Annotated in this window: 55 protein-coding genes, 1 pseudogene and 1 riboswitch (1 of these 57 running past the window's edge); of the genes and pseudogenes, 10 read left to right on the top strand and 46 right to left on the bottom strand. The window is 43.4% G+C overall.

The features are described 5' to 3' along the window. From I2D69_RS06800 to I2D69_RS06790, 3 genes are all read right to left on the bottom strand, one after another. Window positions 1–434, bottom strand: partial view of a recombinase family protein gene (locus I2D69_RS06800; RefSeq protein WP_195379628.1) — the 5' portion only. The gene continues 1,222 nt to the left of window position 1, outside the view; the window shows 434 of its 1,656 coding nt (coding positions 1–434); the start codon lies at window positions 432–434; its stop codon lies beyond the left edge, outside the window. Continuing rightward, a complete protein-coding gene (locus I2D69_RS06795) occupies window positions 435–2,108 on the bottom strand; it encodes a recombinase family protein (protein ID WP_195379627.1) in 1,674 nt (557 codons plus the stop codon). It abuts the gene before it with no gap. Between the two features lie 129 nt (window positions 2,109–2,237). Further along, complete coding sequence (locus I2D69_RS06790; RefSeq protein WP_008369874.1) at window positions 2,238–2,483, bottom strand: DUF6870 family protein; 246 nt, start codon at window positions 2,481–2,483, stop codon at window positions 2,238–2,240. Window positions 2,484–3,129: 646 nt separating this feature from the next. On the opposite strand from I2D69_RS06790, the gene I2D69_RS06785 reads away from it, so the two are divergent. From I2D69_RS06785 to I2D69_RS06765, 5 genes and pseudogenes are all read left to right on the top strand, one after another. Then, window positions 3,130–3,681, top strand: coding sequence for a helix-turn-helix transcriptional regulator (locus I2D69_RS06785; protein ID WP_119241906.1), 552 nt, complete (start codon window positions 3,130–3,132; stop codon window positions 3,679–3,681). A gap of 636 nt (window positions 3,682–4,317) precedes the next feature. Further along, complete coding sequence (locus tag I2D69_RS06780; RefSeq protein ID WP_118044672.1) at window positions 4,318–4,689, top strand: GntR family transcriptional regulator; 372 nt, start codon at window positions 4,318–4,320, stop codon at window positions 4,687–4,689. A gap of 11 nt (window positions 4,690–4,700) precedes the next feature. Then, on the top strand, window positions 4,701–5,558 hold the full coding sequence (locus tag I2D69_RS06775; protein ID WP_118520107.1) for an ABC transporter ATP-binding protein: 858 nt from the start codon (window positions 4,701–4,703) through the stop codon (window positions 5,556–5,558). Continuing rightward, window positions 5,555–6,181, top strand: coding sequence for an ABC-2 transporter permease (locus I2D69_RS06770; protein WP_118048550.1), 627 nt, complete (start codon window positions 5,555–5,557; stop codon window positions 6,179–6,181). The genes I2D69_RS06775 and I2D69_RS06770 overlap by 4 nt, the downstream gene beginning before the upstream one ends. Window positions 6,182–6,196: 15 nt before the next feature. Further along, a pseudogene (locus I2D69_RS06765) lies at window positions 6,197–6,388 on the top strand (cysteine-rich KTR domain-containing protein). Between the two features lie 41 nt (window positions 6,389–6,429). On the opposite strand, the gene I2D69_RS06760 reads toward I2D69_RS06765, so the two are convergent. The 11 genes from I2D69_RS06760 to I2D69_RS06720 all read right to left on the bottom strand — a co-directional run bounded on the left by I2D69_RS06760 (window position 6,430) and on the right by I2D69_RS06720 (window position 16,669). Continuing rightward, window positions 6,430–6,981, bottom strand: coding sequence for a DUF6040 family protein (locus I2D69_RS06760; RefSeq protein ID WP_227198884.1), 552 nt, complete (start codon window positions 6,979–6,981; stop codon window positions 6,430–6,432). After that, entirely contained in the window at window positions 6,932–7,087 is a 156-nt protein-coding gene (locus tag I2D69_RS20845; protein ID WP_227198883.1) for a hypothetical protein, read from the bottom strand. Before I2D69_RS20845 ends, I2D69_RS06760 begins: the two co-directional genes overlap by 50 nt. Window positions 7,088–7,100: 13 nt before the next feature. Continuing rightward, a complete protein-coding gene (locus I2D69_RS06755; RefSeq protein WP_173736339.1) occupies window positions 7,101–8,342 on the bottom strand; it encodes a relaxase/mobilization nuclease domain-containing protein in 1,242 nt (413 codons plus the stop codon). After that, the gene (gene mobC / locus I2D69_RS06750) at window positions 8,291–8,671 is read right to left on the bottom strand and encodes a plasmid mobilization relaxosome protein MobC (RefSeq protein WP_118048548.1); all 381 of its coding nucleotides are present in this window, start codon (window positions 8,669–8,671) and stop codon (window positions 8,291–8,293) included. Before mobC ends, I2D69_RS06755 begins: the two co-directional genes overlap by 52 nt. 521 nt (window positions 8,672–9,192) lie before the next feature. Further along, window positions 9,193–9,315 carry a hypothetical protein gene (locus tag I2D69_RS20430; protein WP_255610553.1) on the bottom strand — a complete coding sequence of 41 codons (123 nt, stop codon included), beginning with the start codon at window positions 9,313–9,315 and terminating at the stop codon, window positions 9,193–9,195. Between the two features lie 126 nt (window positions 9,316–9,441). Next, window positions 9,442–9,894: a hypothetical protein gene (locus tag I2D69_RS06745; RefSeq protein WP_173736340.1), complete on the bottom strand. Its 453-nt coding sequence runs from the start codon at window positions 9,892–9,894 to the stop codon at window positions 9,442–9,444. Continuing rightward, the gene (locus tag I2D69_RS06740) at window positions 9,891–10,835 is read right to left on the bottom strand and encodes a ParM/StbA family protein (RefSeq protein WP_173736341.1); all 945 of its coding nucleotides are present in this window, start codon (window positions 10,833–10,835) and stop codon (window positions 9,891–9,893) included. The genes I2D69_RS06745 and I2D69_RS06740 overlap by 4 nt, the downstream gene beginning before the upstream one ends. Window positions 10,836–11,030: 195 nt before the next feature. Further along, complete coding sequence (locus I2D69_RS06735) at window positions 11,031–12,860, bottom strand: phage/plasmid primase, P4 family (protein ID WP_243243774.1); 1,830 nt, start codon at window positions 12,858–12,860, stop codon at window positions 11,031–11,033. 120 nt (window positions 12,861–12,980) lie between these two features. Next, window positions 12,981–13,328, bottom strand: coding sequence for a TnpV protein (locus I2D69_RS06730; protein WP_173736342.1), 348 nt, complete (start codon window positions 13,326–13,328; stop codon window positions 12,981–12,983). 195 nt (window positions 13,329–13,523) lie between these two features. After that, a complete protein-coding gene (locus I2D69_RS06725; protein WP_195379626.1) occupies window positions 13,524–15,275 on the bottom strand; it encodes a S8 family peptidase in 1,752 nt (583 codons plus the stop codon). Between the two features lie 212 nt (window positions 15,276–15,487). Next, window positions 15,488–16,669 carry an MFS transporter gene (locus I2D69_RS06720; protein WP_195379625.1) on the bottom strand — a complete coding sequence of 394 codons (1,182 nt, stop codon included), beginning with the start codon at window positions 16,667–16,669 and terminating at the stop codon, window positions 15,488–15,490. Window positions 16,670–16,928: 259 nt separating this feature from the next. Here I2D69_RS06720 and I2D69_RS06715 point away from each other — a divergent pair, with 259 nt between their 5' ends. Further along, on the top strand, window positions 16,929–17,831 hold the full coding sequence (locus I2D69_RS06715; RefSeq protein WP_195379624.1) for an AraC family transcriptional regulator: 903 nt from the start codon (window positions 16,929–16,931) through the stop codon (window positions 17,829–17,831). A gap of 3 nt (window positions 17,832–17,834) precedes the next feature. Here I2D69_RS06715 and I2D69_RS06710 read toward each other — a convergent pair whose 3' ends face one another. The 13 genes from I2D69_RS06710 to I2D69_RS06650 all read right to left on the bottom strand — a co-directional run bounded on the left by I2D69_RS06710 (window position 17,835) and on the right by I2D69_RS06650 (window position 31,599). Next, window positions 17,835–18,245: a hypothetical protein gene (locus tag I2D69_RS06710; protein ID WP_195379623.1), complete on the bottom strand. Its 411-nt coding sequence runs from the start codon at window positions 18,243–18,245 to the stop codon at window positions 17,835–17,837. Window positions 18,246–18,297: 52 nt separating this feature from the next. Continuing rightward, window positions 18,298–20,019 carry an MATE family efflux transporter gene (locus tag I2D69_RS06705; protein ID WP_195379622.1) on the bottom strand — a complete coding sequence of 574 codons (1,722 nt, stop codon included), beginning with the start codon at window positions 20,017–20,019 and terminating at the stop codon, window positions 18,298–18,300. A 311-nt stretch (window positions 20,020–20,330) separates the two neighbouring features. After that, window positions 20,331–21,209, bottom strand: coding sequence for a methylenetetrahydrofolate reductase (locus tag I2D69_RS06700; RefSeq protein ID WP_118071790.1), 879 nt, complete (start codon window positions 21,207–21,209; stop codon window positions 20,331–20,333). 41 nt (window positions 21,210–21,250) lie between these two features. Further along, window positions 21,251–21,871 (bottom strand): methylenetetrahydrofolate reductase C-terminal domain-containing protein, encoded by a 621-nt coding sequence (locus I2D69_RS06695; RefSeq protein WP_195379621.1) that lies wholly within the window; start codon window positions 21,869–21,871, stop codon window positions 21,251–21,253. Window position 21,872: 1 nt separating this feature from the next. Continuing rightward, complete coding sequence (gene rsxC, locus I2D69_RS06690; protein WP_195379620.1) at window positions 21,873–23,837, bottom strand: electron transport complex subunit RsxC; 1,965 nt, start codon at window positions 23,835–23,837, stop codon at window positions 21,873–21,875. 274 nt (window positions 23,838–24,111) lie between these two features. Continuing rightward, the gene (locus I2D69_RS06685) at window positions 24,112–25,521 is read right to left on the bottom strand and encodes an APC family permease (RefSeq protein WP_195379619.1); all 1,410 of its coding nucleotides are present in this window, start codon (window positions 25,519–25,521) and stop codon (window positions 24,112–24,114) included. Window positions 25,522–25,632: 111 nt separating this feature from the next. After that, window positions 25,633–25,977 carry a P-II family nitrogen regulator gene (locus I2D69_RS06680; protein WP_195379618.1) on the bottom strand — a complete coding sequence of 115 codons (345 nt, stop codon included), beginning with the start codon at window positions 25,975–25,977 and terminating at the stop codon, window positions 25,633–25,635. Between the two features lie 81 nt (window positions 25,978–26,058). Next, window positions 26,059–26,895, bottom strand: a complete 837-nt coding sequence (locus I2D69_RS06675) for a helix-turn-helix domain-containing protein (RefSeq protein WP_195379617.1) — start codon at window positions 26,893–26,895, stop codon at window positions 26,059–26,061. A 39-nt stretch (window positions 26,896–26,934) separates the two neighbouring features. Next, on the bottom strand, window positions 26,935–28,062 hold the full coding sequence (locus tag I2D69_RS06670) for a tyramine oxidase subunit B (RefSeq protein WP_195379616.1): 1,128 nt from the start codon (window positions 28,060–28,062) through the stop codon (window positions 26,935–26,937). Between the two features lie 148 nt (window positions 28,063–28,210). Continuing rightward, entirely contained in the window at window positions 28,211–29,338 is a 1,128-nt protein-coding gene (locus tag I2D69_RS06665; protein WP_195379615.1) for an FAD-binding oxidoreductase, read from the bottom strand. Continuing rightward, window positions 29,331–29,660 (bottom strand): (2Fe-2S)-binding protein, encoded by a 330-nt coding sequence (locus I2D69_RS06660; RefSeq protein ID WP_118580504.1) that lies wholly within the window; start codon window positions 29,658–29,660, stop codon window positions 29,331–29,333. The genes I2D69_RS06665 and I2D69_RS06660 overlap by 8 nt, the downstream gene beginning before the upstream one ends. A gap of 17 nt (window positions 29,661–29,677) precedes the next feature. Further along, window positions 29,678–31,255, bottom strand: coding sequence for an FAD-dependent oxidoreductase (locus I2D69_RS06655; protein ID WP_195379614.1), 1,578 nt, complete (start codon window positions 31,253–31,255; stop codon window positions 29,678–29,680). Next, a complete protein-coding gene (locus I2D69_RS06650) occupies window positions 31,252–31,599 on the bottom strand; it encodes a (2Fe-2S)-binding protein (protein ID WP_118580398.1) in 348 nt (115 codons plus the stop codon). The genes I2D69_RS06655 and I2D69_RS06650 overlap by 4 nt, the downstream gene beginning before the upstream one ends. Window positions 31,600–31,935: 336 nt before the next feature. Between I2D69_RS06650 and I2D69_RS06645 the strand changes: the two genes are divergently transcribed. Next, the gene (locus I2D69_RS06645; RefSeq protein ID WP_173771540.1) at window positions 31,936–32,430 is read left to right on the top strand and encodes a hypothetical protein; all 495 of its coding nucleotides are present in this window, start codon (window positions 31,936–31,938) and stop codon (window positions 32,428–32,430) included. Between the two features lie 86 nt (window positions 32,431–32,516). Here I2D69_RS06645 and I2D69_RS06640 read toward each other — a convergent pair whose 3' ends face one another. From I2D69_RS06640 to prfB, 12 genes are all read right to left on the bottom strand, one after another. Beyond that, window positions 32,517–33,131, bottom strand: a complete 615-nt coding sequence (locus I2D69_RS06640) for an NUDIX hydrolase (RefSeq protein WP_118580392.1) — start codon at window positions 33,129–33,131, stop codon at window positions 32,517–32,519. 71 nt (window positions 33,132–33,202) lie between these two features. Beyond that, the gene (locus I2D69_RS06635; RefSeq protein ID WP_118580386.1) at window positions 33,203–33,838 is read right to left on the bottom strand and encodes an ECF transporter S component; all 636 of its coding nucleotides are present in this window, start codon (window positions 33,836–33,838) and stop codon (window positions 33,203–33,205) included. A gap of 183 nt (window positions 33,839–34,021) precedes the next feature. Further along, a riboswitch (FMN riboswitch) is annotated at window positions 34,022–34,159 on the bottom strand. Window positions 34,160–34,253: 94 nt separating this feature from the next. Beyond that, on the bottom strand, window positions 34,254–35,162 hold the full coding sequence (locus tag I2D69_RS06630) for a mechanosensitive ion channel domain-containing protein (protein WP_227198926.1): 909 nt from the start codon (window positions 35,160–35,162) through the stop codon (window positions 34,254–34,256). A 116-nt stretch (window positions 35,163–35,278) separates the two neighbouring features. Next, a complete protein-coding gene (locus I2D69_RS06625) occupies window positions 35,279–35,542 on the bottom strand; it encodes a DUF1294 domain-containing protein (protein WP_173770296.1) in 264 nt (87 codons plus the stop codon). A 105-nt stretch (window positions 35,543–35,647) separates the two neighbouring features. Further along, a complete protein-coding gene (locus I2D69_RS06620; protein WP_173717867.1) occupies window positions 35,648–37,807 on the bottom strand; it encodes a Tex family protein in 2,160 nt (719 codons plus the stop codon). A gap of 30 nt (window positions 37,808–37,837) precedes the next feature. After that, complete coding sequence (locus tag I2D69_RS06615; RefSeq protein ID WP_173716544.1) at window positions 37,838–38,665, bottom strand: DUF975 family protein; 828 nt, start codon at window positions 38,663–38,665, stop codon at window positions 37,838–37,840. Between the two features lie 162 nt (window positions 38,666–38,827). After that, on the bottom strand, window positions 38,828–39,715 hold the full coding sequence (locus I2D69_RS06610) for a DegV family protein (RefSeq protein WP_148461034.1): 888 nt from the start codon (window positions 39,713–39,715) through the stop codon (window positions 38,828–38,830). A gap of 49 nt (window positions 39,716–39,764) precedes the next feature. Further along, the gene (locus tag I2D69_RS06605) at window positions 39,765–40,976 is read right to left on the bottom strand and encodes a hypothetical protein (protein WP_148461033.1); all 1,212 of its coding nucleotides are present in this window, start codon (window positions 40,974–40,976) and stop codon (window positions 39,765–39,767) included. Window positions 40,977–41,007: 31 nt separating this feature from the next. Continuing rightward, window positions 41,008–42,216, bottom strand: coding sequence for an aspartate kinase (locus I2D69_RS06600; RefSeq protein ID WP_118580501.1), 1,209 nt, complete (start codon window positions 42,214–42,216; stop codon window positions 41,008–41,010). A gap of 97 nt (window positions 42,217–42,313) precedes the next feature. Continuing rightward, window positions 42,314–43,531, bottom strand: coding sequence for a homoserine dehydrogenase (locus tag I2D69_RS06595; RefSeq protein ID WP_173735267.1), 1,218 nt, complete (start codon window positions 43,529–43,531; stop codon window positions 42,314–42,316). A gap of 7 nt (window positions 43,532–43,538) precedes the next feature. Continuing rightward, complete coding sequence (locus I2D69_RS06590) at window positions 43,539–43,991, bottom strand: ACT domain-containing protein (RefSeq protein WP_177290069.1); 453 nt, start codon at window positions 43,989–43,991, stop codon at window positions 43,539–43,541. A 123-nt stretch (window positions 43,992–44,114) separates the two neighbouring features. Continuing rightward, window positions 44,115–45,243 (bottom strand): peptide chain release factor 2 gene (prfB, locus tag I2D69_RS06585; RefSeq protein WP_118580361.1). Its coding sequence is split into 2 segments (ribosomal slippage): window positions 44,115–45,167 and window positions 45,169–45,243, totalling 1,128 coding nucleotides; the frame shifts between segments, so codons are not numbered across the junction. A 383-nt stretch (window positions 45,244–45,626) separates the two neighbouring features. On the opposite strand from prfB, the gene I2D69_RS06580 reads away from it, so the two are divergent. Together I2D69_RS06580 and I2D69_RS06575 are read left to right on the top strand one after the other, a co-directional pair. Beyond that, complete coding sequence (locus I2D69_RS06580) at window positions 45,627–45,995, top strand: NusG domain II-containing protein (RefSeq protein ID WP_226815079.1); 369 nt, start codon at window positions 45,627–45,629, stop codon at window positions 45,993–45,995. A gap of 3 nt (window positions 45,996–45,998) precedes the next feature. Continuing rightward, on the top strand, window positions 45,999–46,484 hold the full coding sequence (locus I2D69_RS06575) for a Gx transporter family protein (protein WP_148461028.1): 486 nt from the start codon (window positions 45,999–46,001) through the stop codon (window positions 46,482–46,484). A gap of 297 nt (window positions 46,485–46,781) precedes the next feature. Here I2D69_RS06575 and I2D69_RS06570 read toward each other — a convergent pair whose 3' ends face one another. The 7 genes from I2D69_RS06570 to dapF all read right to left on the bottom strand — a co-directional run bounded on the left by I2D69_RS06570 (window position 46,782) and on the right by dapF (window position 56,319). Then, window positions 46,782–47,837, bottom strand: a complete 1,056-nt coding sequence (locus I2D69_RS06570; protein WP_227198925.1) for an FAD:protein FMN transferase — start codon at window positions 47,835–47,837, stop codon at window positions 46,782–46,784. Window positions 47,838–48,090: 253 nt separating this feature from the next. After that, window positions 48,091–48,957: a 4Fe-4S binding protein gene (locus I2D69_RS06565; protein ID WP_195379613.1), complete on the bottom strand. Its 867-nt coding sequence runs from the start codon at window positions 48,955–48,957 to the stop codon at window positions 48,091–48,093. Next, the gene (locus tag I2D69_RS06560; protein WP_195379612.1) at window positions 48,954–49,589 is read right to left on the bottom strand and encodes an FMN-binding protein; all 636 of its coding nucleotides are present in this window, start codon (window positions 49,587–49,589) and stop codon (window positions 48,954–48,956) included. Before I2D69_RS06560 ends, I2D69_RS06565 begins: the two co-directional genes overlap by 4 nt. A gap of 3 nt (window positions 49,590–49,592) precedes the next feature. Next, window positions 49,593–51,557 (bottom strand): FMN-binding protein, encoded by a 1,965-nt coding sequence (locus I2D69_RS06555; protein ID WP_195379611.1) that lies wholly within the window; start codon window positions 51,555–51,557, stop codon window positions 49,593–49,595. A gap of 135 nt (window positions 51,558–51,692) precedes the next feature. After that, window positions 51,693–55,055, bottom strand: a complete 3,363-nt coding sequence (locus I2D69_RS20010) for a penicillin-binding Tp47 domain C-containing protein (protein ID WP_227198924.1) — start codon at window positions 55,053–55,055, stop codon at window positions 51,693–51,695. Window positions 55,056–55,217: 162 nt separating this feature from the next. Beyond that, complete coding sequence (locus tag I2D69_RS06540; protein WP_173735271.1) at window positions 55,218–55,388, bottom strand: hypothetical protein; 171 nt, start codon at window positions 55,386–55,388, stop codon at window positions 55,218–55,220. Window positions 55,389–55,470: 82 nt separating this feature from the next. Then, the gene (gene dapF / locus I2D69_RS06535; protein ID WP_195379610.1) at window positions 55,471–56,319 is read right to left on the bottom strand and encodes a diaminopimelate epimerase; all 849 of its coding nucleotides are present in this window, start codon (window positions 56,317–56,319) and stop codon (window positions 55,471–55,473) included. Between the two features lie 251 nt (window positions 56,320–56,570). Here dapF and I2D69_RS06530 point away from each other — a divergent pair, with 251 nt between their 5' ends. Beyond that, window positions 56,571–57,401: an AraC family transcriptional regulator gene (locus I2D69_RS06530; protein ID WP_195379609.1), complete on the top strand. Its 831-nt coding sequence runs from the start codon at window positions 56,571–56,573 to the stop codon at window positions 57,399–57,401. Window positions 57,402–57,671: the final 270 nt, after the last annotated feature.

Genomic DNA, 57,671 nt, shown 5'->3' with positions numbered 1-57,671 from the left:
CCAGGTGCAAATGAATCATAGTTGTCACATACAGAAATAAACCGCACTTTCATAAAGGGAAGTATTTTCTCCAGATAGTTTCCCGTTTCGATATAATTTCTTCCAAATCGTGAGAAGTCCTTTACCAGAATACAATTTATCTTGCCTGCTCTGACATCATTCATCATCCGTTCAAATCCAGGTCTGTCAAAATTTGTTCCTGTTTTTCCAAGATCAGAATAAATATCATACACAACAATCTTACACTCTCTGTCCGGATTTTCATTGTGCTTCTGAATGAATTCTTTTATCAGCGTAACCTGTGTTTCAATAGATTCTGACTTTTTTTCATCATTATCTACGGATAATCTGGCATAAATTGCAGCCATACATACCGGAATACCAGAAATCTTCTTCTCTGTGTTTTTCTTATATCTTTTTGCTGTTCTTGCCATTTATCCCACCTCTTTCCTGCACTCTGTCCTGTGTTCCGCATAAAACCGTCTTATGACTTTCATCTTCTCAATCATATCCTGATAGCGGATGTGAATTTTAATTTGCTTGTTTTCATAAATATAGATTTTATCTACGGTCAGTGCCAGCAATGTGCGATCCAGTTCTTTGATTTCCAGTGATTTCTTCCAGTCCTCCAACTGAACAGTTGCAGACACTCCACCCTCAAACATTTGCTTTACCAGCTTTTTCTGATTCTCAATCATCTGCTCCAGTTCTTCACATTTTCTTCCATAACTTTCCCGAAAATCATCGAACTCCGCTTTGCTGATCAGTCCCTCTTTCAAGTCATCACCCAAAGATGCTTTCAGACTGTAATAACGGTTATATTCTTCCTGCAACTTACTAATCTGTGTATCATAACCGATTACCTGATCGTAACTGACTTGCATCTCACAAAGTTCTTCCATAATCATCTGATAGTCTATAAAAAGTGCTGTATATGCCTGAATCTCTTTCAATACAATCCTTTTCAGCACCTCTTCTGGAATACTGTGTCTGGTACAATCTCCACCTTTATTCTTTGTCTGGCAGATATAAAAAGCTTTTTTCTTCCCCTTATACTGATTTACCCTGCGTATCATCGGGGTCTTGCAATCTCCACAAAACACAAATCCCGAAAAAAAGTTTGCACTGTCTAATGTTTTCGATGCTCTGCCATCATATTGGAGTAACTTCTGCACCACGTCAAAATCACTCTGCCTGATGATTGCCGGATGCGTATTTTCTACTTTCACCCACTCTGATTCTGGCTTATCCAGGCGTTGCTTTACTTTATAGCTGATTCGTTCCTGCTTGCCCTGTACCATGTTTCCAATGTAAACCTCGTTGGTTAGAATCCTTTTAATCTGCACTGCCGACCATTTCGGTGTGTCTGAGCTGTGAAATCCAGAATTATAATTCTCGCCATTTGCCTTTTTATATTCTTTTGGCGACTGCACATAACGTACATTCAGTTTTTCTGCGATTGCTCCAAGACTGAATCCATCAATTTTCCATGAAAATATTTTTCTTACAATATCCGCTGCATAAGAATCTATCACCAGACAATTCTTATTCTCCGGATCTTTGCAGTAACCATACGGTGCAAATGCTCCAATAAATTCACCTTTCTCACGTTTGATTTTCTGATGGCTTCGCACTTTACCGGAAATGTCCCGGCAATAACTTTCATTTACAAAATTTTTGATTGGAACTACAAATGACTTCTCTGAAAAGTCTGCTGTTTTGCTATCAAACTGGTCTGTAACTGAAATAAAACGCACATTTAAAGCCGGGTAGGTCTTTTCGATCCATCGCCCGGCTTCTATATATTCTCTTCCGAATCTGGATAAGTCTTTTACAATCACACAGTTTACTTTTCCAGCTTCTATATCAGTTGTCATTCGTTTAAACTCAGGTCGGTCAAAATTTCCTCCTGAGTATCCGTCATCCACATATATATCAAAGATCTGAATATCCGGCTGGCTTTTTACAAAGCTCCGAAGTAACTCTCTCTGATTTGCAATGCTGTTGCTCTCTGACTTCGCACCGCCCTCTTCCATATCATCTTTCGATAATCGAAGATACAATGCAGCATCGTATATATCTGGCATATTCATTTGCATCTGTTCCATTTTACATCGCTCCCAACTTACTTATTCCATTGAATTTGAAGTCAGAAACCATGTATCACGTTCATTTTCCCTGACCTCACATTAACATAACATCTGTAGCTTCGCAAGATATTTTTTCAAGACTTGCATCTAATACATCAACTCCGTTCTTTTTCTAAGATAATCACTAATGGCATCTGTGGCATCCATTTCTCCGGTCATTTCCACGACCACCACATACCCTTCATTCATGTGAGCATACGGTTGATCGCCGGATTTATCCAGAAAAGTTTCCACTTTCTCAGAAATAGCTTTATCCATATCAGGAATTAAATCTTCAATGTCCTTTAACTGCTCCAGATCAACACTGGAATCTATTACTGACTGATTCACCATGATGCTCACCTCTTTTCCAACATATTCTTTTTATAAGTCGTCCTATACCTACAATTTTCTCAACCGCATCACCTTAACTTTCTTCCTCTTTTCTCCAGTTATCCAGATATCTATAGCATTTTGTATTCTGTTCAGCGTATTGGCTTCCATTCGTATAATCTGTTGTCAGCGTTACGTCCAACCTCTATCAGAATATTTCTGAATGCTGGCAGCTTCTTCGCAAACTTACCAGCCGTTTCCGGAGTATCTTCGACGCTCGCCCGTAAAATCATTTACAGGGTTATGGCATCTGTGGAATCAGATTATACAGCTCATGTAATTTTCAAGGTACAAAAGAGATTTTTTTGAATATCCTTTCACTTATTACAGCCTGGAAACACCAAAATGTTGTTCTCTTCAAAAAAATCCTCTCACTAATAAAGCCTGACAGAAGGATTTTACCAACCTCATTTTGCAATAATTTACAAAAAAATATTTATCCTTATCTGTACATTCGCTTTCATGCGAACCTTTATTGTACTGTCATTTCAATTCGCTTTTATGCGAATGTCAAGTATTTTGTTCGCTTCAATGCGAATCTTTCTGTTTACATTCCTTGTTTTTGGTAGTAAAATGGCTTTATCAAAAAGAAAGTTGGAAATCTGATATGACAATCGGTGATAAAATAAAAAAAATCCGGACATTCCGGAATATGACACAGGCAGAACTTGGTGCTGCCCTCGGCTGGGGCGATAAAGGTGCAAACCGCCTTGCCCAATACGAAACGAATTACCGGGTTCCCCGCAAAGATCTGGTAAGTGAAATGGCTAAGATTCTGGACGTGAATCCGCTGGCACTGCACGAACCTACTACTATGGATGCTTCGGAACTTATGGAAATTCTGTTCTGGATTGATGAATTTAACCCGGCAGCGATCAACCTCTTCCAGTTAGAAACCTATCCAATCGAAAAGTGCAATTCTAATGAGGATACCGCTGTCCGTTATCACGATTCTGATAGCTGGCCTGCTCATCCACCTGTTGGTATATGGTTCAACTATGGGGTTCTGAATGATTTTATGAAAGAATGGATTATCAGAAAAGAAGAATTGAAATCTGGTACAATTACCAGAGATGAATATTTTGAATGGAAAATCAACTGGCCACAGACCTGTGATGGTTGTGGAAAATATGAACCTAAGAAAAAATGGCGAATATAGCAAATACAATGCTCCCCAAAACTGGAAAATATTCCAATAATGGGGAGTTACTATTCTTTTTTAATCTAATGCTCTTCTGCTATATGTATTTTTCATCACTCAACAACTTTATAGCCAGCATTTGTAATTACACAAATCGCTTCGCCTTTTCTTTCAATATATTTTTCTTTCAAACAGGCATTAAGCACCTCTTCCCAAACAGCATATTCCCGTCTATCTGGATACTCTTTAACAACTACTTCACTGCCAATCTGAATATATGGTAACCGCTTAATTTTTAGATACGATAGAAAAAATCCCCGACTACTTTTCAGTAGCCGGAGCATCTTGACAATTCACATATGATCAATTTGATTCGTTTGCACGACGTTCGATTTCAGCTTTGACGATTTCGTTCCATGGAGCCAGAAGTTCTAATTCATCATCGCTCATCCTATCATTATCGTGCTGATTTGCACAAAGAAATGACCTTATTATGCCGGTTGACAGGTTGGATTACGCTGATTTTTTGAAAACTTTATATTGTATATTTTAATGAATTGTAGGATTACTTTATTGACATTTCTGACACTATCATATACACTGTACATATCGTACAAGTACGCATATATCAGAAGGTGGTGAGAGGAAGTTAGAATGGAAATTATCATAAGTAATAGTAGTGATAAGCCTATTTATGAACAAATTTCTATGCAGATCAAGAGTTTAATCATGGATGGTACCCTATCTGCCGGAGAAGCCCTGCCTTCCATGCGTGCACTGGCAAAAGACCTGCATATAAGTGTTATTACTGTTCAACGAGCTTACGAAGATTTAACTCGAGATGGGTTTATCGAAACCGTATCGGGAAAAGGTAGTTTTGTTGCATCACCAAATAAAGAATTTATTCAAGAAGAACAACTACGAATAGCGGAAGAATTTTTAGAAAAGGTTGCTATAATCGGTCGTACTCATGGTATCAGCTATGAGCAAATGGCTAATATTCTAAAACTATTTTTTGAAGAATGAGAGGTGAAATTATGGAACAGAACAGTATTGTTGTAAAAAATGTGACTAAAAAATTTGATGATTTTATGTTAGATCATATTTCATTTACAGTTCCTACAGGACGTATTGTGGGTTTCATAGGAGAAAATGGTGCTGGAAAAAGTACAACTATCAATTTAATTTTAGACCAGTTGAAGTTGGATGCGGGTGAAATAAGAATATTGGGTAAACAAAATCATTCTTATTTGCATAAAGAAAACATTGGTGTTGTTTTTGACGAATGTAAATTCCATTCCGTCTTAAATGCAAAAGATATTGCCCAAATCCTTTCGGGATCTTATAAAACATGGGATATGAATTTGTTTGAAGAATATATGAAACGCCTTGATGTTCCATTAAATAAATCAATAGGGCAACTTTCAAAAGGTATGAAGATGAAATTGTCAATTATTTGTGCACTATCGCATAGACCCCAGATTCTGATTTTAGACGAAGCAACAACAGGGTTAGATCCTGTTGTACGAGATGAAATTTTGGATATTTTTTTAGAATTTATTCAAGATGAAGAACACTCTATTTTGTTCTCTACACATATAACCTCTGACATACAAAAGGTTGCTGACTATGTAATTCTGATTCATAATGGAAAAATTATTTTTGAGGAAAAGAAAGATGACCTCATTTATAATTATGGAATTATACGCTGTAAAAAATCAGAATTTAATACTGTTTCGCCAGATGACTATGTATGTTGTCGAGAAACAAATCTTAGCGTGGAATGCTTAATACATGACAAAGTAGCTGCAAAAAAAAGATACCAAAATCTAATTATTGATGACGCTTCTATTGAGGACATTATGCTGTTCTATATCAAAGGAGGTGTCAAATGAAAGGATTGGTTTTTAAGGATTTATTGCTTATGAAGAAAATGAATAAAAAAGTCATTCTTGTAATGTATTTTTTTGTAATAGCAATTTCATTCTTCGGAGAGAATGAAGTTTACTCAATTATGTCATCGGCTTTTTTTTCACTTTTTATCGGTATGCACTTAATGATGACCATGACCTATGATGGATTGACTTCATGGAAACAATATGAATTAACCTTGCCGATGAGTAAGTACCAAATCATTTTCAGTAAGTATTTGACTAGCTTGCTTCTTGTTCCGATTAGTATAATGGGTACAGTTATCATTTATATCATTCGTTATGTGGTTTATCATAATTTTACACTTAGCCAGTTTGGTTTTTCTATCGCCATTGCAATAGCATTACCTGTTTTATGGTGTTCTATATGTTTAGCAATAGCACAGTGGTTTGGCTATATGAGCGTTCAGTATGTGAGAATGATTTGCACACTTCTCGTTATCTTTTTCGTAAGTAAAATATCAAAAGATATGGACTACGTTACTCAAAATTTGGTAAAAAATCCTATGTTGATTGCTATTTTTGTTTTGGGTATAGTAGTTGCATCGTATTTTGTTAGTGTTATAGGATATTCAAGGAAAAAATAAAAAGTAGAGACGCAAATAAAAGTAAGTGTCGAGTGGGTGCGTTTCCCTGTCTACGGAAATAAAACTCGCGACAAAATCTGAGAAAATGAGCCGGTGACAAATTTTCCACTCTTTTGTCCGAAGTGCAAAAGCGAATGCCTAATCGACATTGAACAATTCCATATAACTGCTATTAAAACGCCAGACGCACAGCCGCAGAGCCGATAATACACAGTTCTTGAACTGTGGTTATCGGCTTTTGTATTTTCCTAATCATAGTGATTATCAGCATACAGGCTTTTTTCTTCAAACTTCTTCCGAAAATACATTTTAAGCAGCATGATTCCCACATTGATAAATCCAAATGTCAAAATCAAATTCACTGGCAGATATTCTCTGATTACATCTCCAAGTACTGCAATCCCCGAAAGACTTCCCAGCAAAAACATCTGTGAAATTTCATCCCACATTTTTTTGTATCTTTTTATTACTTTCACGATTGTTACCATAACGATTGCCAATATAAAAAGCACAGCTACAATCGCCAGAATCCTAATAATCCATGCTTCTCCGCCTGTATATGCTATTTTCTGGTTGAATCCGTTATCATAGGTTGGATGTACCAACCATTCACAAAATCGAACATACCACATGAATGGAGTCCTGAAAAAATCTATAAAGTCATTCTGAAAAGCACCATTCTGTACGATTGCAAACAGGATTACTGTAACGTATCCCATTCCCCAGAAATATTCTATATCCCTCATTTTTTCAGTTCTTGCCTTTACTTTTTTTTGCTTTGCGGATTTCCAACTCTGCACTTTTCTTTTCGTTACGGGCTTTGGCTTCTGCCTGTTCCATCTTTTTCTCTGCTTCTTTCTGTTTCTTCTGTGCTTCATCTACTGCTTCAACAGATGATTTATTCACCTGTATCTGCAGTTTAGAGTTCTGGTTCCGAACGTCTCTTATTTCTTCTTCGAGCTGCTCTTGCTCGCTCCTGCTCTTCAAACCATTCCTGTTCCTCAGATCGTCGTTGCTCTGCTGAAGCGATTGATTCAGCTTCTGCGTTTCGGACAATTCGATTGTCAGACGCTGAATTTCTACGGTTGATTTCCGAACTTCTTCTCGCAATCTCTGCCTGTCGGATAAGATCTTCAGTTTCTCTTCTTCCAGTGTCTGTATCTGCTTTTTCTGTGTTCGCATGAACTCTTTCGCTCTCTCGAAACTCTGTACGAGAATATCCCTCTCCACTTTGAGCTTGATCGGTGATTCCTCTGGCATCTGCAATGGCTGCGTCAAGCTCTCTGTAATAGTTTCTGAGTTCTTCGTCTGCTCTGCTGTCTCTGTCGAATGCAACTCTGGATTTTTCCCTATTTCCATTAAATTCATTCTCCAATCCCTCCTTACTGATATCCAGATGAAATGTTTTTGACAGATTGCTGTCTCGCACTTTCTTTCCATCCTGATTCTGAAAAGTAATGTGCTTCCGTTTCTCTGTCCAGTTTACATTCCATCCAAACTGTTTCATTTTTTCTATAAACTTTTCTTTGCTGATACAATTTTCCAGTGCCTTTAATACCGCCATTGCACAGTCCGCTACAAAACTGTCCTTTACCTGTTGACGGAACAGGTTATATTTATCTTTACTCCATGCAATGACTTCCCCTTTTTCAATCTGGCTTCCATCAAAGTGCTTTCCTTTCTCGACAACTGTCAGTCCACGTTCTCGGCACATCTGATTGGTAAGCTGTTTCATACGTTCCAGATCCTTTTTGGTGTTATGCAGTTTTCTTCCATCTTCATAACTCACTGAATTAGTAACCAGATGGCAGTGGATATGATCTTTATCCTTATGCACAGCCATTAAGGTCTGGAATCCACTGAACCAATTTTCTGCAAACTCTTTTCCAAATTCTAATGCCTGCTCCGGAGTAATCTGCTCGTCCTTATGCCAGGAAATAATGTTGTGAGCGTACATTCTCCCAGAATCTTTATCCCACATCTTCTTTTCTTCTAAAAAGGTTCTATACACCAGATCATAGTTGATCTCATCATGGCAGTACGGACCTGTTACATAAGTAAGCAGTTCACTTGTCTTGTCCTGTCGCAAAACATATTCGATACAATTTCTCATTGCTCCATGTGTATTTGTCCGCTTATTAATCGTCTTATTAATAGCCATATCTTTTCACTCTCCTTCCTGTATTTGAGAATATTTTTGTTGAGATAATACAGAATATCTTCCCTTGGCATAAAACCATCCGTATTCATTTTTCTTGCAATCTGATTCAAATTCGTAGCTGCACCACGAAGCTGACTAAGTATCTCTGCAAGAATCTGATTCAGCGTTTTCAGTTCTTCCACTTCCTCTGCGGAAGCAATTTTTAAACCTGCTATTGCATGAATTACAACCGCCTGCTGAGTCTGTCCAGACTCCTTTACTTTATTTTGGAGCAGATCATACTCTGCTTTATTCATTCGTATCGTTACTGTATAATTTCGTTTTCGCATAAATCTTTGTCTCCTTTCTCCACTCTATCTTTTTTATAAATCATTCATAACCTTTCCGGCAGGTAGATTAGCAGGGGATATATAAGGGAGTGCAACGCTCCCTTATATAGGTGCAGGACAGCATCCTAGTCAATCAGTAAGTGTTCCGTAGGAATGTCCGGTGGATATTTCGCAGGGATACTTACGCCATTGACATGCCGGGGTTCCAAGGGGCAGAGCCCTCTGGCAAGTTTAGGAACAGCCCAAAGGCTGGCTCCGGTGCAGAGTGGCTTGCCACTTTGCGAAACTTGCCTGTCATCTCCCCACCACTGAATTAGCACCAGTCAAGTAACATTTCTCCTCTGCGTTATCCAACCTAAATAGAGATGACGGTGGTTTTGTGGTGCAGGGACAGACTGTGGAAGAAATAGAAAAGCTCCCATTTCGATAGATTTTCTCTTTCTGAAACAGGCTGTTCATGCATCACTCCGATGCGAAGTATCGGACAATCATGTGCCGTAACCGGCACTCTATTCTTTTCTTCATCTTGTTTGTTCAATCCCCCCATCTGCCAACGCTTTTCTGTTATATTTTCCTGTTATTTCTGTCTTTCTTTTTCTGGTTCTCTTTCTATTTCTGCTAAAAGACATAAAAATAGCAGTCATAAACATTTCTCCAATTCATAATGTCTGAAATATCACCACTGCCATTGTCTTTTTCTGCTATTCTGTTTTTGTAAAGCTATTCCTTACTGTCAGTCTGTTTTCCTGTTACTGCTATTTCATAACCATCTAAAAACCGTCCGCAAAATCCAGTGCTGCATCCATATCAGCTTCTTTCTCCCAGTCCAGATTATCTTCTGCGATCTCTCCATCCGTTTTCTCCATTGTTAGTATTCTGTCCGGCAGATTAATTTCTCCTACCGATTCTTTTACAAACGGTACAAGCATTTCCATCAGATTCTTCGCTATAGCCATCGGGGCAAATTCTTTCACTCCATCTCGGACAGCTGTTTCCACTCTTTCCAGAAAAGCATCTTCCTTTTCTCTGGTTTCCAGATACGGATCTGCTTCATTCCTGTACTCTCTGGAAAAATAATCGTTTAAAGCAACTACAACTGCTCTGGTGTACGATTTATATTTTTCCCTGTCCATCGTCTGCAAATATTCCCATGCCTGCCTGTCCTGTTCATCACAAAGATTCAAACGGATATTTGTGTTGATGATTTTCCGTTCTTTTCTCATACAAGCATCCCTCCGTTTCTCTGGATTTTTCTTACAGTCATTGCTTCATAGCCTTTCGCTGTGGCACAGATGTCCCGTACAATTGTCACCCGGCTCTTGTCATATTCTCCAAAATTCTGGATCATACAACCACCACCGCCGACCACATACAGACGCATCAGTTCTGGATTATATTCCCGTTCTCTCAGCTTATGGAAGATTTCTTTCGTATAATCTCCGGCAGCTTTACGAATGACTGTCAGATATTTCTCACCAATATCTGCTGTCCCGGTACGGATCACCTGCTCAATCACCAGATCGTCCACCACTGTTCCCAGTTCTTTCAGCAGGGATTCCCTTACAGCAAGCACACACTGATGCGTTCCATATTTCTCTGTAAAGCATTTCTTCTCTAATGGACGGGAATTGTTGATATACATGATGTTCATAGTTCCGTTTCCAATATCCACAAGCATGTTGATTCCTTTGAAATCCTGTAAGCGGTAAAAGGCTGCTGCAAATCCCTGTGGGTAAATATCAGCGCCTGCAAACTCTACATGATACTCTTTATTGCGGAATATAAAATCCACGCTTTCATTCTGAAGAAGATATTTCTGGAAATCTTCTTTCTGTGTAGCCACCCAGGTAAGCGGAAGTCCGGCTGCGATATGTACCGTTGCCCGATTCATTCCTTTCCCATCAAGTTCTCTTGCGATAGCCGCCAGTGTCAGCACATAATAATCCTCATCCTGCGTTTTCTCCGCACAGAACTCCTTGTGTTCCTCTCCGATCTGGTAATACATGCCATTGTAAACAAGAAGATTGTTCTGAAAGATTGGCTCCTTGTCATATCTGGCTACACCGGATGGGAAACATCTGGTAGCTGTTTTCATGTTTCCATACCCATGATCAATCCCGATCACCATAACTGTTTCATTATTGTTGATTTTCATCATTCTCATAATCATACCTCATACTTTCTTAATGTTTATTTTTGACTTTTTTCCAAATTCAGGAAAAACCTATATTTGTATCAGCTAAAATGTTGATACATAAAAAAGGGCAGTCAGTGTAAAAAAAGCAAAATTTTATGTACTCTGGCAGCTATCTTTGTTATTTCTCCTGCTCCGGTAACATTTCTTTTTGCTTATTTTGCCCTAAATGCTCTTAATTCCCTGATTCATATTTAATTGTAACTGTTTATATCCTGTATCTGTTTCTTCAAAAGGTACTCTCTCTTCTGGATCTACCGAATAAAAATCTTCTTCCTTAACTGCAATATCCTGATAATAGAACTCGCCATTGTACTGCTTCAAGAGAAATCCTTTATCCGTCATATTCCTAAAAAAGTTGGATTTACCATGCCCCTGTCTGCCATTCTCTTTGCAATATTCCTCATACATATGAAATACTTCACTTCGTTTCAGGCGTTTTCCTTTGGCACGCACCAATGACTCATCAATAAAAGCACAGATACTGTCAGACGACCGCTGCACCTCCCTTACACATTCTTTGCTGTGTTCACTCTCCGTAAACTGTCCCTGTTCATACAATTCTTTCAGTGCAATCATAGCCATATGAATCGCATAATCGGATTCTGACTGTACCTTTTCCTTTAAATGCAGATCTTTTTCACCACTTTTTACTACCCGGTTCATATCAAGAATCAATAATCTACGATAAAAAGCGTCCGACTTGTCCTCAAGATTCTGTGGCATTTCATTGGTAGAAAAGAGCAGTTTAGCATAAGAGTGAAAATGAATCGCATCTTGTCCCTTTTTTTCGTAGATCAGCGTGTCTTCACCAACTGCTTTCTTTAATACATCTGTGTTCTCCATTGCTTTACATGGAATATCTGCACAGGCATTTAGCAACTTTCCGTACATTCCAGTCGCATAGAATCGTTTATTCAAATCCTGTAAAGAAATACTGGACATATTAGTAATCCCAACGATATGCTGGATCAGCGATACTGCCACAGACTTTCCAGTTCCACCATTTCCTTTCAGTGTAAGGAATTTCTGAAACTGCGTATCCTGTGTCATGCAGTATCCAAAATACTCCCAGAATGTCTGCTGTTCTTCTTTGTTAGGAAGAGACGATGCCAGATACTTTTTGATATTTTCTCCACCTTGTAACACTTGCTCACAATCCTCTGGATAATAGGGAAATGGAATCTGATTGATTGTCAGATAATCCGGATTGTGTTCTAGCATTTCACCCGTAACCGGATCATAATATCCATTTTTGAAGTTGATCCATCGCACAGGTTGTTTATTTAGTTCATATGCCTCTCGGTGAACTTTTGGCTGTGTGATTAGCAGATTATAGATTCTTTTAATCACGCCACTCTGTATCTGATCTCGATAGATCAGCTTCTGGATACGGTATTTCATTCTTACCCCATCATGATCTTCCAGGAAAACGCCGTGTTCATAATAATACGGTGTGATTCCCACCACAAAAAACTGAACATTCTCCACCAGGTAATCTACAATCTCCATATCCCGGACACCTTTCACATTCCCTTTTGCATCAAATAAGTGAAACCGGCTCAGTTCTGGTTCTTCTTTCGGATCTCGTTCAAAACGAAGAATATACTGTTCCAGTAATTTTTCAACTTCTTTCTGATTATCCAGTTTGCCAAGGTACTCCTTCTCTTTGAACAACTGCCAGCCCGCTTTTCCATCAAGACCAGCGCCTTTGAAAAATGTCTGTAACTTATCATTCATCCACTTCACCGTACAAGCAGTCACATAATGATAGGCACTCTGACAGCTTCCAGTAAACTGAATAGACCTCATTTCCTCTATAAAGGAATCTGCACTGAAATAATATCCGTCATCTTCCTGCACTAGGCAAAGTGCCTGATAACCTGACATCACAATATTCAACGCTATATCCTGATTGTCCACCAGAAAGATATAGGTCTGTGCTGTCCCTTCTGGATTGGTTTCCATATAATGCTTCAAAAACTTCTTGTTCAAACTTATCACTTCCTTTCAGGCAAAGAAAAAGACGCAAGCCATATTTTATGACTCACGCCTTACTTCACTCACAATATTCTATTTTTATCAGTTACCTGCCAGATTAGTTACTGGCAATCCTTATACATAAACCAATTCTTTCAGGATAATCTCTTCTGCAATCGCTCTGTGCTGATCGGCAGCTCTTACCCATGCCATCTGATCTTTTTCCTTGTCCGGCAATGGATCTTTTTCTTCCAACTGTTTCAGGATAATTTCTTCCCGTTCTCTGGCTGCCTTGTCTACTTCCAACAGATGCTCACCAATACTATCTTGCAGGAGCATTACCTGATACAGCGAATTTCTGTGATTTTTCAAATAGTCTCTACGCAAGAATCCATATTTGCCAAGTTGCTCCATCTGCTCACCGGATTTATAGGTGAGATTCGGGATCAGGTATCCATTTACATTTGTATAAGTCAGTTTCATATTACTGTGACCTCTCTTTCGTTTAAGCTTTTATCTGTAACAAAACCAGATGTTCATGTTACGTCATTGCTACAAATCTTTCTTTCCATATCATTTTGAATCCAACCCGGGCAGATTTTCTTCAAAATCATGGTGAAAGTGCTTCGTTTCTGTGTTGGGAAAATGAACGGAAACACTTGATTTTACTGACTTTCTTCAATGTAACCTTATTATAACGTCCTCCCCCCACCCGATTAAGTCATTTGGCAACTTTTCCGATCCTTGCAAGGCTTTTGCACCACGACGGAGATAGGCTTTTAGTTTTTCGCCATAGAGGTAGGGATCTTTTCGGCGGGTGATTCCCCATTCCATAAGGAGGGCGGCTGCACCGGTAACGAAAGGCGTGGAAAAGGAAGTGCCAGTGAAGGATGCATAGCCTCCACCAGAGCGGGGAGCATAGATATCAACACCGGGAGCGACAAGGTCGGGTTTTGGATAGGGGAGGGCACGACAGCCGCGGCCAGAGAAATCAGCATAGGTGTTTTGACGGGCGTCGTAGGCGCCGACGCTGATCACGCGTCTGGCAGTGGCAGGGATTGTAAGGGTTCCCTGAGGACGTGGAAGATAGAAGGCTGTGCCTGGGTTTAGCGTTTTGCCACCTGGAAGCCACAGGAAATATTCCCCGTTTTTTATATTTCTTGCTGCTAAGATTATTTTCCACACACCGCTGTCTACATAGGGGGTTTTCTCATCCTGCGGCAGAAAATCCACATAAATCTCCTGCGTCACATGATACGGTGCCGGTTTTCCATAATAAATCAGAAGTTCCGTATTTCCCGCCTGCCAACGCTGGGCGCCCAGTGTTTCAAAAAGGGGGCCAACACGCTCCCCGGCTGGATGTTCCAGATAGATTTCCATCTCATCTTCGTAATTTTTCCAAAGCTGCACATTTAAGGTAGGCTCAAAGGCACCAACACCAAGTTCAATTTCCTGGATTTCACCTGGCGAAAGCTTTCCTCCGGTATGCAGAGCATCATTTCCATTGTTGCCCATTCCTACACAGATCACATTTTTCCCCATGCCGGACACATTGTCCAGGTAAGTTTCCAGCAGAGAATCGCCTCTATGTGAGCCATAATTATTTCCAAAGCTTAAATTGATCGCAATTGATCTTCCAAGCCGTATGGCCTGCCGAACCAGATAATCCACGCCTTGCATCAGCTCTGTAATTCTTGGAAAAGAATCCTGTCTTGGAATTCCCATTTTTACAACCAGAAGGTCACTTTCATATGCCACACCCCGGTTCACTGCCCCACGGGAAAAATCGCTGCCAGCTGCCACTCCAAGCACAGCGGTTCCATGACCGCTTACATCTTCAGACGGAACAAGGCGCCGCCCCTCCTGCACAGAGAGGGACAACGCCTCATTAATTTCCTCATTGGTATATTCAGTTCCTGTTGCATAGCCCTCCGGGGGATTACCGGGAATGCTCTGATCCCACAAACGCAGAATCCTGGACTTTCCATCTGCTGTAAGAAATGCGGGATGCCTGTAATCCACCCCGGAATCCACAATTCCGATCAACACGCCGCGCCCTGTCAGCCGTAGATTTCCCGGCTCATTGCGCTGTACCTGGGTAATACAGCTTGCCTCTTTCGAAAAAAGATCTTCGAAATACAAACGAGTGGGCTTTTCTATAAATTCTATCTGGGGACGCCGAGAATATTCATCCAGCATACTTTCAGGAAGCGTCACAATGGCATACCTGCCAAGGAGAGGGACCACGGAGATTTCGGGTCCCCCAAGCAACGCCTCAACAGAATCACCCATTTCACTATACTTCACAATAATTTCCCACTTTCGTGTCTGCTTCTCATACCCCACATTCAGATTTCGGGATTTCTCTCTTTCCTCTTCTGTGGCATCCAGCGCAAGGTTCAAAAGATTATCCAGCTTCTGATCTGGCATATTTCCTCCATTTTGCAGCGTATGCATACTCAAAATATACTTATCTTTAATTTACGCCAACCCGTTTTAAATAATACCTCAGCCTTCCTATTATATTTCAGAGCGTGTTTGAAAATCATTCCCACCATCTGTACTCCCTGCTTTATGGAAATTTTTTGCAGAAAGCCTTTTTCAAACACGTTCTAAACCCTCTGTAGATTTTCAAATATCAGTTATTTTTCCTCTACTTTCACCTTTTTCAGCAGAAAAACCATCACCAGCAGCACCACTGGGAAAATCAAGCCTACGCCCATACCCACGCGGATATTATCTCCGGCATTCTGGGTGACACGGCCGACAATTCCAGGGCCTATGCTGCCCCCAAGGTCTCCTGCCATAGCAAGAAGGGCGAACATGGCAGTTCCGCCTGCTGGAAATTTCTGAGAGGAAATACTAATAGTGCCAGGCCACATAATTCCAACGGAAAATCCGCATACAATACAGCCAATCAGTCCTGCTGCCGGATTAGAAGACAGGGATGCAAGAAGATAGCAGAATACGCATAAAATTCCGGATCCTGCCATAAATTTCATCAAGTCCATTTTATCTCCGTATTTTCCAAAGATCATACGGCTGATTCCCATCGTAATGGCAAACATGCAGGGACCGGCCAGGTCTCCAATGGTCTTGGACAGTCCAAGTGCCGCCTCTGCATAGGCAGATGCCCACTGGGACATGGACAGCTCTGATGCCCCTGAACACACCATCAGACACACGGCAATCCAGAACACAGGCTTACGAAACAGTTCCCTGATTTTCATGCCTTCCCCTTCATCCACCAGATGTTCGATGGGACAGGTGGCAAAGTTGTAAACATTAACGGCCGGAACGATTGCCCACAAAACTGCCAGCCACTTCCAGCTGTCCATTCCAAAAACTGCGAAAAACAGGGTGGAAACTGCAATGGTTCCCACAGAGCCCCAGCAGTAGAAGGAATGAAGAAGACTCATGGTCGCTTCTTTATTTTTGAAAGGACATGCTTCCATAATAGGACTGCACAGCACTTCAATCAGTCCGCTTCCAACAGCATAAACAATAACACTGATGATAATTCCCATAAAAGGATCTGGCAAAAGCTCCGGAAGAAATGCCAGCCCCACCAGTCCTAAAGCGGAACTGATCTCAGAGGTTACAATGCACACGCGATATCCGATTTTGTCCACAAATCGGGCACAAAACAAGTCAACCAGCAGCTGGGTAAAGAAAAAGCAGGTGGAGATCAGTGCAATATTTCCAAGGGAAATATGATAATCTGTGTGAAATTTCAGAAACAGCAAAGGTGCAAAATTTGCTGCTATAGCCTGGGTGATAAAGCCCATATAACAGGCTCGTTTGGTTTTCTGGTAATTTGGCATGATTGGTTCTCCTTTTTTTCTTCTTTAAAGAAGATTTTTGTCTTATTGGATTATATTATATTTAAATGTGTTTTTCATTGGATTATTTCTGATTTTTATTGTATAATATCGTAAAAACATTAATTTTCTATTTTTTCGGGGCACTTCCCAGAGCGGTTCGAAAAAGGTTTTCTGCAAAATATACCGCAAAGTGGGACGAGCAGATTGCGGGAATGATTTTCAAACAGGCTCCAGGTCTCGATTTGAGGATAAACAAGATATGAAAGAAACCAACGTATATACCAAAATTATTACCGACGAAAATTTAATGGAGACCATTCCCCACGGAAGCCAGGACTATCCCTTTCGCTACTATTATGAGCATTTAGCCCAGTTTGATTTTCACTGCATAGACTGGCACTGGCATACGGAGCTGGAATTTGTGTATGTTCAATCAGGAACCGTAACTGTCTGGATTGGGGAAAAACAGCTGAAGCTGCCAGCTGACAGCGGCATTTTTATTAATTCCAAATTCCTTCACCGTTTTTCCTCTCCTGTGGATGCTGTCATCCCAAACTTTCTCTGCATGCCCTCTTTCCTTGCAGCTACAGACAGCTATATTTACCAGAATTATGTGAAGCCTATCATTTCATCGAATATTCCTTTTTGGATTTTTCGCAGGGAGATTTCATGGCAGGCCAAAGTTCTTGATCTTATGAAGCGGATTATTTCTGCGCAGACTTCCGGTTCTTCCTGCCATCTTCTGACCTCTGCCCTTATGCAGCAGCTTTGGCTGGAAATATACAAGCATACAGACCTTTCCACTATACCGGAAATCACTGGACAATTCTCTGTAAACCGCGCAAGACTCCAGCTGATGATGCAGTTTATTCACGAAAATTACAGAAGAAATCTTTCCCTGGATGAGATTGCTGCACAGTCTATGATCAGCAAAAGCTCTGCCTTAAATCTTTTTCGGAGCTATCTTCACATCACGCCGGTTAACTATCTAATAAACTATCGGCTGAAACAGGCTGCCCTCCTACTCTCCCATACAGAGAAAAAAGTCAGCACCATTTCAGCCGAAACCGGTTTTCACAATGTAGATTATTTTTGCAGAGCCTTCAAAAAACACTACCAGGTGACACCTGGAGAATATCGGAAAGAAAAGTGGGATAAATAGCTGTTATTTGTTAATTTTACATTCCGCATTCAATGCATTTACAACAGCTTCATACATCGGTTTCGCCTGCGGTGCAGCTCCAATCAGCTCTGCCAGTGTCATTCCATACGCAAACTGGATCATCGGACCATCCAGCATTCCCGGTTCCATTTGATTGAACATTTCTACTGCAAGGGGTTCTGCCACAGTCTCACCAAGGGTGCTGTCCATACTGAAGCGCTCTGGCCTGTCTGCCTTTGCATTTAAAGTACTTTTGGAACTGCCTACGTTGAAAAAGCTGAAGGTTGCCATAGAAATATCATTCCTATAATGATTCATTTCTTTCACATCACCACGTAGCAATGCGCGTACAAATTCATTATATGGTACATTTTCGTCTGAAAACCAGTCTCTTATCATATTTTCAAGCATCATTCGTACTTCCCGATTTGTAACACTTAAATATTTCCCTTTTGGATCAGGGAAATTATATCGTCACATAAAGATAATTGAACACCAGCTTTCTCTGATACTCATAATACTTCGCCTTTTTCTTGATCATCTCCATTACCGCACGGTCAACCTCATCTCCGCGGAGGTCGAAGGGATTGTAAGAATTGACATTATCCCGAATCCGAAGTATACATTCGCCATTGTTGTCCATTACTTTTACAGATACATAATATTTCTTATCTGTTTCGCCGATGCCAAATTTCATAATGTTCAGAAGCAGTTCTTCCACGATCAGATGAATAAAAAACGACTGCTTAAAATCCAAGTTCCATTCATCGCACAACCCTTCCAGATTCTGGGACATTTTTTCCATACTGCCTTCCTCGATGGGATAATATTCCTCAAAAACCCGGTTGGTAAAACTGTATTTTTCTTTTATGTAATCTTTTATTTTTCCAAATATCTGTATTGCAAAAACCAGCAGCAGGCAAACTCCCTCACTTATCACATACACAAGCGCAAGCCCTACAATACCCTTTTTCTCAATCAGCAAAAATCCGGCCACCAGCATGAGAATGAAGTTGCGTAAAACAGATAACCCGGAAGCATACCTTGTCTTTCCTATTGTTTGCCAGAAAGATGTAGTTACCACATTCACTCCTGCCAGAGCAACACTTAATGCGTAAATACGAAACGCCACTGTTGCTGTTTCCAATGCCTGGCCATCATTCAGACCAAAGAAAACCAGAATATTCTTTGCGCCGGCAGCAAAAAACAATGCCATAATCATTCCTGCAGCTGCAACGATCCGCAGTCCATCGTGGTACACTGCCAGCATTCCTTTCCAGTCCTTCTCACCGCCTAAAATAGAGATAACCGTAGATGCCGCGGCTCCGGCACCGTCAAACATGGCCCCCGGAATGGTACTCATGGTATAAATAACACCAAATACAGCCACAGAAAAAGTGCCATTTTCAGAATTTTCCTTTAACAGCATGGTATTAAACACCAGCATAACCACTGCCTGGAAAATAAATGCAGAGCCTACGCCAAATCCATTTTCCACATATTCTTTGATCTGATTCCAGGTGGGAATGTGAAAATGAAAGCTTAAAAGCGCCTGCTTGTTCCAAAAATGAGTAAGCAGAATCAGAGTTCCTACTGTTTCCGCAATACATAAAGACGCCGAAGCCCCAACAAGTCCCCAGTTTAGCACTTTCATAAACAGCAGATCCAGGCTTAAATTTGTGACAATAACGCCAGCTGAAGAAATGGCAGCCAGCTTTGGTGCGCCGTCTGTACGCACTGCTATGGAAAGAATATTATACACTACATAAATCGGGGCAAAAGCAAATACCACAGTCAGATACTGCAGGGCCTGTGGCAAAAGCTCCGGTGTGGCACCAAGCAGACTGCATAATGCGCTGCGAAATACGAGAGATACTGCTGCGAAAAGCACACCTGTTATCAGGCCTGCACTTAATACGGAGCCGAAAACCCGATTTGCACCTTTCAGATCTGCTTCACCAAGTTTTTTCCCAATTAAGACGCCTGCACCGCCGCCTAGGGTGATTCCCATAAGTAAATAAAGCAGAAATACCGGTGTAGCAATGTTAGCCACAGCCAGTCCGGTACTGCCTATAAAATTTCCTACCAGGGTTGCATCCACAAGGGTGGATACGGTAACCCCAAGAGAAGAACATACTCCCCAGAATAAAAAGGTTCTGTATGCACTTTTGGCATAGTTTGTTTCCATATAATTTTCCTCCTGCCCCATCATTTTCCAATAATAAAATTATATCGTTTCTTTCCCCTTAAAACAATTCTATTTTTATTTCTATTGCGTCATAATTTCCAATTACGAAACAAAACGGGCAAGTTCTCTTCAAATTACAAAAAAAACGAGCCATCCTCCACAAACGCAGATTCCTGCGTTCATGTTTCAGACGGCCCGTGTAATTTTAATTTTCAGATTTCAGCTGCTTTTCGCAGATCCGAATTTCAGATTTCAGCTATTTCCAGCAAATTCGAAATTCAGATTTCAGCTAATTCCAACAGTTCCGAAATTTAGATTTCGGCTAATTTCAGCAGATCCGGAATCTTGGACTCCCAGCCAAGTGCCATGATATGAACACCCTGGCAGTATGGCTTACACTCTTTGATAATACGTGCAGCGATCTCAACACCGGTAATTCCAGCTTTTGTCTTTTCTTTGTCAGCCTTCAGCTCCTCGATCATCTCATCCGGAACATGAATGCCGGCAACGTTATTATTCATGAATTTCGCCATTCCAGCGGATTTCGGAATAATAATTCCAACCTGTACAGGTTTTCCGAACTGTTTTGCTTTTTCCATAAATTTGATAAATTTCTCCGGCTCAAATACAGCCTGTGTCTGGAAATAGTCAGCGCCTGCTGCAACCTTTCTCTCCATCTTCGCAAGCTGTGCATCAACAGAATCACTGCATGGAGACACGACAGCACCCTTGGAGAATTTCGGAGGCTCTCCAACAAGCTGGTTTCCGCCAAGATCCACACCGGACTCCAGAAGCTTCACTGTGTGAAGAAGGGATACGGAATCAAGGTCGAAGACCGGTTTTGCCTGTGGATGATCACCCATCTTGGTATGGTCACCAGTAAGGCAGAGAATATTGTCAATACCGAACATAGCTGCGCTGAGAAGATCAGACTCCAGAGCGATACGGTTTCTGTCACGGCATGCAAGCTGGAAAATGGGATTCATGCCTGCATCTTTAAGAACCTTACACATTGCAAGAGATCCAAGACGCATAACAGAAGACTGGTTATCTGTTACGTTAACTGCATGAACACCTGTAAGGTATGTTTTTGCTTCTTCTACCAGCTCATCTACATGGATTCCTTTCGGCGGTCCTACTTCTGCTGAAACTGCAAATTCACCACGATCGAATAATTCTTTCATTTTCATATTATATTTGCTCCAATCATTAAAAATTTAGGATTAACCTTTTATTTCACTTCATCATCTGTAGCAAAATTGTGGATCTGTGTCGGGCATTTCAGCACATCAAGGCGTCCAATCTCTTTCAGGCGTCTGTAAATACGCTCCCATCCACACTCCATTTCGCTGTCCACTTCGCATTTTCCATTCTTGGAACCGCCGCACTGACCATTCACAAGGCTCTTGGAACATGCTGTGATCGGGCAGATTCCACCTGTCAGATTCAGATAACACTCACCGCACTGATCGCATTTATATTCTAATGGTGTCACTCCCTGGAAACCAGGTACCGGATATGTATCACAGGCAGCACAGACCATCTTATCTTCCAGATATTCAGAAATTGTCTGCACACCAACACCACAGGAAAATACAAGAACCAGATCTGCTTCCTGAATTTTGATCATATGTTTCTGAAGACGCAGCTCCATGTTCTCCGGATTACAAATATAATCAGTAGTCATAATTCCTGTCACATTTCCCTCAGCGGAAAGCTCCTTCTGAAGTTCAACAGCTTCTTTTTCCGGAAAATGAACCTCTTTACATCCATGACAGTTAATAATGAAAACTTTTTTTCCGGCTGTCAGTGATGTGATTGCTTCTTTTGCTTTTAACTGGGTAATCAACATATCACTTCATCCCCCTTACTGCATTTTTTCCGGCTTTAATACTGTCGATGATCGGAATCTTGGAAGAACAGATATACTGACAGCATCTGCACTCAACACAATCCATAACGTTCATGTCTTTCATGCCCTGCCAGTTCTCATCTTTGGCATATTTTACAAAGTACAGCGGAGACAGTTCCATCGGACAGACATCTACACAGCGTCCGCATTTGATACATGGCTGCTCTTTTGTCTCATCTGTATCAATGGCAATAATTCCGTTGGATCCCTTCATCATAGGAACATCCAGTGTATTCAGTGGGAATCCCATCATTGGTCCGCCCATCTTAACCAGAACATCCTCATCTGTAAATCCACCGCAGTAGTCGATCAACTCTCTTACACTTGTACCAATTTTGATGATAAAGTTTCCAGGATTCTTGATCTTCTCACCTGTAACAGTTGCAACACGCTCAATCAGAGGCATTCCTGTCTGGATCGCATCTGAAATTGCCTTTACTGTACTGATATTATCTACTACAACACCAACATCTGCCGGAAGACCGCCGCTTGGAACAATTCTGCCCATAACACGCTTGATCAGAGTTTTCTCAGCGCCCTGTGGGTATTTGGTTCTGGCAACAAATACTTCCATATCTCCGATATTGGCAACTTTTTCCTGCATTAATTCAATGGCATCCTGCTTGTTATCCTCAATAACAATGATACCCTTCTGGGCACCGGTTGTCTTAAGAACTGCTCGCAGACCAAAAATAATATCATCTGCATACTCAAGAAGTACTCTGTGATCTGCTGTCAAAAGCGGTTCACATTCGCATCCATTGAGAAGGATGGTATCAACTGGTTTCGCCGGTTTCAGCTTGACACAGGTCGGGAAACCTGCACCACCCATACCAACGATTCCTGCTTCACGAATGATATCAATGATTTCATCCTGAGTAAGCTTGTCAAGGTCTCCATGTGGCTGTACGGATTCGTGCAGAGTATTTTTTCCATCCGATTCAATAACAACAGCCATCACTTCACTGCCTCTTGTGCCGTGCATACGAGGTTCAACAGCAACTACCGTTCCGCTTACGCTGGAATGTACAGGAGCGCTGATAAATCCAGCAGCTTCGCCGATCTTCTGACCGACTTTTACTGTATCACCAACCTGAACGATGGGATTCGCCGGAGCACCCAGATGCTGAGACATGGAAATTACAACTGTCTTCGGATCCGGGAACTTCTTAAGAGCAATGTGCTCACTGAATTCCTTGCGCTCTGACGGATGAACACCGCCATAGTAACCATCTAATCTGTTTTCTCTGATTGATTTCACATAATCGTTGATCACCTTGAAATTAACCTTGGAGAAATCACGAACCTGTACGGGCTGATTGAGGAATTCTTCCAGACGTCCCTGTTTCGCCAGTCTCTGGTAAATTTTCTCCCATGCGCAGTCCTTATTGGGATCTACTTCGCATTTTCCATTCTTTGCTCCACCGCACTGACCATTCACAAGACTCTTGGAACAGTCAACGATGGGACAGACACCACCGGTAATATTCAGATAACACTGTGCACATGCATCACAGCTCTTCTTGGTAAGTGCCATGCCATGATGACCTCTGTAGTTAAGGGTATTGCTTGCAGCAACAACCGGCTTACCTGCCAGATCTGCAACAGTCTGAATACCAAGGCCACAGGAAATTACTACCACATTCTCTGTTCCTTCCGGAAGCAGGTCCTGCAATTTTCTTTCTGTGTGCATTTTATTGCATAAGAAATCAACTTTCGCATTACCTGTGACCGTCTTTCCCTGTTCTTTGGCAAACTTCAGGAATTCATCGCAATCCGGTTCCTCAACCGTCTCAAATTCCTTAAAGCACTTATTACAGGCAATCACAAACAGGTTGTCCTTGCCGTTCAGCACTGATGCAAGCTCATCACTGCTTTTCAGCTTGTACTTAGTATAATTTTCCAATTGCTCACCTTCCTTATAATAGAAATTATATTCTTATACTATCTGTTCTTATCCGTTCCCTCCACAAAAAAACTTATAAAAGCAGATAAATAAGTTACTGTTTTTCCTTTATAATTTAACACAAACTGACTATTTTATCCAGTCTTTGTGACTATTCTGCCTTCAAATTATCTACAAAAATTCTAAAAAGCCAAAAAAGACGTTCTCTTTCTTCGCCAGAAAAGAAAACGTCTCATTCTTTATAAACTATTTATCTGTTACCGCATTCTACGCATTACCGCCACATTCCCCGCCTTTTCCGAATGGTATAATACATACTGTTCTCCATGGCCATAACCTTCTGAAGAGGCACGCTTTTGAATACGGGCATTTTCATCTTGTATTTGATCCAGAAGAAGGAGTAAATACCAAGCATCAGGAAGGTAATGCCGGTTACCAGCCAGATCATGTTCCGCTCTACAGGATCTGTAGAAATATTCAGAATCATATATACTGTTCCACAGATTCCGATAATTGGGAAAAGAGGACCACAGGGAACCTTGAAGGAACGAGGTGCCTTTGGAAGTCTTTTTCGCAAAATCAGTACATCAATATGAGCCAGTATGTAAGAGATCATCCAGAAAACAGAGCCAACCAGGATCAGGAAGGAAATGGCATCTGATGAGCCATCACTGAGGGCTGCGAATACGAAAATAAATGCACTTACAAATACAACTCCGAAATACGGAACCCCATGTTTATTTGTTTTTGCAAAAACACGAGGCATCATGTTCATTTTCGCCATTCCCTGACAGATTCCTGCCAGACCGTTTACTGTAGAATTCTGGGTACTTACAACTGCGAGTGCCGAGACAAACGTCATCCACACTTTTCCCGCATTACCAAGAAGATTTCCACCATAAAGCAGGTGTGGTGCAGCGGAATTTTCCAGTTCCGCCCAGGGTGTATAGTTATGGAAACCAAGAACCATCACAGACTGCACCAGACAGATCAGGGCAAGTCCGATCATCATTCCAAGAGGGACATTTCTTCTGGCATTTTTCACATTCTTAGATACCGGTATTACATATTCCGCTCCGATAAACAGCCAGAATGCCACTGCTATGGTGGACACAACACCTTTAAAATCCGTAGCCATACTGTAAGGCTGATGCACCACTTCCCCAGTACCAAGTCCCAGCATACCGATCACTCCAAGGATCAGCATGGAACCGACCAGAAGAAATGCTACCAGATCCTGGATCTTGGCAAACATATCCACACCGTACAGGTTGGCTATCATAACCACTACTGTCATAATGAAGGTGTACATCAGGCTTGGAATCGGCAGATGAATGGTAGATGCCATAGCATAAGCAAAAATAGAAGCCTCAACACCTGATGACATGATATTGCAGATCAAGTATCCGCCTACCATAGAAATCAGTGTCGGAAAAGGTCCCATACAGGCCAGGGTATACTGAGCCAGACCTCCTGTGGTATTTGGCATCAGAGCATTCAGCTCAGAGAGCGATGCCACCGTGGTCATATTTAAAAGACAGGCAATCACCATCGCCCCGATAAATACCACACCAATACTTCCGGCTCCCTGTCCCAGAGAAACCAGACAACTGGTCGCAATAACAAGTCCCACTGAGATGGAAACCACACTTCGCAGTCCCAAAGTTCTGTCCTTTTCTTCCATCCTGAATCACTCTCCTTCATTACTGATCAAATATCGCGCTGCACCGGTCTGAGGGGAATAACGCTGGCGCTTTGTCTGAATAGCTTGCAGAAAGCCTTTTTCAAACACGCTCTATAGTGCATCGATTCCCTCATCGCCAGTTCTCACACGGATCACGTTTGTAATATCATAAACAAAAATCTTTCCGTCACCAATATGTCCTGTATAAAGCTCCTGTTTGATCAGCTCCACGATCTCCGGCACCCTGGACTTCTCTACAACCACCGCAATCTGCTGCTTCGGAAGCAGCTCCATCTCATAGTTTTCATCCACTTCATATTCCTTAGTGCCTTTCTCAATACCGCATCCCAGCACCTGTGTCACTGTCATTCCGCGAACGCCAGCCTTGCTCAAAGCAGATTTCAATCCGTTAAATTTTGACATTCCTGTGATAATCTCAATTCTTGATAATTCCATAACAATCATCCTCCAGCCAGATTAATATCTTTATCCTCTATTCCCGTTATCTTTCATCCTAAAATTGGAATTTTAAACTCTCTATTCTATTTTCCCCGCTGCTAAGTTCTTACTTCTGTCCTTCGCCGCCAGATACTTTTTATATTTCTCCGGTGTGGTCCCTGCAAAAGCCCGGAAATCCTTCAGCATATGAGACTGGTCATAATACCCGCAGTTCAGAGCCGTCTCCTCACTTCCCGCCTGCTCTGGCGACTTGGTAATTTCTCCCAGAAAAGCCTGAAAACGGATAAACCGCTCAAACTCTTTGGGCGAGATCCCATGGATTTCCTTAAACACTCTGCGGATGTAACACTCAGAATATCCTGTCTCACGGCTTAGCATCTGAATGGAAATATTTCCATCTGTAGCGTAAATCCTCTGCCGCATATATTCTTCCAGAACATGTGCAGAATCCTTTGAATGATTTCCCTGATTGCTAGAAAGATACTGCATCAGGATCTGCGCCCTCTGCTTCACATCCGCCGCCTCCGCCAGGCACTCCGTAAGTCCGCTTCCATACTCATTCCGGTCGATCTCCATGTCTGCATTTACCACTTCTTTTATGGAAAGAGATTTTGGCAAAATACATTTTCCTGGCAAAAATCTTGCCCCAAAATAATATCTACCATCATCAAACTCCCAGTTCTTTGCCTTCAGCACCGTTCCACCAACCAGAACTTTTACATCTTTTTCTCCAATTCCAAAAACAAGATCTGTGCTCCCATCTGGAACTGCCCGAAAATTCCCTGAGTTTCCATTTTTTACATTAAATTCATAAAAACTGGAAATTCCCATTCTTCTGTTCAATAATTCCTGATAATCTTCCGCATCCAGTGTCAGATAAGGCTGCACCGGGGTTACGATTTTCTTGTCTTCCATAGGCTCAGCTCCTGAAATTCACCGCTATGGAGCCTTTCCTCACGCCATCTCCGGTTTGTCCCACAGCGGTAATTTTATTCCGATGCCAAGCTTCACTGCATTGCGATAAACGGTTCCCCCCCAGGCAATGTCCTCAACTGGCATGCCTCCTACAGAATATACAATAATCTCGTCATCACTTGTTCTTCCCGGATGTCTCTTCTCAATAATGTCTGTAATGTCGATAATATCCTCTGCCTCAATTTTTCCATCATGCTTCAGGTCTGTGAACTTGGTTCCGATGATCTGAACCTGCGGATAGGTAGGATAAGGATACTCTTCCTCCCAGGCCTCATAAAGCTTGGAGTTATCTACCACCAGCTTACAGCCTGCAAGAAAATCATCGTCAAATCTTGCAGCTGACGGCATACTGACCAGCGCGCCCTTTTTGATCCAGTCTCCGTTAATATAAGGGAAGGAAGAAACATCATCGCGGACAGTTGTGGTAAAGCTGATGATATCACTGTCCTTTACTGCTTCCTCCACAGAATCACAGATCTCAATATTTTTGATCTGAGGTAGCTCCTCCCTGATAAACCTGGTAAAAGCATCCAGAGACCGCTGGCTTCTTCCCTTTATTTTTACCGTATCCAGGTTCGGGCAGACACTGACGAAAGCTGCCAGAGATGTTTTTCCCATAACACCAGGTCCGATAATGGACACTACCCTGGAGTCTTTACGCGCCAGATATTTCGCGCCAACTCCAGGAATTCCACCGGTACGGTAAGCGCTTACCAGATTTGCTGACATCAGCGCCAGTGGAGCACCAGTATCCTTATCGTTCAGCATCATCATAAGAATAGATCTGGGCAATCCCACTTTCTTGTTCTCTACATTGGAACCATACCATTTCATTCCAGCCATCTGATAACTGCCGCCCAGGTACGCCGGCATTGCCATAAATCTTCTGTCATCTGCATTCTTCGGCATTCCTGGAAACTGTGGATCATCCGGGAACATGATCATGCAGCCATGGGAATTATGATTAGCACCTCCCATTACATAGTCGCCTTTATATAATGTAATCAAAAGATCCTCCATCACATCCACGCAGGATTTCATATCCTTCACACCTGCTTTGATCATATCCGGTTCACTTAAATATAAAAAATCAATTTTAGCATCCATATCCATGTCTCCCTTCTGAGTCTGTAGCTGTCAAATATATACTCATCCAGGAGCCGCTTTATTTCGCTTGGCTTCGCTAGGATGGAGTATAGCACATCTTTTTATTTTTGTACACTAGCATTTTAACGTGTGAAATTTTTAGCTTATTTTAAATTGCGGCATGAAACCTATCATACCTGAACGCTGACAGATCCAACGTTGTCTCCTCTTCCAGTGCCGTCTCCGCCAGCAATTTTCCCACAATCGGTGAAATTCCAAATCCATGTCCGGTAAATGCACAGGCCACGATCAGCCCCGGTACCTCGTCCACATTTCCCAGAACCGGTACACCGTCAATGCAAACATCCTCATAACCAGCCCAGGTCCTTACAATCTTTGCATTTGCCAGCTTCGGGATATACTTCATAATTCCACGGCAGATACAAGGAGCTGTAATCCCCGAAGTCATATTATGTCCATTGTCCTTATTCACTGTTTCAAATCCGGAAGCTCCGCCGAATACAAAAGAGCCATGGTCTGTCTGGTGTCCGTAGAAATCTGCATCCGCAGTACCAAGCATCTGACCGAACATTTTCGGCTCTGCCTCTGTAACCAGCGCCTCGATCAGATCATTTGACATTGGAACATCAATTCCCACAGTACCAAGAAGCTTCCTGCTGGCATAACCAGCCGCCACAATTACCTTATCGCCCTCGTAAACGTTTTTCTGCGTAACAACCTTTCTCAGCTTTCCCTTCACCTTCTGAAGCTCCACAACTTCTTCCCCGGTGAAAAACTGAACGCCCAGTCTCCTTGCTGCCCTGTAATAGCCCAGAGTGGTCAGAAGAGGGTTTGCATGTCCGTCTGTAGCGCACCAGCTGGCTCCAATTACCTCATCACTTAAGAAAGGATTGATTTCCCGAACCTCTTTTCCATCGATCATTTTTACATCCAGCCCACAGGCAGTTGCCCGGTCTGTAAGCCCCTGGAGGATTTCCATATGACGAGCTGTTTTTCCAAGCCGCAGGTTGCCCTCTTTGTGATATTCCACATTGATTCCCAGCTCCTCGGAAAGAACCGGCCACATATTTTTCACTGCATACATGGCAAGTGGCAGCTCCCTTGGATCTCGGCCTGACTGACGGACACCGCCTCCATTTCTGGCAGAACCACCATTTCCAATACTCTCATCACGGTCAAGGACGATTACGGAAGTCCCCTTTTTGGCCAGATAATAGGCTGCGGCACATCCAATTACGCCGCTTCCCACAATGATCACATCTGCTGTCTTACTCATCGTCCTCACCTTCCTTTGCGTAAATTTTCATCTCTAAGGGTCTCATAGGAGCTCTTGAGGTTGCCGGTTCCAGAAGTGCCGGGGAAACTCCAAGCTCTGCCGCCACGATCCTTTTTACCAGTTTGGCACAGGTCTGTCCCTGGCAAAGCCCCATTCCACAGCGTAGATATCTTCGGATTTCCGTGATGGTGAACATTCCATCATGAACTGCCCGTCTGATTTCTCCTTTTGTTACTTCCTCACATCTGCATATAATTCTGTCATCGTCAGGCTCCGGGACGTATTCTCCCAGCTGAACGGTTCTATCATAAATACTTTCCATCATACAATCCCTCCGCCTTATTTTGCTCTGTAAAATCTGGCCTTCATTGCCATATCTGCTGGAACCTTTATAGTAAGAAGATTGGTATGGTCAAAGGCTTTCACACTCTTTACCGATACCACCTCAGCCTCACAAACCGGCTGGCCGTTTCTTCCAAGTCCCAGTCCCTTTTCCCCTTTTTCCGGCAAAGGAAGAAATTCATAAGGAATGGTGACTGTGGCAAAACCAGGCTCAAAGGTTTCATCTACCAGGAAGATGGCCTGTCCTGAACAGGAGGCTACGCACATTCCGCAGCCAACACATGTGGCGTTTTCCTCCACAGCCGGAAGGGAGGTAATATGTGCCCCAATCTTAATGCAGTGCTTTGGACATGCATCCTGACAGGGGTTGCAGGGAATGTTCTGTGTGCACTCCATCACCGGATGAACACCAGCTCTGTGGGTAACACCTGGGAAACGCTCGATCTCCTCATCTGCCACATAGCCTTTTGTGAGAAGATTCATGGAAACATCGATTCCCTCTTCTGTCTTTTCAATCAGCCTGCCTCTGTTCTTAGGGGCAAACATGCCCTGGCGAAGTCCGTCAAGGGCTGCCTCATTTACCTTTGCCCCTTCTTCCAGTTCTGCCTCCTCTATGTAGCCAAGATATCTGGAAGCTGCAATTCCAGCAATTCTTCCCTCAATCATGGCGGAGCTTGCTTCCTCGATTCCGGATACATCGCCCGCTACGAAAATTCCTTTAATGGAGGTCTCCCCATACTCATCTACGATTGGCACCTGGCCACCGCGCTTCGGATTGTCTTCCATCTCACAGCCGGCCATTTTTAACAGCTGTGACATTGGGGAAAGACCAACTGCCAGACAAATGGTATCCACGTCGAAATGCTTTTCTGTTCCTGGAATAAACTGAAAATGATTGTCAACTTCCGCAATCGTTACACCTGTCACATGATCTTTTCCTTCTGCTTTCACAATGGTATGGGAAAGGTAAAATGGAACTCCCGTTCTGGCAACCTTTGCAGCATGTACGCCATAACCTCCGATTCTCGGTGCCGCGTCAACCAGTGCAACCACATCACAGCCACACTGTTTCAGCTGGAAGCTGACAACCAGACCAACATTTCCGCTTCCCAGCATCAGGATCCGGCTGCCAGGCTTTACACCGTGAAGGTTCATCATTGTCTGTGCTGCGCCTGCTCCGATCACACCCGGAAGAGTCCAGCCGTCGAAGGTAACCATATTTTCTGCAGCTCCTGTGGCAATAATAATGGCATCTCCTTTATAATGGAAAATTTCTTCTCCCTTTTTTACCACGATTTCTTTATCCTGATACATTCCAATGACTGTGGAATTCAGTTCTACATCAACACCTGCCTTGGCAGCCTCTGTAAGAAGCTCTTCTCCGATGACGAAGCCTCTGATCTTTGCCTTATGCTCTTTGGAACCGAAGAATTTATGGATCTGCTTAAACAGCTGTCCGCCAGGCTTTTCATTCTCATCAAATACAACTACCTTCAATCCTCTTTTTGCTGCCTCAATTGCTGCTGACAGACCAGACGGGCCTGCGCCAACTACGATCAAATCATATCTTTTCATCTTGTCTGTCCTCCTGTTTTCTGTTCCTCAAACGGTTCTGCCGATACACCATATTGTGTCTGAACCTTCATTCCTGCTTTCAGCGGGGTTACACAGGTTCTCACATTTGGAACTCCGTCCACAACCATAACACAGTCCGTGCAGCGTCCGATCGCACAAAAGATTCCTCGAGGCGTATGCTCCTTCTTCGTGTAACGGTGGATCAAAATTCCCGCCGCTTTTAATGCCGCTGCGATTGGTTCCCCTTCATACCCCTGAATCTTCTGACCATCATATGTGAAATTTACTAATCTTCCCTTCTGCGGTACTCCTAAAATCGGATGCTCTGTAATACGTGTACCCATGGTATTTCCCCCTTTTTGATAGACGGACAAATCTGCTGTCCGGGACTTTCATCGCCAAAAAGGCGCCTGCAAAATAAATTGCAGACGCCTTTGTCTTTTACGTTGTTGATTCTTTTTCTTAAGTTGTTCGTATTATAGTTTATGTAAATGGATATGTATTGTAAAAAACGATACCAGAGCATGTTTGAAATATTTCCAACACTATTTTTACAAAATCATCTACAGATATGTTATAATGGGAGTATCTGTTGAATATCGTTAAAAGAAATATTATGCTTCCATTCAGCATAGAACATTAAAGCATTAATGAAAAGATACTTACGAGGTGTAAAGCTTATGAAATACAGAGATGAGTTCCACATTGCATCCACTGCGATTCTGCTCAGTGTGGCCATGGTGGGAATTTCCGTAGTCGTTCCCAAAGAAAACAGAGTACCAACTGCCAAGACCACATTAACAGAGGCTCCTGAAACAGCTGCAGAAGCGGAAGCTGCACAGCAGGAAGAATTTCCAATTTACAGTCAGGACAGTAATTATGACGAGACTTACGATTACAGCCAGGGAGATAGTTCCTACGATAACAGCTATGATTCTTCTGGCGGTGATTCTTCAGGAAGCGACCAGATCACTTATCCTACTGAGGATTCTGGAGATAGCTCAGGAAGTGACACTTCCGATATTCCGGATTATACAGAAGATACCTCCGATGATTCCGGACAAGATAACGATGAGAACTGGGATTATATTGATAATGGAGATGGTTCTGGTTCCGATAACGGAGGAAACTATACGGAGGATACCTCCGATCAGGATATTGAATACTATGAATAAAAAGAATCCTGCCCGGCAGGGCTTGGAAATTCCAACAGAATTTCCTGCTACATAATAAAATCCCCGGATTTCCGGGGATTTTATTATTATCTGATCTTATTCAAAAATCCAAATGGTTCCTTATCTTCCAGAAAATGCATCAGCATATATGCCGTCATGATCGCTACATTCTCTTCCTTCAGAATCCGCTTCACTTCCTCGCGGTCCGCCAGAATCACTTCAATCTCTTCCGTATCTTCCTGTGCCTTGGAACTGATTTCGCCGCTGGCATATCCATATACAGTCGCACAAGACTCGTCTGTCATTCCTACAGTAGTGAAATAAGGCTTCTGGTAAGCTTCTGCTACCGGAATGGGATCAAGCTTCAGTCCGGTTTCCTCGTACATTTCACGAATTGCGCCTTCATGGTAATTCTCATCCGGCTCTACCAGACCAGCTGGAAATTCATAAATATAATCGCCTAATGTATAACGATATTGGCGAATCAACACCACTTTGTCATGTTTTTCGCCATAAATGCTATAAATGATCACACCGTCCGGATTGTTCTTATGTGTCACCATTTTCAAGCTGTCTACATCTTTTGCACGGGAAGACACAAAATAGTTTACCGGGGTATTGTGCACACTGGTGGCTTTTACATTATAAAGGTTTACATAACGATTATCTGTCTGTTTGGTAATGCTGTTGATTTTTCCCATAGGAACCTCTTTTCGTCAGTTCTTGCTGTTCTGGTCAGAGGTCTATCTAGATCTCACCAAGGAACAGAGAATCAGTCACCGCGAAGAATCACACGAATTCTTTTATAAATAAAGAACACGATCACTGAGGTTAATGTGTATTTGAATAAATTGAATGGTACAAGGATCATAATTGCAAAAGTAAGAAGGTTGGTTACACCGCTGTGTACTGCTGCACCCATTTCAATAAATGCCTGTACCGGCATTCCAAATGCCTTGCCGTATGCAGGAAGAAGTACAAATGCGTTTACAAAGCATGCAAGCACTGTGGTAAGAATTACACCAGCTGCCATACCTGCCACTGCATGTGTTCTTGTCTTCTTATGCTGATAACGATAGATCAGTCCGGCTGGAACTACATAAGAACAGCCAAAGAGGAAGTTTGCCACATCACCAACGCCTGCTGTCATAGTTCCCTTAGTTACCAGATGTACCAGAATCTTCACCAGTTCGATCAGTATACCTGCTACAGGTCCCATTGCAAAAGAACCGATCAGTGCTGGAATCTCAGAGAAATCCAACTGATAAAAGGACGGTGCCAGAAATGGCAGCGGTACCTCAAAATTCATCAACACACCTGCCACAGCGCCTAACATTGCTACCTGGGCAATGGTTCTGGTGCGGCTTCGCTCCATTACATTTCCATTTTTGATTACTTGTTCGCTCATACTCATTGCTCCTTAAATTATAATATTTAAAGAAAATTTCTGCAAGTATGGGATTAAAATGTTACCAGTAAACAGTAACGGTTACTGTTCACCAGTAACGTTAAAATCACCACATAAAAAGCCCCGAAATCTCTTCCGGGGCAATGAGCACGTACAAAAAAATCAACCGATCTAAATATTCTGCGCGTTCTTCTCTCATCCAGACTTTACTGTCGGTTTTGGAATTTCACCAAATCAGCCGCCAAAGCGGGTCGCGGACTATACCGCCGGTAGGGAATTTCGATTTCCAAGGATTTCGATCACCCTGCCCCGAAGAAATTTTCTTTTCATGGTGGATTATACAATAGAAATAGGATAATTTCAATAGGAAATCTATTTGTACATTTATTTCATATTTTCTATTATATATCTATTATCATTTGTCTTTATTTGCCTCCACAACATGCACATCCATCTGCGGATACGGAATAGAAATTCCGTTGGCATCAAAAGATTCTTTGATTTTCTCATTCAGCCGCCATTTGATCTTCCAGTATTTATCGGTGGGAACCCAGACGCGAAGCCCCATGACTACGGCGCTGTCAGCAAGTTCGTCTACAAAGACCAGCATGTCTTTGTCCGATTTGGTTCCGGGATCTTCCTGTAAAATGTGCTGCAAAAGCTTTTTTGCTTTCTTAATATCAGAATCATAGGAAATTCCCACTTTGATTTCCAGGTTACGCAAATTCTGCGCAGTTACATTGATAATGGTGCTGTTGGATAATTTTCCATTTGGAATGATTACATGCTTATTGTCAATGGTGATCAGGGTCGTATAGAACATCTCAACCTTATATACGGTTCCCTCCGTCCCACCAGCCTGATCCTGTATAATATAATCTCCTACCTGAAATGGCTTAAACAAAAGTAGCATAACGCCGCCAGACAGATTCTCCAGACCGCCCTGCAAAGCAAGACCAATGGTAACGCCGGCAGTTCCCAGAAGAGCTGCTACTGAAGATTCCTTCACACCGAAATTAGTAGCTATATTAAAAATCAGAATCAGATACAGCAAAAATTTTCCAAAAGAACAGATGAACTGGGCAACCCCCATGTCTATGCCGGCCTTTTCCATGGAACGCTTCGCAACTTTCAGCAGCCACTTGATCAGCTTTGTTCCCACATAAAAAGCTACAATAGAAAGAACCACTTTCATTCCGAAGCTGATCAAATCCGGAATATGACCGTTAAAGTAAGCCTTGATCTGATCCCAGTTGGAGCTTACTTTATCCACTGTTTCCTGGACAGTCTCCTGAACTGCATTCTCTATAACCTGTCCTTCCAAATTCCCATCTCCTTTTTTCAGTCCTTTCCCGTAAACAATTCTGTTTCTTGCTATCCAAAAACAATTTCGTCCTGTTTTCCACCGGAAATTCATTTTGGAAACAAATTATCCACCGTCTACTGCAAGACTCTCCACAGTATCAACTGCGCTGCCAGAATTAACGGCACACCCAGACGGAATTTCCATTTTCTGATTTTATGATGAAAAAATTGCATTCCAAGAAGAGCTCCAGCGGAACCGCCAATGGCAGCCACCGCAAGAAGCTGGGCTTCCGGGATGCGCCACTGTTTCCGGATGGCTTTCTGTTTATCGATGCCATACATCCCGAATGCTGCAATATTAACGAAAACCAGATATACAACAAGAATATTTTCTAACATTTTAATCCAACTCTCTAATTTCCCTGCCAAACACGCTATAAAGCGTGTTTGAAAAAGGCTTTCTACAAGGCAATGGCAAGAGAAATAATGTTTTCCCTCTTCTCTTTATTTATTTAATCCCTTCATAGAAAGGCTGATCCGGTTCTTCTTCTCATCCACACCGAGAACACGAACCTCCACAACATCTCCAACGCTTACAGCTTCCAACGGATGTTTGATAAATTTTTCACTCATCTGGGAAATATGAACAAGTCCGTCCTGATGAACTCCGATATCAACAAAAGCTCCGAAATCGATTACGTTGCGGACAGTTCCTTTCAGGATCATACCCTCTTTCAGATCCTTGATATCCAGTACATCTGTGCGGAGAATCGGCTTCGGCATCTCATCACGCGGATCTCGTGCCGGTTTCTCCAGCTCTTTTACAATATCCCGAAGAGTGATCTCTCCAATTTCCAGTTCATCAGCAGTCTTCTTGTAATCCCTGATCTGTCTGGAAAGTCCGGCAAGCTTGCCTCCTGCAATATCCTCAGCGGAATATCCCAGTTTCTCAAGAAGCCTGGAAGCCGCCTCATAGCTCTCCGGGTGAACGCTTGTCGCGTCAAGAGGATTGGAGCCGCCTGTAATACGCATGAAACCAGCGCACTGCTCGAATGCTTTCGGTCCAAGCTTCGCAACCTTCAGAAGATCTTTTCGGCTTGTGAAACGGCCATTCTCCTCACGGTAAATTACAATGTTCTTTGCAATAGCCTTGGAAACACCGGAAATATACTCAAGAAGGGAAGCAGAAGCAGTATTTAAATCCACACCTACTTTATTTACAGAATCCTCAACCACACCTGTCAGAGCCTCGCCAAGCTTCTTCTGGTTCATATCATGCTGATACTGCCCTACACCAATGGATTTCGGATCGATCTTAACCAGCTCAGCCAGAGGATCCTGCACACGTCTTGCAATGGAGGTAGCACTTCTCTGTCCTACATCAAAATTTGGGAATTCGTCTGTAGCAAGCTTGCTTGCAGAGTAAACAGAAGCACCTGCCTCATTTGTAATCACATACTGAACCTTCGCTTCCGGAATCTCCTTCAGCATATCAACAATAACCTGCTCAGACTCTCTGGAAGCAGTACCATTTCCAACAGAAATCAGGGAAATGCCATACTTCTTGATCATAGCTTCTACTGTATCCTTCGCAGCGCGAATCTTCTTCTCGTTAGTAGGAGCAGTTGGATAAACAACTGTGGTATCCAGAACTTTTCCAGTAGGATCTACAACGGCCAGCTTACAGCCTGTACGGAAGGCCGGATCCCATCCAAGGACAGTCTGTCCGGCGATTGGAGGCTGCATGAGAAGCTGCTCCAGATTTTTGCCAAATACTTTGATGGCTCCGTCCTCTGCCTTCTCAGTCAAGTCACTTCTGATCTCGCGCTCGATTGCAGGAGCGATCAGACGCTTGTAACTGTCCTCTGTCACTTCTTTCAGAATCGGTGTAGTAAATGGATTGTCTCGGGTGATCACCTGCTTCTCAAGGTAACGAAGAATATCTTCTTCTGGTGCAGCTACCTTGATAGTGAGGAATTTCTCTTTCTCACCACGGTTCAGCGCCAGCACACGATGTCCAGCCAGCTTCTTCACCGGCTCCTCAAACTCATAATACATCTCGTATACAGACTGTGCCTCCGGATCTTTTGCCGTAGAACTGATGGTTCCTTTTTTTGCAGTAAGATCACGGATGTGGATTCGATAATCTGCCTCATCGGAAATATGCTCTGCAATAATGTCCTTTGCACCAGCAATGGCATCTGCCACAGAAGCAACCTCTTTTTCCTCGGAAACAAAGGCTTCTGCTTCTTCCTCGATGGACTTGCCTGTCATCTGAAGCATAATAATATTTGCCAGCGGCTCCAGACCTTTTTCCTTGGCAATTGCTGCCCTGGTACGTCTCTTCGGACGGTACGGACGATAAAGATCCTCTACCACTACCAGTGTCTGTGCTGCCAGGATCTGTGCTTTCAGCTCTTCTGTCAGTTTTCCCTGGTCCTCAATGCTGGAAAGAACCTGATTCTTCTTGTCTTCCAGATTTCGAAGATAAGTCAGTCTCTCGTTCAGGTTACGAAGCTGCTCATCATTTAAGGTTCCAGTAGCTTCTTTTCTATATCGTGAAATAAAAGGGATGGTGTTTCCCTCATCGATCAATTTAACAGCAGCTTCTACCTGCCATTTCTGCACCCCAAGTTCCTGGGTGATTACCTGTAAAATATCCATTTTTTCAATCTCCTCTTGTTGCTTGTATTTCTAATTTCTGTAACCGTCATTATTTTCTGTATCATATCCGTTTCCAGAATCATTGGTCCAGTTATGAAAGCCGCCGTCAGCAGTTCCATCTCCTGGCAGTCTGTAGTCCAGTTCCCCATCCAGATCCCGATAAAATGCCACCATGGACATTTCCATATAAGGCATGATCCAGAAAAGTGCAATATAGAACGTGAACACAGATAATAACAAAAGCGGGATAAAGCTGAGATTCAGCTTCACATATCTCCAGATATTTCCCTTCATCAGCCTTGCGCTCTCTTTCAGTGCCTGGATTCCTCCAAGCTCTGTGTCATCCGCCATGAGAAAGTAGGTCATGGCAAATGGAAGGGAAATAAGAAAATTCAGCAAAGTGCTTACAGCCAGCAGTCCCAGAGTCATGGAAAGCCACTGGATCTGGGAATCCACAGTCAGTCCCGGATCTGTGGTAAAGCTCACATAATAGTAAGGGATTGCTGTGACCAGCTGGATCAGCGCCAGCACAAAGCCTGCAACGATCACCCTGTCTGGCTGGTTTTTGAAAAAGTAGCCCAGATCTCCCAGAGAAAACTCCTTTCCCCTGGAAATATTCAAAAGCATATACCCCAGACCAGCGGAAATGATCCCCACGATCAGTGACACCACCAGCATAAATACTTCACTGAGAACCAGATCCAGCGCGGATGTGCCAGAAAATAAATTGGTAGAAAGGATTGTTCCTAAAGTATTCAGACCATACACTGCCAGAAGCCCAAGGATCACAGTTCCAACATGTCCCTGCAATGCCTTTTTTGCCTGCAGTTTGATTTCCTTCGTACTTCTTTTTTTCATAATCATCATTCTCCTTTGCAGTGAAACAGCAGGCCGGGATTCTGATGCATCCCGGCCAGATATATTGCAGCACCATTTCGCTGTTTTCACTTTTTGCTCCATTAAGCCATGCCAGTTGTTCCCAATATAGCATTCTTCCATCTGACATCTGTAATTTTTTAATTACGCCGTTCTCTTGTTTCCCCAGAAAAACAGCGCTACCGTACCAGGACCTGTATGGCTTCCGATGGTAGTTCCGATGTTATTGATCTCAACCTTCCCATTTAATTTCGGGAAACGCTCTTCCACCAGCCTTGCCACTTCCCTGGCATCCTCTATACATGCGGACTGGGAAATATAACATTTCCCACTATAGTCAAGTCCGCCCTCAGCGTACTCTTCCATTTTGTCTACAACAGCCCGGATCACCTTTTTCTTGGTACGGATCTTAAATCTTGGGATCAGTTTTCCCTGATCATCCATATTCAGCAGCGGGCAGATATTCAGCATCGTGCCGAAAAAGCCGCTGGCCTTGGAAATACGGCCTCCTCTGATATAAAACGTAAGATCTGTGGAAAAAAACCAGTGATGCAGGTTCAGCTTGTGTTCCTCCGCCCAGGCATGAACCTCCTCAATGGGTCTGCCCTCATCCCGAAGGTCTGCAAGTTTATCCATAAAAAGCCCATATCCGGAGGATGCTCCCAGAGAATCCACCACCAGGATCTTACGCCCCGGATATTTTTCCTCCAGATCCGCTTTTGCAACGTTAGCTGAATTGATAACGCCAGAAATTCCTGAAGACAGGCAGACATGGAGCACATCTTTTCCCTCTTTCAGAAATCCTTCGAAATATTCTTCGAATTCATCTGCATTTACCTGGGAAGTCTTGGTGGATGCACCATCCTGCATGGCCTTATAAAATTGGTCAAATGGCATAGACTGTCCCAGATCATCTGCATATTCTTTTCCATTTAGTTCATAATGAAAGCAGATATAGGAAATATTTCTTTTCTCAAAATGTTCTTTCGTAAGGTCTGCTGTGGAACAGCAGCTGATCACATAGTCGCTCATATTTCCCTCCTGTTACTAATTTTGCAAAACCTCCAGATCGGGTTCTCCCTTATTCTGGAAGAATTTCATTTCTGTACGCAACACTTGCCACTGTATCCGGATCCTCATCCTTGTTAAACCAGAACTGTGCCCGGTTGTCAATCTTGGTATCTGCAGTCTTATAAATATTCAGGTAATCTCCGTCCTCATCACACGCATAGCCTTTTTCCTCTGCAGCTGCGATCAGGTCCGCCTTCTTCGCACCCAGGGTAAATCCACCGGAAAGAGTAAGGGTAAGAGCATCACTGTCGTAATTGCCTACCTCAAGCTCCCGTACAAAACAGTTCTCGATGGCAGTTGCATCCTGGGTAAAATTGTAAACACTGAAATGCACACTCTGGTTATTCTTCATCATGTCTACAAATTCCAGATCCCGGCCAGCCACATAAGCGCCATCTTCCACATCCTGAAGCTCCCAGCCATTCTCAAGGAATGCAGACACCGGAGCCGGAAGGGAATAAAGATCTCCGCAGAATTCCAACTGTGGAGCCAGCAGATCATCTCCCAGCTCAGTAGGAGCGGTATAGGAAGATACGATTTCTGGAACTTCCTCGCTTACACTTCCCTTGTCATATCCTTCTGGCTCTACGAAGTTACGCATATCTACCTGCTTCAGAGTATTGTCATCCTTATATACATAGAAATGAACTTCCTCGTAATAATCTTTCGAGTAGGAATACTTGGTATACAGGTCTCCCTCGTAAGTATCGCTTGGATCACCATAAGCAGCTTTGATATCATCAAAATTGGATTTTCCCATTACGATTCCGCCAGGCAGTTCTACAGGAGTAGCCGCCACATCAAAATCATAGCTTGCATCAATATCAATTCCTGCTACCAGACACTGGTTTAATGGCAGCTGGTTGATTCCAAGATTGATCACATCTACGGAAACGCGGTCGTCCCCTTTGTAAAAACTGATGGAACCATAGGAATTGGTTCCAACGCCCATCTCCGGGTCCTCGTTCTTGCCAAGTGTCCAGTCTGCTGCAAAATCCTGGTAATACATAGGGAACTGGTAAACCTTATCCCCGATCTTCACCTGAAAATCGTACAGGCTGTCGGACAGCTCTGTAACCGTTTCTGCACCAGCCTCAGGCTCATCAGCAGCCTCTCCTGCTGCCTCTGTAGTTTCGGCTTCCTGTGCCTCTGCATAAGCCGCGGACGGAACCGCACACAGGCACATTGCTGTAAAAAGCACTCCCAATACTTTTCTTTTCATACAGAAATTCCTCCTTAGAATGTATATTTGATCAGTCGGCAAGGCCGAAAGCATCGTGTACTGCATTCATAGCCCGGATTCCGTCTTTTTCGTTGATAAGGACGGTAATACGGATTTCAGATGTGGAGATCATATTAATGTTTACGCCTTCATTGTAAAGGCTCTCAAACATCTTGGCAGCCACGCCAGGATTGCTGAGCATACCGGAGCCAACAATGGAAAGCTTGGCGATATTGCGCTCAGAGTGAAGCTCCTTGAAGCCAAGGCGCTCCTGGCTCTCCTCCAGAGTGGCAACTGCATCATCCAGATCATCCTTATTTACGGTAAAAGAAATGTCCTTTGTTCCTGCACGTCCGATAGACTGCAGGATAACATCTACATTAATATTTTTCTTTGCAAGGGTATCAAATACCTTAAATGCAACACCAGGCACATCACGAAGTCCCAGTACTGCGATCCTCACAGCGTCTGTATCCAGCGCAACACCGCTGATCAGCATTCTTTCCACGCTAACTACCTCCTTAACTACCGTTCCTTCACTGTTATTCAGGCTGGAGCGGACCACAAGGGGCACTCCGTATTTCTTCGCCATTTCCACAGAACGGTTGTGAAGTACACCCGCTCCTGATGTTGCCAGATCCAGCATCTCATCGTATGTGATCTCTTTCAGCTTTCTGGCATTTGGAACCTTACGTGGGTCGGCTGTATAAACGCCGTCCACATCTGTATAAATCTCGCAGGCGTCTGCATGAAGCGCTGCTGCCAGTGCCACGGCAGTGGTATCAGAACCGCCTCGTCCCAGGGTGGTATAATCATCATACTTATCCACTCCCTGGAATCCGGTAACGATGACAATCCTGCGGGCATCCAGCTCACGGCGGATACGCTCTGTGTCAATTCTTTTCAATCTTGCATTCTGATGGCTGCTTGTGGTATGCATGGTCACCTGAAAAGCATTCAGGGAAACCGCCGGAACGCCCAGCTTGTGCATTACCATGGCCATCAGAGATACGGACATCTGCTCACCGATGGTAAGGAGCATATCCATCTCACGCTTCGGAGGCTTGTCGTCCATATCATGAGCCATACGGATCAGCTCATCTGTATATTTTCCCATGGCGGACAAAACCACCACCACGTCATTTCCTTTTTTATATTCCTCGATACAACGGTTGGCAACATTATACATTCTCTGTTTGTCCCCAACGGAAGTACCGCCGAATTTCTTAACTATCAGCATAGTTTTTCCTTTCACGCTGTCAGTTTTATTTTTTATCTGCGCATACAGACAGTTTCACGCAGCTGCCCATTACCTGAATAACTGCGGTTTCATGTTATCAGTCTTTCACGCGGATCATGCCCAGAACATTCTCTCCAAGCGCTTTCACACGCGCTTTGTACTCGCCCTGTGTCATAAGTCTGGTAATAAAACCAAATTCTTCCGGAAGGGAATCCGGCTCGATCACAGCCTCAACCTTACCAAAAGCCTTATCCACCTCATCCAGGGAAGTATCCTTCACACGGACAAAGAAACGGCCTTCTACAGAATCCGGCTCCATCAGGGTCATCTCTTCATTGCTCCAGTTATTCGGAATGGTGTCATGAAGATGCTTTGCAGCCTCCACAACGTCTGCTGCAACTGCACTGGCAGTAGGAAGCTTGCCAGCTCCGCTTCCATAGAACATGGCATCGCCAAGCATATTTCCATGTACAAAAATACTGTTGAACACACCTTTTACGCCATAAAGAGGATTATCCTGTCCAACAAGGAAAGGTGCTACAAGTGCGTAGAAGGAATCGTCTCCCAATTTCTTGCTTGTGCCAAGAAGCTTGATGCTTCTGCCCATTTCTCTTGCGTATTCCATATCCTCTGGTGTGATCTTTGTAATTCCTTCTGTATAAACATTTTCAAAATTCAGGAATTTTCCATATGCCAGAGAGGAAAGAATGGCAATCTTACGGCATGCGTCCTGTCCTTCCACGTCAGCGGTAGGATCAGCCTCTGCGTAGCCTTTTTCCTGAGCCTCTTTCAGAACAGTATTGAAATCAGCACCTTCTGTGATCATCTTATCCAGCATATAGTTGGTAGTTCCGTTCAGAATTCCGCTGACCTCATCGATCTCATCTGCGGTAAGAGAACCGTTGATGGCACGAATGATCGGGATTCCACCGCCGCAGCTTGCCTCGAAAAGGAAGTTGATCTTTTTCTCTTTTGCAATTTCCATAAGCTCAGGACCGTATTTGGCAACCAGAGCTTTATTTGAGGTGCACACACTCTTGCCGGCTTCAAGTGCTCTTTTTGTAAAAGTATAGGCAGCACCGGTTCCTCCCATTACTTCTACTACAATTTTAACTTCCGGATCATTTACGATCTGCTCAAAATCATGAACAAGAATCTCTTCTACCGGATCTCCCGGGAACTCACGAAGATCCAGTACATATTTGATCTTAATCTCTTCCCCGGCTCTTTTGTTAATCAATTCATGATTGGTGCGGATGACTTCTACTACACCACTTCCAACTGTGCCATATCCTAACACTGCAATATTTATCATCTGTCCGTTACTCCCTGCCTAAAATTTTTAAATAATGGATTCCTCCCATCTGTTCAATGTCATCCACCATTGCCTCTGCATCCCCTTCTCCCTGAAGGATCTGCACACTTAAGGTAAGAGTGGCAATACCACTGATGGGAATACTCTGATGTATAGTCAGAATATTGCCATGATTTTCCGCAATAGCCCGAAGAACATTGGATAAAATTCCCGGCTCATCATCCATCTGTATAATAAAAGTGATGGTCTTTCCCTTGGCTTCCTCGTGGAAGGGAAAAATATCATCTTTATATTTATAGAAAGAGCTTCGGCTGATTCCCACAGCGTCTGCAGCTTCCTGAACTGTAACTGCCCGCTTTGATTCCAGAAGCTTCTTCGCTGCAACTACATTCAGAAGCACTTCCGGCACAGCCCGCTCTTTTACTACAAAATATTTATTCTTATCTGTTGTCTTTGGCATCCTGCATTTCCTTCCACTTTCACTGCGCCCTGCAAATCTCTGCCATTACAGCCGCTGTATCCAGACATAATCCGGAAACTGGCATTGCCCTGTTACCGTTACTTCGTGAACAGCAGCATGCTTTTACTGCTGCTCTGCAGGTCTCTTCGCAAGTGCGATCCATTTCAGATATGCATTAATAAAGATATCAATGGCACCATCCATAACTGCATCTACATTTCCGGTTTCTTCATTGGTACGGTGATCTTTGACCATGGTATATGGCTGCATAACGTAGGAACGGATCTGGTTGCCCCAGCCGATATCCGTTACTTCGCCTCGGATTCCGGAAAGCTTGGCTTCTGCTTCCTGCTGTTTCAGAAGATATAACTTCGCTTTCAGCATCTGCATAGCCTTATCTTTATTCATATGCTGGGAACGCTCATTCTGACACTGTACCACGATTCCTGTTGGGAAATGAGTGATACGGATAGCGGATGAGGTCTTGTTGATATGCTGTCCGCCGGCACCACTGCTTCGGTAGGTATCAATACGGATGTCCTCATCATTGACCTCTACGTCCAGATCTTTCTCAATATCCGGCATTACATCGCAGGATACGAAAGAGGTCTGGCGCTTTCCAGCCGCATTGAACGGGGAAATACGTACCAGACGGTGAACACCTTTCTCAGACTTCAGAAGTCCGTATGCGTTCTCTCCGTTTACCTGGAACGTAACAGATTTGATACCAGCTTCATCGCCGTCCAGATAGTCCAGAACTTCAATTGAAAAGCCCTTGCGTTCAGCCCAGCGTGTATACATACGATACAGCATACTGCACCAGTCGCAGGCTTCTGTTCCACCAGCTCCTGCGTTCAGTTTGATAATAGCATTCTCGCCGTCATACTCTCCTGAAAGAAGTGTCTTCACGCGGATACTGTCAAACTGTGCCTGGAACTCATCCAGCATTTCCTGGATTTCTTCGATCATGGACGGATCATTTTCCTCATAGCTCATCTCGATCAGGGTCTCCATATCTTCTTTCTGGGTTACCAGATTCTGATAGGTTTCCATGTCGTCCTTCATACCCTTTAATTCTTTCATTTTCTTCTGGGATATTTCTGCATTGTCCCAGAAATCAGGCGCTTCCATTTCGCGCTCTAATTCTTCAACCCGCTTTTCTTTGTTAGCCAGGTCAAAGTGAATCCCTCACTTCCACTAATGGTTCTGTGTATGTTGCAAGAATGCTCTTGAACTGGTCTAATTCAACCATAGCTTCACCTTCTTTCTAATATTTCTGTGTAACTGTCCAGTGTTTTCTGAATCGTTACATTTCTTCAACAATGCCGCCGGCCTGGAACGTGTTTGAAAAATCATTCCCGCGATCCGCACGGCACACAGACTTTCAAACTATACAATAGCATATTCCGTGGGAAATTACAATAAAAAGCGGTGTGGAAAGGAATAGCCACCCGTTACCGTTTTCTTTGTGAATAACAGGCATTCTCTCTGTTGCGATTTTTTCTCAAAAATGGATTTTAGAATAGGTTGAAAAATCTCTGTATTTCTTATATCATAAACTAATGGTTCGTTTGTGGAACATGGTTCTATGATATGATGATTTTGGTTAAAGCTATTAATGAAGAGGTATCATTTTTGAAGAAGAAAGAAGCGGTATTTATTGGTGCACTATTGGTTATTTCAGTGGTGCTTTGTATTTTTGTTTATGCGGTTCCACATGGAACTCATGGGTCGATCCAGATTACGGTGGATGGGGAACTTTATGGGACTTATTCACTGGCGGAGGATCAGGTGATCCAGATTGGGGATACCAATGTGTGTGAAATTAAGGACGGCGAGGTAAAGATGACAGAGGCGGACTGCCCGGATCATCTTTGCATGAAGCAGCCGGCAGTGGGCAGTGCAGGCGGATATATTGTGTGCCTGCCAAACAGAGTAGTCATTCAGGGAGAGGGCGATTCAGATTCACAGGATTCCGAAAGTGGATTTGACGCAGTGGTGTAAGTGATGAATCAGAAAAAGACAGCGTATCTTGGGCTGTTTGCAGCCATTGCCATTATTTTCGGGTATGTGGAATCGTTGATTCCGTTTTTTGCGGGAATTCCGGGAATGAAACTAGGGCTTGCAAATCTGGCGGTGCTTTTTGTGCTGGAGAGGTATACGTGGAAAGAAGCGGCGCTGGTTTCCATTGTGAGAATTTTTATTATCGGTTTTATGTTTGGAAGCGGCTCCAGTATTATGTATAGCCTGGCGGGGGCGACCCTTAGTTTGATTGTGATGGTTTTTGTGAAAAATAAGATTGGATTCGGGCAGCTGGGTGTAAGTGTGGCTGGTGGCGTTTCCCATAACATCGGTCAGCTGCTGGTGGCGATTCCGGCAACGCATACGGTGGGACTGTTGTATTATTATGCTCCGGCGCTGATGGTGTCGGGAGTGATTACAGGACTGCTGATTGGAGTGCTGACGAAGGAAGTGCTTAAGAGGATTCCGTAATATGTTACCACCGTACGCATCTGGGCTGAATATATTCCACGCGGGGAGGCGCAACATTCCGCGGAGCTAACTGCTAACTGCGACTAAACATCTCAGGAGAGCCTTCGATGTTAAGTCTTCGTAAGCAGTGGATCTCCGCTCCATTAAAGGCGCGCCTTGAATGCCCCGCTTAGGAATATATTCAGCCCAAATGCTGTTGATTGAAAAAGAGCTCCTGACGATAGTTTTTGACTATCCTCTGGAGCTCTTTTCGTTATTCCGTAAGCTATCATTTTCTATGAATCTATCATGGACAACTTACGCTTCGTTTACTGTGTATCCGTCTTTCATTAATTCGAATTTATCCATCAATCCACTTGTCACATACACATTTTTGTCTTCATCTACGAATACGGCTTCTGCATCATATTTCTCTAAAAGAGGTTTCGCGGCGTCCAGACCCAGGACGAAGCAGGCAGTGGAGAGGCCGTCGGCCAGGTAACCCTGGTCGCAGACGATGGTGACGGAGGTGAGACCGTTCTGTACAGGATAGCCGGTCTTTGGATCCAGAATGTGGTGGTAGCGAATTCCATCTTCTATGAAGTATTTTTCGTAGTCGCCGGAGGTGGAAAGGAACTGGTTGGCGTCCAGGGTGATGGCTCCAAGATAGTCGCCTTCCGTGTCACGGGGATCGGTAAGGGCTACTTTCCAGGAGGAGCCGTCGGGCTTTTCGCCGTAGGTCATGACACTGCTGCCGCCAAGGTTCAGGATCATACCGACGACGTCTGGCTGGGTTTGCAGGTAATCCATGATCTGGTCACAGCCCATGCCTTTTCCAACAGCACCAAGATCCAGGGTACAGCCATCAAGAAGGGTTACATTGTTTCCGTCCACCTGAATTTTCTCGTAGCCCACTTCGGGAAGAAGAGTGTCAATTTCGGACTGGTCCGGGACATGAGGATTCTCGCCGTCAATGTTCCACAGGCGGATGATCTTTCCAAGGGTGGGGTCAAAAACACCGTCGGAATCCTGGGACAGTTGGCGGATTTTCTCAAGGTCGGCGACAAGATCATCAGAGACTTCCATGGTCTTGCCCTCAGCATTGTTCAGCTGGGAAATCTGGGAGTTTTCCTCTGTCCAGGAAAGGAGGGTGGTTTCCATTTCGCGGAGCTTTTCGCCAATCTGAGTGTTGATGTCCTTGCCTGAGGTATAAAGGGTTTCGGAAACTACCGTGTCCATTGCGAAATCTGCGTTGGTGTATTTTTCTATGTCAGATGCATAAACAACTGTAGTTGTTTTTCCCAGTACTGTAGCGGAAATGACAGTGAGAAGCAGGCTGCCGCAGAGGATTCCTGCCACACTTCTCTTTCTCAAATTCCTTCTCCCATTAAACATATCCAAGCAGGTAAGTGATTGACCTCTGGACTGCTTTTTATAATGTACCTTAATTAAATCGACTTCATTCTGAAATCTTACTTTACTTCTTTTTTTACTCATATCCTGTTCTTTCTGATTTTATTTTCTCTTATTTTCCAATAGCTTTCGCCCATCTTTTTCCAGCGCGTGTTCAAGAAAGAATCCTGCTTTGCAGGATTCTCCGCCTGCGGCGGGTCGCTATAAGCGACATCTACCTTTCCGCCGCAGTGCGATCCTGCCCGGCAGGGCTTTTTATGCTATAGGGAATTCCAACGGAATTTCCTATAGCATAAAAAAGGCTCTCATCTTTCGCCTTCGGAATCCCGATCCGGATGTTCCTCTTCGGGCAGATTCCCTGGCAGGCGTGGCAGCAGATACATTCTCCGGAGAGAGAGGTATCACCGTCAATGTCCAGATGAGCAGGGCAGCGTTTTTTGCAGGCTCCGCATTTCGCCGGACAGGTGCTTCTGTCACGATTGAACAGTGCAGAAGGCGCTATAGGCATTATAGCAAAAATTGCGCCCATTGGGCAGAGGAACTGGCAGAAAAATCTTTCCTGAGTGCACATTCCGATCATGAGCAGAATCAGCAGCACAATCCCCACCTTGTAGGCAGCACCGGGAAGTCTGCCAGCGGTGAGCATGGAAAACACATCCCATGGGCTCATGCCCTGAAGCTTGCTGTACCAGCCGGTAAGGATAGATACAAGAAGCACCAGAAGCCAGATATATTTCACCTTCTGCAAAATGCGGATGGCTTTTTCTGAGTATCCGTGACGGCCTTTTTTATGAAAAACCTTCTGGCGGATAAACACAGTCAGCTCGTACAATGCATCCCCAAGGGAACCAAATGCGCAGGCATATCCGCAGAAATGCCGTCCGAACAGGCAGGTTACCACCAGCAGCACGGCAGTCACATCCAGAAAGGAATTCCAGCTGATTGCTTGATGTGCTGCGATTGCCTGAAAAACGGACTTCACGCCTGCGAATGCTGTGGAAAAAAGTGCCGGAGCAAAAATGAAAAACAGAAGCTGGATGCCGGCACGGATCAGCCGGATTTTTCTCTGTCTCTTTTTCATTGATTTTCCGCCTTTCCAAATGCATCATTTACAGCGTTGATAATTCCAGTGGAACTGAAGGTTGCTCCGGAAATGGTGTCAACATCTGTACTCTGGGCAGCCAAAATGGTACTGATCACGCCCTGTCCCTGGGAAAGGTATGCAGAGTCTTCGCCTGGTGCACTTACCACCTGAATGTCTGTAATCGTGTCATTTTCAAGTGTAACCTGAACCTGGATATTGCCGCCAAAGCCCTGGCCGTCTCCTGTGTAGGTTCCGTTTTTGTAGACAAGATCTTCACTTTCTTCCTCAGAAGAAGCGTCCTCAGCCTCTGTCTCATCTGTATTCTTGTCATCTTTTTTCGTGTCCTCGGAAGCATCCCCGGAAGCCGCTTCTTCCGTCTGGGCTTTCTGATTCTTCGCTTCCTCTTCTGCCTTTTTCTTCGCCTCTTCCTGCGCTTTTGCAGCCTCTTCAAGGGCACTTAATATCTCATCCTGCTGTTTTTCCAAGGCCTCCACTCTGGTTGTCAGACTGGCGATCTGCTGGTCTTTTTCGGTATCACTATCTTTTTTCTGCATGGAGTTGTAGCCGAGAACGACACCAACGATCAGAAGCAGACATAAAACTCTCATAATAAAACTCTGGTATTTCATGGGTTATGCTCCTTTTGCCTGATTTAATGCATTTCTAAATGCCTGAATAAATCCCTGGGAGGAATATGTGCATCCAGATACTGTATCTACACTGTCTGCGGACTGCTTTCCCATAACCTGTCCAAGAATTCCCTCCCAGGCTGTATCTGCATATTCTTCATCATCATAGGAAAAATAAGTTGCTCCCACAATCTGTCCTCCGGATATTGTTACGGTAACCTGTACACTGTCTGGTCCGTCATTGCCTTCTCCAATGCCAGTGTAGGTTCCATCTGTATATGCACCAGCAGGCACAGGCGTGGGTTCTGGCGTAGCTGTCGGTTCCGGCGTCACAGAATTCTCCGGTGTATCCGTCGGTTCCGGTGCAGAAGTTGGCGCTGGCGTTTCAGTAGGCTCTGGTACAGCTGTAGGCTCCGGTGCAGTCGTTGGTTCCGGAACAGAAGTCGGCTTTGGCGTATTTGTGGGTTCTGGCTTCTCGGTGGAATCCGGCGCCTCAGTGGGCTCTGGCGTTACTGAAGGCTGTACCTCTGTATTTTTTGCCTGCTCCAATGCTATTTTGGACGCATCCAGAATTCCCATAGAAGAAAATGTTGCACCACTTACAGTGTCAATTCCTTCTGTACTCTGCTTTTCCAGTATTTTAGGCTGTATGGATCTCCATGCCTTATTGAAAAAGCTTCTGGTATCTGAGTTTGTATTGGTTACTTCCGTAATTTTTCCGTCTTTAATTGTCAGTGTTATGTTAACCTTTCCAGAATATCCCATTGCAGACCCTGTATAGGTACCATCTTTCAAAAGCTTTACAACCGGCTGTTCATCTGACGGATTATCCGGAGTCTTGGTAGGATGTGGAATCTCCGTTGGAATTGGTGTTACAGTTTCATCAGGTACAGTAGTCGGGGTTGGAGTTATATCTTCTTCCTTTGAGTCTGTAGTTCCTGATTGATCAGCCTTTGAAAGAGCCTGGGATAAAGCTCCGAGAATTCCATTGGAAGAAAATGTTGCACCACTTACAGTATCAATTTCAGAAGTACTCTGTCTGGAAATCACATTGGACTTGATTGTTTTCCATGCTTTATTAAAAAATTCAGGTGTGTCTGTATTTGTGTTGCTTATTTTTTTGATTTTTCCATTTTTTATTGTAACCTTTACCGTTACGATTCCATCAAAGCCTTCTGCCTGTCCCTCATATACGCCATCTTTATAGCTGACAGAAGTATCTTTCTTCGGTTTCTTTGCAGGTTTTGGCGTTGGCGTTGGAGTTGGTGTGGCAGCCGGTGTGGCAGAATCACTGTTTCCTGCCTGTGAAAGGGCATTCTGTACTGCCTGGATAATCCCGTTTGAGGAATAAGTTGCACCGCTGACTGCATCCACATTCGGGGACTGGCTTGATAAAACCTTACTTACAACGCCCTGTGCAGAGGCAAAATAAGAGCCTGTTTCTCCAGAGGCACTCAATATATCAACAGCTGTGATTTTCCCACCTGATACAGTTACCTGTACGGTAATCGTTCCTCCAAAGCCAGTACCGCTGCCCTGATAAGTTCCATCTTTATAGCCGCCTTCCGGAACTTCTGTAGTTGGTGTAGTGGTGGAGCCCTGACCTACCCCTGAAGATGCAGCCGTTTTTACTGGAAGGGTCTTTGAGCTTCCTTTTTTTATACCACTTTTTTTCTTTGAAATTTTGGAGGTTTTTTTCTTTGAAGATGATGATGTATTTTTGCCTGCTTTCAGCAGACTCTCCTCTTTTGCCTCGTCATCTGCTGCCTCATAGGAATAGGCTGTTTTCAGAAGCGATTCCAGATCCTGGGATTTTACAACCTCTCTGGTTTCAGCAGTCACTTCTTTTCCACTGCTGCCAGCCTGAGCACCTGCTGCAGCCACAGCCGCAATAACCACTGCTGCTGGAGCAAGTTTCACCAGATTCTTTTTTTCAAAAGGATTCTTATCACTGTCTCGTTTTTTCATGCTGTCTCCTGTTAAAATATGTAGCAAAATAAGTTTCTTTTTACAAGCAAAAGCAGGGGCTGTTAAAAACGGCCCCCGTTCCTTTGCCTTGTTTTTGCACAAGTATTATTTGTTATCGTAAAAGCTTTGTAATCATTATTTTACTTTTACTTTGAATTTCTTAGATACTCCATTACTTGTAACAGTGATGGTTGCAGTACCTTTCTTCTTACCTTTTACAACACCTTTTGCAGTAACAGTCGCTACTTTCTTGTTGCTGGACTTGTATGTTACTTTTCCGGATGGTGTTGCGGTTGCTTTGATTTTTACTGTTTTGCCTTTCTTGATTGTTGCAGAAGATTTTGCAAGCTTCAGAGAAGGTTTCTTAACCTGGATTACTACCTTCTTAGTGTAATTTCCAACCTTTACCGTAATGGTTGTCTTTCCCGCTTTTTTCGCTTTTACAACGCCTTTGGAAGAAACAGTAGCTACTTTCTTGTTGCTGGATGTAAATTTAACTTTTCCAGTTACATCATTTTTTACAACCGTAATGGTTGTAGATGTTTTTCCTTTGGTGTAAATTGTGGAAGCTTTTGCAGTTGCTGTAATTCCTTTGGCCGGTGCTGCAGTCGGTGCCGGAGTTGCAGTTGGCTGTGCAGGTGCTGCAGTTGGCTGTGCCGGGGCTGGTGTTGCAGTCGGCTGTGCCGGTGTTGCGGTTGGAGCCGGAGCCTTTACAAGCATGTTGAGAGCTTCTCTTAAATGTCCGATCTGCTCTTCTACGCCATAAGTTGTCTGATTCTTAATATTTGCAAGCATTTCCTCGCACTCTTCAAGCTCATTTGCAATGCTGTCTTTTGCAGCAGCCCAGCTCTCCGGAGTATAATCAGCCTCGTTCAGGGCTTTTGCTTCTGCGATAATGTTTTCCAGTGGCGTGGAATCTGCATCACCTGCAGGTTTTGCAATATTCTCAGCTGTTGCCTGGAATTTTACAACGTAATCCTGGTATCCAAGGGCATGAACAGTAAGGATCCAGTAACCAGTTCCGTCAGTTCCTTCCGGAAGCTTGCATCTTCCAGATTCTGTAAGACCAAGCTGGATACCCATCATTTTATGCATCCAGTTATCAGCTGCAAATTTTGTTCCATAGTTTGCAAGTCTGTTTGTATAAGTGGAATCATTTCCATAATATGCCCACTCAACAGACTGCATATGTGCACCAAGATCGCCATAGTTTCCAGTCAGGTCAACTCTCAGGAACTCACCATAAGAACCATTTCCAGGTTTTACAGTTGCTGTAATTCCGTCTGCCACTTTCAGCTCTGCATCTTTGATACCAGACTCAGTTCCGTTCTGTCTTGCTCCGATTACAAAGCTTCCGTCTTCAGCTTTTGTAACTTTTTTCAAACCATTTGTATTTGCAGTTACATTTGCAACAGCTTCATAGGATTTCAGTTCTTTCTCGCCATAACCGCCGATCAGCTGTCCGCCATTTTTTACAATTGTATGGCTTTCTGCAAAAGCAGCAAGGTCAGCTCTCTTAATCTCAACCGGTACATATTTCAGTCCAGTTACGGTATATCCGGTTACATTGTTCCGGTTAAATACTTCTGATGTTCCATCGGCATAATAAACTGTTTTTCCGTCTGCGCTCCAGTGGGAAACTGTTTTTCCATTAAGAACCGCGATTGCCTGGAAGCTTCCTCTGTGAAGGCCATGGTTTGCAGTTGCTCTTGTTACAGCATCAAATGCTCCAAGGTCTGACTCACCTCTTCTGTCTTTTTCTTCAGAAGAAGCTGTGGAGCCTGCATTGTATACATCCTCGGAAGCCCAGTACTCAGCCCATGTAAGACCTGCGTATACATATACGTTTTCGTTGTAAACAAATGTTACATCTGGGTATCCGGCAGCACTTACAACTACTGTATCTCCATCGTTTACAGCTGTTTTAGAATAATCAAGAGTTCCATCCTCCTGAACAATCTTCACAGCACCTTTTCCGCTTGCAGCATACTCTTGGTCACCAATTTTTACTTTTGAAACTGTTTTGGTAAATGCAACAAACTGCTCAGCGGTAATATCTGCCGCAGCAACCAGTTTTCCTTCATACTCATCATAGGAAGCCATTACAGTATCTGTTGTTGCTGTAAAAGTAGCGCTGACAGGAGCATATTTTCCATTTGCATCGGAAATTGTCAGAGTATGTGTTCCAGGTGTAAGATTTGTAACCTTTACTCCTGTCTCTGTTGTCGCTGCTTCCACATCATCAACTGCATATTTCTTTGAATAATCAGATGGAAGTGCTTCAGATAATTCAACTTTAACCTCTGCATCTGTTACCTTGATGTTGTCAACGGTTGCACTGACACCTGTTTTTACCGGAACATAAGTATCTGGAATATCAAAATTAATTTCCCCCTTATCCGTATAGTACGTTACGCTGGAAATAGTTTTTCCCATCATGGATTTGTAGTGGTCAGAGCTTATTGGGCAACCGTGAGATTCTGTTGTAAAGCCGGTGCTCCATGCAAGTTCTTTTCCTTTCCAGATATTCTCAAGATGACGGAGTGCATAAGTGGTTCCGTCTGTTGTATTGATGATTACACCATAAATCTTATCACCATTAGATGCATTTACTACTGCCTTTACTGCTGTCTCATCCAGCTCAAGCTGATAATCTCCATATTTGGAATTAAGCTTTAATTCAGCATTCACACTAACATTCTGTTCGGACATTCCCTGAACAGCGCCAAAAGAAATATTTCCGTTCTCATCTACGCTCATTTCCTTGTAATATGCAGGAGTTTCTGCCGGAACATAATAAGTATAGCTTGGCTGTTCAATAAGAGCCGCTGCACCAGTATATGTATTAGTACTTACCTGGCCTTTCATGTTCGTAGTAATCTCTATAGTAGTGCTGTCTGTAATCTGTTTAAAATTTTCCAAATCAGAAGCTTTATTCACTTTTACCGGAAAAGTAACACCTGCAAGTTCATTTCCTTCCGCGCTTGTATGATAAGCAGCATTTCCATTCATCACGCCGCTCATCTTTGTTTTTGCTTTCGTCGCGGATGTAAATGCATCTACTTTTACATCATTGTTTTTCAACTCAGATCTGTAAAAAGCTTCATAGGGAATGTTCATCAGTACGATCTGACCATCCTCCACTGTTTTCAAAGCTCCCGCTTCATTGTTGGTTTCGCCCTCAGTGTCTGCTAAAAAAGCATCTTCTGTGTCTCCGGTTTCACCATCCTCGAATCCAGACTCCTCTTCTGCGGCTTCTCCAGACTCAAAACCATCCTCTGTGTCTGTAGCAAAATCTGCTGAATCGTCAGCCTCTGATGATTCGTCATAGTCGTCTGAAATCTCATCAGAACCATATGTAGTCTCCTCAGATACCTCAACAGCTACTTCTCCAGAAATAAAGTCCTCTGCCATAACTCCAACCGGTGAACTGGTCATCGCTACAGCTGCACTCATAATGATCGGAGCAATTTTTCTTAATAACTTTTTGTCAGCCATTCTCTTCCTCCTTGTTTAACTATTATTAGTGTTTTCTAATCTTTGTTTATTTTACAGAATTGTGTTAGAAATGTCTATCTATTTTTAGTTTAGACATTGCACTTTTTTTATCAACAAGAGGGGCTGTTTCGTATATCAACATGCTGATTCCGTCTCCATATTTTATATAAAAAATGCTTTCCTCTCTTTAGGCATAATGATATCGCTTACAGACATCATCCCCCCATTTGCAGCAAAAAAGAATCCAGGCACGGAAGTCTTCTTACTTCTATACCTGGATTCTCCTACATTGAAAATTAAGCAACTGCCATATTGACTTGTCTGATTTTTCATCTGCTGCTCCTACGTCAGTCGCCGTAGCTACCGCTACACAGCCCCGGCCGTTGGGATGCGCCATATGCACCATATTTTCTTTCTATGAGAAAAAGCTCTCAGCCACGCTCATCTCCGCAATATATCCAACAGTTCCTGTCATAAAAATAGTTCCGTCTTCTTTAATGTCGATCTGGATCATACCACCTGGCTGGTTTACATTGATTCTGTTTTCCATCCGACCTTTTCGGTAGGCTGCAATGGCTGCCGCACAGCTTCCTGTACCGGAAGCTTTTGTATAACCGGAGCCACGCTCCCAGATCTCGATATCCAGATTTCCTTTATCAATCTGGCGGCAGATCTGCAGGTTCACTCTTTCCGGGAACTCATCTGCATTTTCCACATATGGCCCCAGCTCCCTTACTTTTTCCTGAGATACTTGATCCATGAAAATAATGCAGTGTGGATTTCCTACTGTGAGACAAGTTGCCTTGTATTCTTTCTTGTTAAATGTAAATGGCTCATCGATCACCTCACGCACCTCGCCAGTTACCGGAATCTCTCTGGAAAGGAAAGAGGCTTTGCCCATATTTACGCGGAACTCTGTCGCTCTGGCATTCAGACACTCTACTTCGATTGTTCCGGATAAAGTCTCAATGGCAAATTTTTTCTCTGTAACATACTCATTGTCCATAAGATATTTTGCAAAAATACAGACACCGTTTCCACTGATTGCAGCTTCACTTCCATCGGAATTAAAAATACGCATTCCCATTTTTCCGTTAATGTCAACTGGTCCGTAAAGCACACCATCCGCTCCAAGTCCGAACCCCCGCTGGCAAAGAAGCGCAACTTTTTTACCCTGCAGCTGAAGCTGGTTTTTCTTCGCATCCAGTACCAGATAATCATTTCCAAAGCCCTGATATTTTGTCATGATAATGCTGTCTCTCATTGTTTTCAATTCCTTTCTGACGAAGCGCCCGTGATCTTTTTTCTCAAATCACATCTTATATATCCAGTATAGCGTTTATTTTTCCCATGTACATAGAATAACTTGCGAAATATATTGCAAAAAATGCGGTATTTCAATTATAATAAAGTCATATTTCAAGCGCAGAATTGAATTATGACGCTACGCAAACGTAGCTGCAAGCAAAGTTTGCGGTTCCATACACACTATAGTAAAAACAGGAGCCATAACATATGAATTCTTTCAATGAGCCTACTGAAAAAACCGGCTATCTGGAGCAGGATTTCCGGCTTTTTCACATCAAGGATCAGACCAAGCGAGAATTTTCCTACCATTATCATGATTTTCACAAGGTGATCATCTTTCTTTCCGGAAAGGCAGCCTACCACATTGAGGGAAAGTCCTACTACCTGAAGCCCTGGGACATTCTCCTCGTGAACCGTCACGCCATCCACAAACCGGAAATTGATTTTTCGGTTCCATACGAACGTTTTGTACTATGGATCCGCGACGACATCAAATCCACAGAACTACTCCGCTGTTTTCAGAAGGCGATTGACCGGAGTTACAATCTAATCCGTCTGGACTCTGACACTCAGGAAAAATTAAAGCAGCTTCTCTACGAACTGGAAGCTGCCCTGAAAGACGAAAAATTTGGAAGCGAGCTTCTTGGCTCAGCTCTTTTCACCCAGTTCATGGTTTATGTAAACCGCATTTTTCTGGAAAAGCAGTACATTTATGACGCTCATTCCTACAGCAGTGATTCCCAGATAGAAGAGCTTCTACGTTATATTAACCACAACCTTACTGAAGATCTTTCCATTGAGACCCTTGCACGGAAATACTACCTGAGCAAGTATCACATGATGCGGAAATTCAAGGAGGAAACCGGTTACACCGTCCACAACTACATCATTAGCAAGCGCCTTCTTCTCGCCCGCACAAAAATTTCCGAAGGCACCCCCATCCTGAAGGCCGCCCAGTTAAGCGGCTTCTCCGACTATACCACCTTCTCCCGGGCCTATAAAAAACAATTTGGCACCGCGCCAAGCCAGACAATATAATTGCTATTTAATGGATTAAAAGGTCTTCAATGCGGACGCATTTGGACAATGTGTATTACTCACTCGCCGGCGCAACGCTCCAGCAAACTAATCGCTAACTGCGACTAATGCGTTCGGGAGAGCCCTCACGCATAAGTCTCCGTAAGCGCTGGATTTCGCTTACGCTAAGAGCGCGCCTGAAATGGCTCGCTGGAGTAATACACATTGCCCAAATGCTGTGTGTCGGCTGGAACTGAGGTTATTTAGGAACTTTTAACGAGGGGAGGGGGA

This window comes from Ruminococcus sp. D54t1_190329_F1 (genome assembly GCF_015551645.1).
Lineage (GTDB): Bacteria > Bacillota > Clostridia > Lachnospirales > Lachnospiraceae > Blautia_A > Blautia_A faecis.
Note: the sequence above shows the minus strand (reverse complement) of the source record. Positions and strands in the feature narration are given on the sequence as shown.

What these genes read in the sequence shown, in the direction of transcription:
- I2D69_RS06795 (WP_195379627.1), bottom strand. Translation starts at nt 2,108, where the DNA reads ATGGAACAGATGCAAATGAATATGCCAGATATATACGATGCTGCATTG.
- I2D69_RS06790 (WP_008369874.1), bottom strand. Translation starts at nt 2,483, where the DNA reads ATGGTGAATCAGTCAGTAATAGATTCCAGTGTTGATCTGGAGCAGTTA.
- I2D69_RS06785 (WP_119241906.1), top strand. Translation starts at nt 3,130, where the DNA reads ATGACAATCGGTGATAAAATAAAAAAAATCCGGACATTCCGGAATATG.
- I2D69_RS06780 (WP_118044672.1), top strand. Translation starts at nt 4,318, where the DNA reads ATGGAAATTATCATAAGTAATAGTAGTGATAAGCCTATTTATGAACAA.
- I2D69_RS06775 (WP_118520107.1), top strand. Translation starts at nt 4,701, where the DNA reads ATGGAACAGAACAGTATTGTTGTAAAAAATGTGACTAAAAAATTTGAT.
- I2D69_RS06770 (WP_118048550.1), top strand. Translation starts at nt 5,555, where the DNA reads ATGAAAGGATTGGTTTTTAAGGATTTATTGCTTATGAAGAAAATGAAT.
- I2D69_RS06755 (WP_173736339.1), bottom strand. Translation starts at nt 8,342, where the DNA reads ATGGCTATTAATAAGACGATTAATAAGCGGACAAATACACATGGAGCA.
- mobC (WP_118048548.1), bottom strand. Translation starts at nt 8,671, where the DNA reads ATGCGAAAACGAAATTATACAGTAACGATACGAATGAATAAAGCAGAG.
- I2D69_RS20430 (WP_255610553.1), bottom strand. Translation starts at nt 9,315, where the DNA reads ATGACTGCTATTTTTATGTCTTTTAGCAGAAATAGAAAGAGAACCAGA.
- I2D69_RS06745 (WP_173736340.1), bottom strand. Translation starts at nt 9,894, where the DNA reads ATGAGAAAAGAACGGAAAATCATCAACACAAATATCCGTTTGAATCTT.
- I2D69_RS06740 (WP_173736341.1), bottom strand. Translation starts at nt 10,835, where the DNA reads ATGAGAATGATGAAAATCAACAATAATGAAACAGTTATGGTGATCGGG.
- I2D69_RS06730 (WP_173736342.1), bottom strand. Translation starts at nt 13,328, where the DNA reads ATGAAACTGACTTATACAAATGTAAATGGATACCTGATCCCGAATCTC.
- I2D69_RS06725 (WP_195379626.1), bottom strand. Translation starts at nt 15,275, where the DNA reads ATGCCAGATCAGAAGCTGGATAATCTTTTGAACCTTGCGCTGGATGCC.
- I2D69_RS06720 (WP_195379625.1), bottom strand. Translation starts at nt 16,669, where the DNA reads ATGCCAAATTACCAGAAAACCAAACGAGCCTGTTATATGGGCTTTATC.
- I2D69_RS06715 (WP_195379624.1), top strand. Translation starts at nt 16,929, where the DNA reads ATGAAAGAAACCAACGTATATACCAAAATTATTACCGACGAAAATTTA.
- I2D69_RS06710 (WP_195379623.1), bottom strand. Translation starts at nt 18,245, where the DNA reads ATGATGCTTGAAAATATGATAAGAGACTGGTTTTCAGACGAAAATGTA.
- I2D69_RS06705 (WP_195379622.1), bottom strand. Translation starts at nt 20,019, where the DNA reads ATGGAAACAAACTATGCCAAAAGTGCATACAGAACCTTTTTATTCTGG.
- I2D69_RS06700 (WP_118071790.1), bottom strand. Translation starts at nt 21,209, where the DNA reads ATGAAAATGAAAGAATTATTCGATCGTGGTGAATTTGCAGTTTCAGCA.
- I2D69_RS06695 (WP_195379621.1), bottom strand. Translation starts at nt 21,871, where the DNA reads ATGTTGATTACCCAGTTAAAAGCAAAAGAAGCAATCACATCACTGACA.
- I2D69_RS06685 (WP_195379619.1), bottom strand. Translation starts at nt 25,521, where the DNA reads ATGGAAGAAAAGGACAGAACTTTGGGACTGCGAAGTGTGGTTTCCATC.
- I2D69_RS06680 (WP_195379618.1), bottom strand. Translation starts at nt 25,977, where the DNA reads ATGGAATTATCAAGAATTGAGATTATCACAGGAATGTCAAAATTTAAC.
- I2D69_RS06675 (WP_195379617.1), bottom strand. Translation starts at nt 26,895, where the DNA reads ATGGAAGACAAGAAAATCGTAACCCCGGTGCAGCCTTATCTGACACTG.
- I2D69_RS06670 (WP_195379616.1), bottom strand. Translation starts at nt 28,062, where the DNA reads ATGGATGCTAAAATTGATTTTTTATATTTAAGTGAACCGGATATGATC.
- I2D69_RS06665 (WP_195379615.1), bottom strand. Translation starts at nt 29,338, where the DNA reads ATGAGTAAGACAGCAGATGTGATCATTGTGGGAAGCGGCGTAATTGGA.
- I2D69_RS06660 (WP_118580504.1), bottom strand. Translation starts at nt 29,660, where the DNA reads ATGGAAAGTATTTATGATAGAACCGTTCAGCTGGGAGAATACGTCCCG.
- I2D69_RS06655 (WP_195379614.1), bottom strand. Translation starts at nt 31,255, where the DNA reads ATGAAAAGATATGATTTGATCGTAGTTGGCGCAGGCCCGTCTGGTCTG.
- I2D69_RS06650 (WP_118580398.1), bottom strand. Translation starts at nt 31,599, where the DNA reads ATGGGTACACGTATTACAGAGCATCCGATTTTAGGAGTACCGCAGAAG.
- I2D69_RS06645 (WP_173771540.1), top strand. Translation starts at nt 31,936, where the DNA reads ATGAAATACAGAGATGAGTTCCACATTGCATCCACTGCGATTCTGCTC.
- I2D69_RS06640 (WP_118580392.1), bottom strand. Translation starts at nt 33,131, where the DNA reads ATGGGAAAAATCAACAGCATTACCAAACAGACAGATAATCGTTATGTA.
- I2D69_RS06635 (WP_118580386.1), bottom strand. Translation starts at nt 33,838, where the DNA reads ATGAGCGAACAAGTAATCAAAAATGGAAATGTAATGGAGCGAAGCCGC.
- I2D69_RS06625 (WP_173770296.1), bottom strand. Translation starts at nt 35,542, where the DNA reads ATGTTAGAAAATATTCTTGTTGTATATCTGGTTTTCGTTAATATTGCA.
- I2D69_RS06620 (WP_173717867.1), bottom strand. Translation starts at nt 37,807, where the DNA reads ATGGATATTTTACAGGTAATCACCCAGGAACTTGGGGTGCAGAAATGG.
- I2D69_RS06615 (WP_173716544.1), bottom strand. Translation starts at nt 38,665, where the DNA reads ATGAAAAAAAGAAGTACGAAGGAAATCAAACTGCAGGCAAAAAAGGCA.
- I2D69_RS06610 (WP_148461034.1), bottom strand. Translation starts at nt 39,715, where the DNA reads ATGAGCGACTATGTGATCAGCTGCTGTTCCACAGCAGACCTTACGAAA.
- I2D69_RS06605 (WP_148461033.1), bottom strand. Translation starts at nt 40,976, where the DNA reads ATGAAAAGAAAAGTATTGGGAGTGCTTTTTACAGCAATGTGCCTGTGT.
- I2D69_RS06600 (WP_118580501.1), bottom strand. Translation starts at nt 42,216, where the DNA reads ATGCTGATAGTTAAGAAATTCGGCGGTACTTCCGTTGGGGACAAACAG.
- I2D69_RS06595 (WP_173735267.1), bottom strand. Translation starts at nt 43,531, where the DNA reads ATGATAAATATTGCAGTGTTAGGATATGGCACAGTTGGAAGTGGTGTA.
- I2D69_RS06590 (WP_177290069.1), bottom strand. Translation starts at nt 43,991, where the DNA reads ATGCCAAAGACAACAGATAAGAATAAATATTTTGTAGTAAAAGAGCGG.
- I2D69_RS06575 (WP_148461028.1), top strand. Translation starts at nt 45,999, where the DNA reads ATGAATCAGAAAAAGACAGCGTATCTTGGGCTGTTTGCAGCCATTGCC.
- I2D69_RS06565 (WP_195379613.1), bottom strand. Translation starts at nt 48,957, where the DNA reads ATGAAAAAGAGACAGAGAAAAATCCGGCTGATCCGTGCCGGCATCCAG.
- I2D69_RS06560 (WP_195379612.1), bottom strand. Translation starts at nt 49,589, where the DNA reads ATGAAATACCAGAGTTTTATTATGAGAGTTTTATGTCTGCTTCTGATC.
- I2D69_RS06555 (WP_195379611.1), bottom strand. Translation starts at nt 51,557, where the DNA reads ATGAAAAAACGAGACAGTGATAAGAATCCTTTTGAAAAAAAGAATCTG.
- I2D69_RS20010 (WP_227198924.1), bottom strand. Translation starts at nt 55,055, where the DNA reads ATGGCTGACAAAAAGTTATTAAGAAAAATTGCTCCGATCATTATGAGT.
- I2D69_RS06540 (WP_173735271.1), bottom strand. Translation starts at nt 55,388, where the DNA reads ATGAAAAATCAGACAAGTCAATATGGCAGTTGCTTAATTTTCAATGTA.
- dapF (WP_195379610.1), bottom strand. Translation starts at nt 56,319, where the DNA reads ATGAGAGACAGCATTATCATGACAAAATATCAGGGCTTTGGAAATGAT.
- I2D69_RS06530 (WP_195379609.1), top strand. Translation starts at nt 56,571, where the DNA reads ATGAATTCTTTCAATGAGCCTACTGAAAAAACCGGCTATCTGGAGCAG.